The following is a 56,376-nucleotide window of genomic DNA, read 5'->3' on the forward strand; positions in this document are numbered from 1 at the left end:
ATGACGAACACGGAACAGGATCGCTGGTCGCGGGTAAAGGGACGTTTGCGGACGAGCGTTGGCGAGGACGTCTACACGAGCTGGTTCGCGCGGATGGATCTCGAGAGCGTGCACGATGAGAGCGTGCATCTGTCGGTTCCGACCCGGTTCCTCAAGAGCTGGATCCAGGCGCATTACGCCGAACGCGTGCTCTCCTGCTGGCAGGCCGAGATGCCCGAAGTACATCGCATCGACCTCACCGTGCGCTCGGCGATCCGCGCGATGGCCCCGGTTAAGGAAGCGGCTGCGCCGGTCGAAGTGCGCCGTGTCGAGCGCAATGACGGCCGTCCTGCGCCTGAACTGCGCTCGTTCGCGACGGCGCCGGTGTCCGCCAGCCATGACGCGCTTGGCGGCTCGCCGCTCGATCCGCGCCTGACCTTTGCAAGCTTCGTCGTCGGCCGTTCGAACACGCTGGCCCATGCGGCTGCGCGCCAGGTCGCGGAAGGTCGCCGCGGCGATCCCGTGATGTTCAACCCGCTCTACATCCATGCCGGCGTCGGCCTCGGGAAGACGCACCTGCTGCAGGCCGTGACCTGGGCCGGCAATTCCGGCGGCGAGCGCAAGGTGCTGTATCTCACCGCCGAGAAGTTCATGTACGGCTTCGTCGCGGCGCTGAAGACGCAGACGGCGCTGGCGTTCAAGGAGGCGCTGCGCGGCATCGACGTGCTGGTCATCGACGATCTGCAGTTCCTGCAGGGCAAGTCGACGCAGGCCGAGTTCTGCCACACGCTGAACGCGCTGATCGACGCCGGTCGTCAGGTCGTGATCGCCGCCGACCGTCCTCCGTCCGACCTCGAAAGCCTCGACGACCGCGTGCGCTCGCGGCTCGCCGGTGGCCTGGTGGTCGAGATGGGTTCGCTCGGCGAGGAACTGCGGCTTGGCATCCTCAAGTCGCGCGTCGCCGCGGCCCGCGCCCACCATGCGACCTTCGATGTGCCGGAGGAAGTGCTCGACTATCTGGCGCGCACCATCACCCACAATGGCCGCGACCTCGAAGGCGCGATCAACCGCCTCTTGGCGCACTCCAAACTCAACAACCAGCCGGTGACGCTGGAGATGGCTGAGCGCGAGGTGCGCGATTTGATCCGCCCGCAGGAGCCGAAGCGGATCAAGATCGAGGACATCCAGCGCGTGGTCGCCCGGCAGTACAATGTCAGCCGCTCCGACCTTCTGTCATCCCGCCGCACCGCCAACGTGGTGCGCCCGCGCCAGGTTGCGATGTATCTGGCCAAGACGCTGACCCTGCGTTCGCTGCCGGAGATCGGCCGGCGCTTCGGCGGCCGCGACCACACCACGGTGTTGCACGCGGTGCGCAAGATTGAGGCACTGGTCGCCAAGGACACGACGCTGTCGGAGGAAGTCGAATCGCTGAAGCGTCAGCTGCAGGAATAAGGCCGCCTCATTTGGCTGGCTCGTTCCATAGCCCTCCCCATTATCAAGAGGGGAGGGCTAAACTTTTTTCCGGCCCAAAACGTGGGGAACGGGGCCCGTTTCGCGCCCGTATCCCTTGCACCGGCCGCCCATCCGCGCCACCTTGCGGTCCCCCCGTGGGTTTGATCAAATCCGGTATTGATCCGGCTTATCGGGTTTCCAATGCCGCGGTGCTGCCCTGAACGGCCGCCCGGCTTCTCCATCTGAGGGATCTGGCGGGTATTGCAATGAAGGTCACCGTCGAGCGCGCGCAACTCCTGAAATCGCTGGGCCACGTTCACCGCGTGGTCGAGCGCCGCAATACCATCCCGATCCTCGGCAACGTGTTGATCCGCGCCGAGGGCGCCAAATTGTCGCTGAAGGCGACCGACCTCGACCTCGAGGTGACGGAGACGCTGCCGGCCGAAACCGGAACCGCCGGCTCGACCACGGTGCCGGCGCACATGTTCTACGACATCGTCCGCAAGCTGCCCGACGGTTCGCAGATCGTGCTGGAGGCCGACGGCGACCGCTCGGTACTCGCGGTGCGCGCCGGCCGCTCGCGCTTCACGCTGCAGACGCTGCCCGAGAGCGATTTCCCGGGCCTTGCCGCCGGCGACATGACGCATTCGTTCTCGCTGCCGGCGTCCGACATCAAGCGGCTGATCGACCGCACCCAGTTTGCGATCTCGACCGAAGAGACCCGCTACTACCTCAACGGCATCTATCTGCACGCCGCCGGTACCGCCAAGGCCGCGACCCTGCGCGGGGTTGCGACCGACGGCCACCGCCTGGCCCAGATCGACCTCCCGCTGCCCAAGGGCGCGACCGGCATGCCCGGCGTGATCGTTCCGCGCAAGACGGTCGGCGAGGTGCAGCGGCTGATCGAGGGCGACGACGCCGAGATCTCGATCGAACTGTCGGATGGCAAGATCCGCTTCACGCTCGGCAATGTGGTGCTGACCTCGAAGCTGATCGACGGCACCTTCCCGGATTATGGCCGCGTCATTCCGCAGAACAACGACAAGGAACTGGTGGTCGACAAGAAGGATTTCGAGGCCGCCGTCGACCGCGTCTCGACCATTTCCAGCGAACGCGGCCGCGCCGTGAAGCTGGCTTTGTCCGCAGGCAAGCTGGTGCTCTCGGTCACCAATCCGGATTCCGGCAGCGCCACCGAAGAGCTCGAGGTCGAGTACGCCTCCGACGCGCTCGATATCGGCTTCAACTCGCGCTATCTGCTCGACATCGCCGCCCAGATCGAGGGCGAGGTCGCGGTGCTGAAGCTCGCCGATCCCGGCTCGCCGACCCTGGTGCAGGACCGCGACAGCAAGGGCGCGCTCTACGTGCTGATGCCGATGCGGGTGTGACGCACTTCTCTTCGCGCGCATCGGCACTAGATTGCGTCGTGGCTGGGCACGACTGCCCGGCAATGACGAGCTGAGATGACCCCGTCCCGCATTCATCGCCTGTCGCTGACGCATTTCCGCAATTACCGGACGGCGACGCTGCAGGTCGCGGGCGACATGGTGGTGCTGGTCGGGCCGAACGGCGCCGGCAAGACCAATTGCATGGAGGCAGTCTCGTTCCTGTCGCCGGGCCGCGGCCTGCGCCGTGCGACCTTGGAGGACATCGCCGATAATCAGGGCGACGGCTCCTGGGCGGTCTCGGCCGAAGTCGAGGGCGCGCTCGGCCTCGCCACGCTCGGCACCGGCATCGATCCCCCGACCGGCGAGGCAAGCAACAGCCGGCGCTGCCGCATCGACCGCGAACCGGTGGGGTCCGCGACCGCGTTCGGCGACCACCTGCGCATCGTGTGGCTGACGCCGGCGATGGACGGCTTGTTCATGGGCGCCGCCTCCGAACGGCGGCGCTTCTTCGACCGCCTGGTGCTGGCGATCGATTCCGAGCACTCCAGCCGGGTCTCGGCGCTGGAGCGCTCGCTGCGCTCGCGCAACCGGCTGCTCGAGGTGCGCAACTACGACGACCATTGGTGTGACGCGATCGAGCGCGAAACCGCGGAGCTTGCGGTCGCGGTCGCCGCATCGCGTGGCCAGACCGCCGCCAAGCTCGCCGCGATGCTGCGCGAGCGCGGTGCCGCCTCGGCCTTCCCGTCCGCCGAGATCATGCTCGACGGCTGGATGGAGAATGCGCTGCTGCAGGAGCCTGCGACCGCGGTGGAGGACCGCTACCGCGAGATCCTGCGCGCCAGCCGCCCGCGCGACGCCGCCGCCGGGCGCACGCTCGACGGCCCGCATCTGACCGATCTGCAAGTGGTCTACGCACCGAAGAGCATGCCGGCGCGCGACGCCTCGACCGGCGAGCAGAAAGCGCTCTTGATCGGGCTGGTGCTGGCACACGCCACGATGGTCGCGGAGATGACCGGCATCGTGCCGCTGCTGCTGCTCGACGAGGTCGTCGCCCATCTCGATCCCGCCCGGCGCAAGGCGCTGTTCGACGAGCTCGCCAAGCTCGGCGCACAGGTCTGGATGACCGGCGCCGACCCTGCCGCCTTCGTCGATATCGGCCCGACGGGAGAGATTTTCGACGTCGAATCCGGCCGCGCCACACGGCGCGGCTAGACTAGCCATCACCGTGATCGCCCCCCAGGCGATCCGAGAGCGCAAGCAACAGCGCTGAGATCACGAACACCAGGTGCACGGCGACGAGCCAGGTCATCCGCGTCGCGTCGAAGGCGGCATCGATGTTCAGGAACGCTTCCAGCACGTGGATCGCGGAGATCGCGACGATCGACGCCAGCAGCTTCTGCTTCAGCCCGGCAAAATCGATCTTGGTGATCCAGATCGGCCAGTTCGGGTTGCCCGACGTGTCGATGCGCGAGACGAAGTTCTCGTAGCCCGAAAAGACCACGATCAGAATGAGATTGGCGACCAGCGTGACGTCGATCAGCGCCAGCGCATCGAGGATGACTTCCGTCGATTTGTAGCCGGACGCATGCAGGACGAACTCCCAGAGCATGCGCGCGAATTTCAGCAGCAGCACGGCAAGCGCCACCACCAGGCCGACATAGAACGGCGCCATCATCCAGCGGCTGTTGAACAGCACATATTCGAAGCCGCGCATGATGCGCGGCGTCGGGGGGCTCGACGGGGTGGGAGCCAGCTGTTCCGACATGGTTGCGCCCCCCGTTGGTCCCCGCTTTTAGGCCGCTTTCTTCTTCGCGGTGATCAGCTTGCGGTTGATCAGGACTTCCGCGATCTGGATCGCGTTCAGCGCGGCACCCTTGCGCAGATTGTCCGACACGCACCAGAACGACAGGCCGTTCTCCACGGTCGCATCCTCGCGGATGCGGCTGATATAGGTTGCGTCCTCGCCGGCCGCCTCATACGGCGTGACGTAGCCGCCGGGCTCGTGCTTGTCGATCACGAGGCAGCCCGGCGCGTTGCGCAGGATGTTGCGCGCCTCGTCCGCCGTGATCGGGTTGGCGAACTCGACGTTCACGGCCTCGGAGTGACTGACGAAGACCGGCACGCGCACGCAGGTCGCGGTCAGCTTGATCTTGGGATCAAGGATCTTCTTGGTCTCCGCCATCATCTTCCACTCTTCCTTGGTGTAGCCGTCTTCCATGAAGACGTCGATCTGCGGAATGATGTTGAAGGCGATGCGCTTCGGAAACTTCTTATTGATCAGCTCGTCATTGGTGTAGACGGCCTTGGTCTGCGAGAACAGTTCGTCCATCGCATCCTTGCCGGCGCCCGACACCGATTGATAGGTCGCGACCACGACGCGCGTGATCGTCGCCTTGTCGTGCAGCGGCTTCAGCGCGACCACGAGCTGCGCGGTCGAGCAGTTCGGGTTGGCGATGATGTTCTTCTTGGTGAAGCCGGCGGCCGCATCCGCGTTCACCTCCGGCACGATCAGCGGCACGTCGGGGTCCATGCGCCAGGCCGAGGAATTGTCGATCACGACTGCGCCGGCGGCGCCGATCCTGGGCGACCATTCCTTGGAGACCGAACCGCCGGCCGACATCAGGCAGATGTCGACATCGGAGAAGTCATAGTGCTCGAGCGCCTTCACCTTGAGCGTGCGGTCGCCATAGGAGACCTCGACGCCGACGCTGCGGCGCGAGGCCAGCGCGACGACCTCGTCGGCGGGGAATTTACGCTCGTCGAGAATGTTGAGCATTTCGCGCCCGACATTGCCGGTCGCTCCGACCACCGCGACTTTGTAACCCATCGTTCACTCTCCGACGAAAAATGCCCGTTCCCCCGCAAGCTGCGGAAAGGGAAGAGGCAGCGCTTCTATGCGAGAAACCCCGTCAAGACAACGTTGCGTAGCTTTTGAGCGTTTTGATGCGTTTATTTCGGGCCGATCCGGCCGCGCCCCATCATACGAGAAATCCGTCTGACCTGACGAGTTTCGTCGACGAGGTGTACGCCACGCTCTCCCGGCTGTTTGCCTATGTCGCCGTGCTCGCGCTGTTCGCCGTGCTCGGCATCCATCTATGGAAGCAACTGCCGGACGCAACGGCAATGGCGGCACCCGCCGCCGCGAGCTGGAGCGTAGCCGGCCGCTCGGCGCCCGCCTTCGCCATCAGCAAGATCGATCTTCAAGATAAAACAGTGACTTACGAAATCCTCCGGCGTCCCGAGGGCGGCCGCAAGGACGTCTTCCGCTGGGCCGACGCCGATGGCGCGCCGGCGGCCGAGCTGGAAATCTACCGCCCCGGCGGCGAGGCCATGGGACCCGCGATCACCGAGATTGCCGGGCGGCTCGACCCCGGCGGTATCCGCGAGCTCGAGGCCGCCGGCATCGTCGACAGCAAGTTCGGCAGCGTCACCCTGCTGCGCCCGGCGCGACAGGACGGCAGCCGCGCCTGCCTCGGCTTCCTCAAACAGGCTGACGCGCCCGACCTGCGGATGTCCGGCTGGACTTGCCAGGGCGCCAGCCTGCCGGCCCAGCGCGCCGCGATCGTTTGCATGCTGAACCGGCTGACCCTGCTGGCGGCGGGCAAAGACCTGCGGCTCGCCGCGCTGTTCGCGCATGCCGAGCTGCGGCGCACCGACTGCGTTACCTCGGGCCCGCCCGCTCTGTCGACCGACTGGGTGATGGGCAGCGAGAACCCGCTTCTGCGCGGCGCCCTTTGATGGCGAGACCGTGGCAAGGCACTGGTTTTCATGAAACTTTTGCGCTTGGACACGCATTATCTCTGATGGTGTGGCGCAATTGACCTAGTGACGCGCCACCCTCCATGGCTACAATGTGTTCCGAGTGATTTTGGCTGATGCGCCAGCCCCCGATGGGGGCCGTAATGACGAGGATGCGATGACCTTGAAATTCCCTGCCGCGAACAAGCTCGTGGTGTTGCTTGCCGCGGCTGCCGTCACCGCAACCGCGTTCGGCATGACCGCGGCCAGCGCACAGCAGACCCCGAGCAAGCGCAAGCAGCAAGAGCAGTATGACCGTGACGGCCGCCGCTACTACGGCGCGCAGGGTCCGAACCGGGTCTATCAGCAGGGTCCGCGCACCCGCGTTTACGTCACCACGCGCTCGTGGCTCGACGCCGGCACCGAAGTGCTGCCGGGCGACCGCAAATTCAACGACTACGCGTACCCGCCGGAAATCGGCTATCCCACGTTCGCGCGCGAGAACAACAACCGTCCGATCGATCGCCAGCCGCTCAGCACGCCGGCCGACGTCGGCGGCTATCCGCGGAACTTCCCGCTGTACTGAGAATCTCAGCGAACAGCCGATATGAAAATGCCCGGCTTCGGCCGGGCATTTTTGTTTTGCTGTCATTCCGGGGCGATGCGGCGCATGCCCCGGCGCGACGATGCAGCCTTACGCGTGCAGCTTCTGCAATTCCTTCAGGATCGCCTCGCCCATCTGCGCCGTGCTGACCGGCGTGGTGCCTTGCGACTTGATGTCGGCGGTGCGCAAGCCGCTGGCGAGCACAGCCGCGATCGCGGCATCGACCTTGTCGGCGAGATCGCCCATGCCGAAGGAATAGCGCAGCGCCATGCCGAACGAGGCGATCATCGCGATCGGATTGGCGAGGCCCTTGCCTGCAATATCAGGCGCCGAGCCGTGCACCGGCTCATACAATGCCTTGCGCTCCTTGGTCTTGGCGTCCTCCTTGCCGAGCGAGGCCGACGGCAAAAGGCCGAGCGACCCCGTGAGCATCGCCGCGATGTCGGACAGCATGTCGCCGAACAGATTGTCTGTCACGATGACGTCGAACTGCTTCGGCGTCTTGACCAGGTTCATGCCGCCGGAATCGGCGAGCTGATGCTCCAGCGTGACGTCCCTGTATTCGCGCGCGTGGACCTGGGTCATGACCTCGTTCCAGAGCACGCCCGACTTCATGACGTTGCGCTTTTCCATCGACGTCACCTTGTTCTTGCGCTTGCGCGCCAGCTCGAAGGCGACGCGGCCGATGCGCTCGATCTCGAAAGTGTCGTAGACTTGGGTGTCGACCGCGCGCTTCTGGCCGTTACCGATATCGGTGATGGTCTTCGGCTCGCCGAAATAGACGCCGCCGGTGAGCTCGCGCACGATCATGATGTCGAGGCCCTCGACCACCTCGCGCTTGAGGCTCGAAGCATCCGCGAGCGCCGGATAGCACACCGCCGGACGCAGATTGGCGAACAGGCCGAGATCCTTGCGCAGCCGCAGCAGGCCGGCCTCCGGACGCACCTCATAGGGCACGCTGTCCCACTTCGGACCGCCGACCGCGCCGAAGATCACGGCATCGGCCGTATTGGCCTTGGCCATGTCGCCCTCGGAGATCGACACCTTGTGCGCGTCATAGGCCGAGCCGCCGACCAGGCCCTGCTCGGTCTCGAACTTCGCGATGCCCTGCGCATTCAGCCAGTCGATCACGCGCTGGACCTCGGCCATCACTTCGGGGCCGATGCCGTCGCCGGGGAGAAGCAGCAGTTTATGGGTCGCCATGGTCGTTACCTCTAGGTAGCTGTTTGTCGTCATTGCCGGACTTGCCCCGGCAATCCATCGCGCTTCGAAGAAGCCCTTACAAGGTAGATGGATGCCCGGGTCGAGCCCGGGCATGACGAGCGGAGGAAAATCCGGCCGGAGTGCTAAAACGCCCCGGGCGGATTGGCAAGGCACCCCGGACAGGGCCAAAATGACCCGCAAAGAGCCAACCGCGCCCCAAAAGAAGCCAACAAGACGGACCTCATGACCGCAGCCATTATCTACGCCTTCGCCTCGGCCATTTTCCTCGGCGCAGGCGTCGTGCTGGCGCAGCTTGGCCTGCGCACCGTCGAGCCGCTGTCGGGCGCCGCGATCAGCGTGCCGTCCTTCACCCTGCTGTTCCTGATGCTGTCGCCGCTGATCCTGCATGGCGAGCCAGTGGTCTGGCGCGGTCTGCCGATCTTCATGGCGATCGGCCTGTTCTTCCCGGCCTCGCTGACGCTCCTGACCTTCGCATCGAACCGGGCGCTCGGACCTGTCATCACCTCGACATTGGGCAATCTGGCGCCGCTGTTTGCGGTCACCGCCGCCGTGGTGCTGCTGCATGAGCCGCTCGAGCCGCAACAACTGATCGGGCTCGTGGTCGCGGTGGCTGGCGCCGCGATCATTACCGTGACCCGGCCCCGCGACCTCGGTCATTGGCGCAGCTGGGCGCTGCTGCTGCCGCTCGCAAGCGCGCTGGTGCGCGGCGTCGTGCCGCCGATTGCCAAGCTCGGGCTGGCGATCTGGCCGAGCCCGCTATGGGCCTGCCTGGTCGGCTATGTCATGTCCTCGCTGGTGGTGCTAACCGTGCAGCGGATCCGCAAGGGCAGCTTCATGGTGCAGGCGCCGCGTGACGGCCGGTTCTGGTTTGCAATGACCGGGATCAGCAACGGGCTCAGCGCGCTCAGCCTGTTCGCCGCGGTCCGCAATGGTCCGATCACGCTGGTGGCGCCGCTCGCCGCGATCTACCCGCTGGTGACCGTGGCGCTGAGCGCGATGATGCTCAAGCATGTCGAGATCACCGCGCGGATCGTCGCCGGTACCCTGCTGACCGTCGCCGGCGTCGCGCTGGTCCTGATCGCCTGATTGCCCGATACGCAAGACAGTGTTGCTGCCCGTGGCGCTGGGCAGGACCGGCGCGGCCTGCCACAATGCCGGCATTGCCGGAGTGAATTGTGAGAGCCCCCGCCCCGTCCTACCCGCATCCCGCGCGGCTGATCCTGATTTTGTCGCTCGCACCAACGGTCGGTCTCGGCATCGGCCGTTTCGCCTATTCGCTGGTGCTGCCCGACATGCGCGACTCGCTGGCCTGGTCCTATTCGGCCGCCGGCTTCATGAATACGATCAACGCCGCCGGCTACCTGTTCGGTGCGCTGTTCGCCTCGCGCCTGATCCAGCGCTTCGGACTGGCCACCTCGGTGCGCTGGTCGACGGTGGCCTGTGCGCTGTCGCTGGCGCTGTGCGCGATCTCGGGCAATTTCGCCGTGCTGAGTTTCGCCCGCCTGCTGGTCGGCTTCGCCGCCGCGATCGGCTTCGTCGGCGGCGGCGCGCTCGCGGCAACCATCGCGCAATCGCGGCCGGAGCGCGCCAACTTCCTGCTCAGCCTGTTCTATGCCGGGCCGGGCGTCGGCATCCTGGCATCCGGCCTGATCGCGCCCTTCGTGCTGCAGGGTTTTGGCGCCGGCTCATGGTGGATCGTGTGGTGGGCGATGACCTTGCTCTCCGCGATCATGACCGTGCCGCTGCTGCTTGCGCCATTACACGCCAATGCAATCGCCGGCGGCATCGTGCGGACCAAATTCGCTGTGATGCCGGTCCTGATCTACCTCGCCGCCTATTTCATGTTCGGCGCCGGCTACATCGCCTACATGACATTCATGATCGCCTATGTCCGCGACGGCGGCGGCGGCGCGGGTGCACAGAGCGCGTTCTGGAGCCTGATCGGCGTCAGCGCGTTCGTCACGCCATGGGTCTGGCGGCGCGTTTTGGCGCTCGACCGCGGCGGGCTCGCCACCACCATCATCCTCGGCGTCAACGCGCTCGGCGCGGCTCTGCCGATCTTCGGGCATTCGCCGCTGCTGCTCGCGATCTCGGCGCTGGTGTTCGGCGTCGCGTTCTTTGCCGTGGTGGGGTCAACCACCGCCTTCGTGCGCCTCAATTACCCGCCGGAAGCCTGGCCGACCGCGATTGCGGCGATGACCATCGCCTTCGGCATCGGCCAGACGCTCGGCCCGATCGTGGTCGGCGCGATCACCGACGCCGTCGGCAGCCTGTCATTTGCGCTGAACGTTTCGGCCGCGATGCTGGCGCTCGGAGCGGTGCTGGCGGCGTTTCAGAGGAAGGTCGGGCCGTAATCCCTGGTCGTCCCGGCGAAGGCCGGGATCCATAACCACAGGTGATTGTGACGGAGGGAGGCGTCACCCCGCCTGCTTATTCCCTCGGCCCCGGAGTATGGGTCCCGGCCTTCGCCGGGACGACGGCTAACTCCCGCTGAACGAGTTGTAGCCCTGGTCTTCCCAGTAGCCGCCCTTGTAGTCGTTGGTGACTTCCATCGAGAGCACGTATTTCGGGTTCTTGAAGCCGAGCTTGGTCGGCACCCGGATCTTCATCGGGAAGCCGTAGGCGCGCGGCAGGATCGCGTCGGCGAACTTGAACGTCATCTGGGTCTGTGGATGCAGCGCCGTGCGCATGTCGAGCGGCGAGTTATAGCCGTCCTTGTCGGCGCACTGGAACCAGACGTATTTGGCGCGCGTGTCGGCGCCGACCATCTTGAGGAAATCGCGCAAGGGCGTGCCGGTCCAGCTGCCGATCGCGCTCCAGCCTTCGACGCAGATGTGACGCGTCACCTGCTTGACCTGCGGCAGCTTGTACAATTCGTCGAGCGTCCACGATTTCTTGTTCTCGACCAGCCCGCGCACCTCGAGCTTCCAGTCTGCGCCTGCGATCTCCGGCGCATCGTCGAGATCGTAATAGGCGTTGAACGGGAACGGCTTGGTGATCATGCTCTCCGGGAAGGTCGGAGCCAGCGCATCCGGATTGAACATCCAGGCCTGCACCGCGTCGTTGAACTTCGAGACCTTCTTCAGCAATTCCTCCGCCGACGACGAATCGACCACGTCGCAGCCGGTCAGCAGCGTCAGCGCACCGAGGCTGGTCCCGGCGGTGATGAAACGGCGGCGCGTCAGCTCCGGCATCGTCTTCACCGCATCGCGCACGAGCAGCTTCTTGTCGACACCGGAGATCAGGAGCTTGCGAAGACGACCCATGGTGACCTCCCTCAGCGTCCGATGATCATGGCGCGCAGGCTCTTCGGCACCAGCAGCGCGAGCGCGACATGGATCACCAGGAAGGCGACGATCAGCGCCATACAGGTGAAGTGGACATAGCGGGCGATGTCGTAGCCGCCGAACAGCGATACCAGCCAATGCAACTGCACCGGCTTCCACATCGACAGGCCGGACAGCACGATCACCACGCCGACGGTGATAATGCCGGTATAGAGCAGCTTCTGCACCGAATTGTACTGGCTGAGATCGTCATGCGACAGCTTGAAGGTCAGGGCCGCCTTGGTATCGGCAATCACGCCGCCGGGGGTGATCGGCAGCAGCTTCTTACGGAGGCGGCCGGTGGCGAAGCCGAGCGCCAGATAGATCAGGCCGTTGACCATCAACAGCCACATCGCGGCGAAGTGCCAGAGCAGCGCACCGCCGAGCCAACCGCCCAGCGTGATGTTCCGCGAGAAGGTGAAGCCGAACAGCGGCGAGGCATTGTAGATCTGCCAGCCGGACATGATCATCAGGATCATCGCGAATGCGTTGATCCAGTGCACCATGCGCACCCAGACCGGCTGGATCACCTTCGCGGGCGCCGCGGTCTCTGCCTGGTGGTCGCTGACGGCAAGGCTCGTCATGGAATGTCTCTGCTCGTGGTCGTTACCGGCTTATACGCCGGGAACCGGCGTTCCGTTACGGGTGTGCGCATCATCAGTTCGATATACGCCACTTCATCTGGTCACAAAAATGCGAGCCGGAGCGAGGCTCCGGCTCGCAGTCTCGTAAGGCGTTCAGGGACTAAATCGGCCCGCCGGGTGTCAGGTCGCCGGCATCAGCACGGTGTCGACCACATGGATAACGCCGTTCGACTGGTTGACGTTGGAGATCGTCACCATCGAGGTGCCACCCTTGGCATCGACGATCCAGACCTTGCCGTCCTGCTTCTTCACGGTCAGTTCCTCGCCCTCGGCGGTCTTCAGCTTCTTGCCGTCGGTGAGGTCGGAGGCCTCGAGCTTGCCGGGCACCACATGGTAGGTGAGAATCTTGGTCAGCGTCGCCTTGTTCTCGGGCTTCACGAGATTGTCGACGGTTCCGGCCGGCAGCTTGCCGAACGCGGCGTTGGTCGGCGCGAACACCGTGAACGGTCCCTTGCCTTCCAGCGTGTTGACCAGGCCGGCGGCCTTCACCGCGGCGACGAGGGTGGTGTGGTCCTTCGAATTGACGGCGTTCTGGATGATGTTCTTGGACGGGAACATCGCGGCGCCGCCGACCATCACGGTCTTTTCCTCGGCGCGGACCGGCGCCACGACGGTGGCAGTGATCGCAAGCGCGCTGAAGGCGGCGGCGGCAAGATAGGTAATACGCTTCGACATGGTTCGTCTCCCGATGGGTAATCCGGCCGGCTCGGTCTCCGCCGGCGATGAAGGGGCAACAACGGCGCGTGTTGATTGGTGTGCGTCGTCGCTGGCCTGAGTTACGGGAGGTTTTCCGGACGGTTTCCGGAAATAACTCTTTGTGATTCCTGAAACCGTCTGGCGCGCGCTTCGTACACTTGGCGCTTCACGCCGCCGTCGCGCATTCCATTCAACGGAATGGAGGGTGCGCTGCCGCGAGCAATTTGCTTGCCGCCGTTATTCGATTGGTTCAGCCTGAGATTGCGGTGCAGCTTCGCCGCGGCGGTCGTGGGGATGCCGATCATGAGCAGCATTACGGCGGATGGGCGCGCCGCGCCTGTAGTGGATGATGCCGGCAGCGACATTGGTCCGCTCGAACAGAAGCACCTGCAATACGCCAACTACCGCGCCGTCGCCGGCAGCACTGAGCTGACGAAAACCCATTGGCATATCGCCACCGCCAATGCGCTCGGCTGGGGCTTTGACGGCATGGACGGCGTGATCTTCGCGCTGATCTCGCCGATGGTGATCAAGGAATTCCAGCTCAGCTTGCCGGAATACCGCTCCGGCATGCAGATCGCGCTGTTCGTCGGCATCGCCGGGCTCTATTTCTGGCCGTGGCTCGCCGACCGCTACGGCCGCCGCACCTTGCTCGCGGTCAACATCGCGCTGTTCTCGCTCCTGATGCCGGTCGCGGCGCTGTCGCCGACCTTCACGGTCTTCGTGATCGCGCGCTCGCTGCTGTTCTTCGCGCTCAACGGCGAATGGTCGCTCGGCTCGATGCTGGTGGCGGAGACCTGGCCGGCCCGGCTGCGCGGCCGCGTCATCAGCATCACGCGCTCGGCCTGGTGCCTCGGCGCCACGCTCGCCGGCGCGATCACCGGGCTGGTTGCCGCCAATTACGGCTGGCGTATCGCTGTCATGGTGCCTGGCGTGATCGCGCTGCTCGCGATCTATATCCGCTCCACCTGCCCGGAATCACCCCATTGGGTGCGTTCGCAGGATCGCAAGCGGCGCATCTCCGAGACGCTGGCGCGCCGCGGCACCGTCAACAACGAGGACAGCGCCTGGTTCGGCAAGGCCAAATCGGTCGGCATCCGCCAGGTGTTCATGCCCGATGTGCTACCTTCGACATTGGTCGCGCTGTTCGTGGCCTGCGCCAGCACCTGCATCTACGGCACGGTCGGCGCCTGGATGCCGCTCTATCTCTCGACGGAGAAGCATTGGTCGACCGCCGAATACAGCCTGTTCTACGTGTTCTACGGCCTGTGCGGCTTCCTCGGCCTGTGCCTGGTCGGCTGGCTGATCGACAAGATCGGCCGCCGCCGCACCTTCATCGTGACCTTGATCGAGGGCGCGATCTTCATGACGCTCTGGGTCTATTCCGAGGACCGCGTGCTGCTGTGGGCGTTCGGGCTCGCCTGGTGTCTCGGCTTCCTCGGCTTCTGGGGCCCGAGCACGACGCTCACAGCGGAAATCTTCCCGACCCGGATCCGCGGCGCCGCCAACGGCGTGGTGTGGGCGATCGCCTATTTCGTCGGCTTCGTGCTGTTCCCGTTCGTCTCGATCGCGCTCCAGCAGCACACCGGCTCGTTCGCGCTGTCGTTCCTCTGCATCCCCGTGCTGATGATCGCGATGGCGATTGGCGTGTACCTGTTCGTGCCGGAGCATTCCGGCAAGGAGCTGAACGAGATCAGCGAGTGATCTTGCTCCAACCTCCCCGTGAAAAGGGGAGGTCGCTTTGCTCGCCAGAGCAAAGCGGGTGGGGATCTGCTCTATCCACTTGCAGGGTCGCCTGCGGCTGCCCCCCCATCCCTACCTTCCCCCTTGCAGGGGGGAAGGAGAAGCCCCGGCGCGCCTAATCCCTGTTCGTCGGCGTCTGGATGAAGCCGCGGTTATGCGTCGGGCTGATCAGGATCTCGTTCATGCAGACCCGCGCCGGCATGCTGGCGACGAAGGCGATGGTGCGGCCGCAGTCCTCGGGTTGCAGCATCCTGGCCTGCTCGGCTTCGGTCGGCACCACCGGCCGCTGCTTCAGGATCGGGGTTGCCACCTCGCCCGGCGACAGGCAGCAGGCGCGCAGGCCGTTGACGCATTCGTCCATGTTGAAGGAATGGGTCAGCGCCAGCACCGCGTGCTTGGTCGTGGTGTAGGCCGGGCCCGGCATCTTCGAGACGTGGCGGCCCGCCCAGGAGGCGACGTTGATGATGCAGCCATCCTGCTGCTTGCGCATCGTCGGCAGCACCGCGCGCATGCAATAGAGCACGCCGTTGAGGTTGACCTCGACCAGCTTGTCCCAGCCTTCCAGCTCCATGTCGGCCCAGCTGCGCTTCGGCACGTTGATGCCGGCGCTGTTGACCAGCAGGTCGATGCGGCCGTGCTTGGCGACGATCGCCTCGGCGGCCTTGTTGACGTCGGCCTTGTTGCTGACATCGAGCGGGATCGCCTCGGCCTTGCCGCCCTTCTTCGTGATGTTGGCCACCACGCGGTCGAGCTCCTCCTTGCGGCGGCCGGAGACCACCACCGTCCAGCCGTCCGCAGCCAGGAATTCCGCCCCGGATTCGCCGATTCCGGTGCCGCCGCCGGTGACCCAGGCCACGCGTTTCCCATCATTTGTCATGCAAACTGTCTCCGTTGCTTTCCGAAGGGCGTTTTTGCTAATCCAGCCAGAACCTTCCGGCGCTTTCGCCCCTCAGGGGATGTTGCATGAACACGACCACCAACGCCAACCTGTTTTCCCGCCTGTTCGACGGCCTCGACGACCCCAATCGACTGGCGATCGAGCAGCTCGACGGCAGCCGCATCTCCTATGGCGACCTGATCGCGCGCGCGGGCCAGATGGCGAACGTGCTGGTGGAACGCGGCGTCAAGCCGGGCGACCGCGTCGCGGCGCAGACCGAGAAATCGGTCTCGGCCCTGGTGCTCTATCTCGCCACCGTGCGCGCCGGCGGCGTCTATTTGCCGCTCAACACCGCCTATACGCTGAACGAGCTCGAATACTTCATCACCGATGCCGAGCCGGCGCTGGTGGTCTGCGATCCTTCCAAGCTGGAGGGCATCAAGGCGATCGCCGCCAAGGTCGGCGCCAAGGTCGAGACGCTCGACCCGACCGGCAAGGGCTCGCTGACCGAGGCCGCCGACAAGGCACTGACGGAATTCGCCACGGTGCCGCGCGGCAATGACGACCTCGCCGCGATCCTCTACACGTCGGGCACCACCGGCCGCTCCAAGGGCGCGATGCTCTCGCACGACAATCTGGCGTCGAATTCGTATTCGCTGGTCGATTACTGGCGCTTCACCGACAAGGACGTGCTGATCCACGCGCTGCCGATCTATCATACCCACGGCCTGTTCGTGGCGAGCAACGTCACGCTGTTCTCGCGCGCCTCGATGATCTTCCTGCCGAAGTTCGATCCGGACGCGATCCTGAAGCTGATGGCCCGCGCCACCGTGATGATGGGCGTGCCGACCTTCTATACCCGCCTGTTGCAGAACCCCGGCCTGAACAAGGACGCGACCAAGCACATGCGGCTGTTCATCTCAGGCTCCGCGCCGCTGCTCGCCGACACCCATCGCGAATGGTCTGATCGCACCGGACATGCGGTGCTCGAGCGCTACGGCATGACCGAAACCAACATGAACACTTCCAACCCCTATGACGGCGACCGCGTGCCCGGCGCGGTCGGCTTCGCGCTGCCCGGCGTCTCGGTGCGCGTCACCGATCCCGAGACCGGCAAGGAGCTTCCGCGCGAAAACATCGGCATGATCGAGGTCAAGGGCCCGAACGTGTTCCAGGGCTACTGGCGGATGCCGGAGAAGACCAAGGCCGAATTCCGCGGCGACGGCTTCTTCATCACCGGCGACCTCGGCAAGATCGACGGCAAGGGCTACGTCCACATCCTCGGCCGCGGCAAGGATCTCGTGATCTCCGGCGGGTTCAACGTCTATCCGAAGGAGATCGAGAGCGAGATCGACGCCATGCCCGGCGTGATCGAATCCGCCGTGATCGGCGTGCCGCATGCCGATTTCGGCGAAGGCGTCACCGCGGTCCTCGTCTGCAGCAAGGGCGCCGATATCAGCGAAGCCTCGGTGCTGAAGGCGCTCGACGGGCGGCTGGCCAAATTCAAGATGCCCAAGCGCGTCTTCGTCGTCGACGAACTGCCGCGCAACGCGATGGGCAAGGTGCAGAAGAACGTTCTGCGCGATACGTACAAGGATATCTATTCGAAGGCTTGAAGAAAGAGGGATTTCGCGAGGGAACGATGAACCGCGAGTATGCCGAGAGGATTTGTCTACAAATCTTCGATGCTTTGGACGCAATGTACAAAGCTGAAATGTCCATTGCAGGGCTCGGCAAGCAGGAACGGACCCGATTCCATCATTCCGTCCAAGAGGTCATTGCGAACCTTGAGGACAAGCTTCTCCTTCCGATTTGCGAACAATATCCGGACTTGCTGCCACCCACCGAGGAGCGGGAGCCAAGCATACTCTTCAGCGAGCTGGCATGGAGCGAGGTGAAGCTTCCGTCCTCAGTGACCGAAGATCAGCTCGACGAGGTCATCTTGTCGCTTCCGACGCCGCGGTGGCGGAAGGTCGTGTGGTTCGTGACCATTGCAGAAGAACGCTACAAGGGGCTTGGCTGGGCGATCAGTCATGAAGCGACCGCAGCGCGCTTGAAGGTCCTCTCCGATACGGATCGTATCGAAGGGGTCGGCGACATGCGGCACTGGCGTAACAGCGAGGTCCGGTTGAAGGACTAAGCTGCGGCTAATGTCCGCCGAGAAGGCTGATCACGAACCGTGCGCCGACGATGAAGAGATAGGCCCCGAACGCCAACTCCAACGCGCGCTTTGACAGCGCGTGCGCGACCTTCACGCCGAGCGGCGCCGTGATAAGCGTGGTCGGCATCACCAACAACGCGCCAATCAGCGAGACGTAACCGAGCGCGAACGGCAATTGCAGCGCGGCGACATCCGGAAAGCGCGCGGCGGCAGGCCAGCCGGCATAGACATAGCCGAGCGCGCCGGGGATCGAGATCAGCACCGCGAGCGCGGACGACGTCGCGACCGCCTGATGGATCGGCCGGCCGTAGAAGGTCATCAAGAGATTGGCGAACAGGCCGCCGCCGATCCCCATCAGCGTCGACAGCAGGCCGACGAAGAAGCCGTAGATGCGCATCAGGAAGCCCTTCGGCACGTCGTCGCCGAACTTCCAGGTCTCGCGCGCCAATAGCAGCCGTGCCGCCGCCGACCACGCCACCACGACGAACACGATCTTGAACAGCCGCTCCGGCGCGAACCGAGCGGTGACGCTGCCGGCGGCGACGCCGATCACGATCGACAGCCACCAGCGTTTCAGAATCTCCATATCGACCGCGCCGCGGCGATAATGGGCGCGAAACGAGCTCAGCGAGGTCGGGATGATGATCGCGAGCGAGGTGCCGATGCAGAGCGGCATCCGCACCTCGAGCGGGACACTGGCGAGGCGAAAGCATTCGTAGAACACCGGCACCAGGATCGCGCCGCCGCCGATGCCGAACAGCCCGGCGAGAAAGCCGGACAGCGCGCCGACCGCAATCAGCAGCAGTGCAAGCTCGAGCAATTCCTTGGGATCGAGGCCGGCCATCATGTCCTTCGCGCAAGCTTTGGCGCGGCCCGCGGCGCCTGCCTAGGCGCCGCCTTGCGACCGTTCGCGGGACCAATAGCCGCTTTTGGGGCTCGGGAGTATCGATGCTCCCGAGCAGGCTCTCTTGCGAAATGCGAAAGCATCGAGCCTGGACCGATCGCGGCCTTTGTGCGCCGGGTCGAGAGCGGCAGCTGTCGGTGGCGGCGCCGCATGGCGCTTTGCCGAAGTCACGAAGACGGGTCGCAAATTCCGCATATCGGGTCGGCTCTGAATGAATGGCGCCGATGCGCTGGTCAACGCGGCGAGGGACGGCGCCGGCATCGTCCGGGTGGCGTCCTGGCAGGTGCAGTCCGACCTCGCGAGCGAGGGCTGCAGCGCGTGCTGAGCGACCATGAACCGGCGCCGATGCCGCTGCGGCCGTCGCGCCACGCATCGCCTAAGATCAGGGCATTGGGAGCAAAATCGACGCGTTCCAAACCCTGTTCACAGCCCGTTAGACGCGCCTGGCACCAGTGTGAATATCGATTCATTTCTTGGTTCAGGCAGCCTTGTATTTCGTATACCACACTGCGGATCAATCAGAATTCGGCAACTCTAACAATGAACTTCGGTTCGACCGAAGGCTATTTGGCCGTTGCGCGGGCTGATCCGACTCCGTAAATAGAACTCCTCTACCGCGTTCCCCGATGGGCCGGCCGCGGTCCCTCACAACATAAAGCCCGCCGATGACCGCCAGGATCGAACGACCGCTTTCACCCCATTTGCAGACCTACCGGTGGACGCTGACGATGGCGCTATCCATCGTCCATCGCGCCACAGGTGTGGCACTCTATTTCGGCACCCTGCTGCTCGCCTGGTGGCTGATCGCAGCCGCCTCCGGCCCCACCGCCTACGCCAATGTCCAGGCCTTCACCGGCAGCGCGATCGGCAAGCTGATCGTGTTCGGCTACACATGGGCGCTGATGCACCATCTGTGCAGCGGCATCCGGCATTTCGTCTGGGATCTCGGCTACGGCTTCAAGGCCAATGAGCGCGAGGCGCTGACCTGGGGCGCGCTGGTCGCCGGCATCGTGCTGACCGTGCTGGTCTGGATCATTGCATACGCGGTCGGAGGTGGACGATGAGCGGCCCCTCTTCGATGCGCACGCCGCTGGAGCGCGTCCGCGGCCTCGGCTCCGCCCATACCGGCACGGGCGATTTCTGGCGTCAGCGCCTCACCGCGGTTGCGATGACGCTCCTGATCGTTCCTGTGATCGTTGTGGTGATCATGTTGATAGGCCGCAATCATGCCGGCGCCGCACAGATCCTCGGCTCGATTCCGATCGCCATCATCCTGCTGCTCTTCATCGTCGCCAGCACCTGGCACATGAAGATCGGCATGCAGGTCGTGATCGAGGACTACATCCATAACGAGAAGCTGAAGATCGCCAGCGTGATGGCGAACAACTTCTTCTGCGTCGCGGTCGCTTTGGCCTCGATCTACGCAATCCTCAAATTGTCGTCGGGAGTATAACCCATGGCCGGTGAAGGAAACGGCAAGGCCACCAACGGCAGTGGCCCGGCTACCAATGGCAAGGCCTATCCGATCCAGGACCACACCTACGACGTCGTCGTGGTCGGCGCCGGCGGCGCGGGCCTGCGCGCCGTGGTCGGCTGCTCGGAAGCAGGCCTGCGCACCGCCTGCATCACCAAGGTGTTCCCGACCCGCTCGCACACCGTTGCGGCGCAGGGCGGCATCTCGGCCTCGCTCGGCAACATGCATCCCGACGACTGGCGCTGGCACATGTACGACACCGTGAAGGGGTCGGACTGGCTCGGCGACCAGGACGCGATCGAATACATGGTGCGCAACGCGCCGGACGCGGTCTACGAGCTGGAGCATTGGGGCGTTCCGTTCTCGCGCACCGAGGATGGCAAGATCTATCAGCGTCCTTTCGGCGGCATGACCCTGGACTACGGGAAGGGCCAGGCGCAGCGCACCTGCGCCGCCGCCGACCGCACCGGTCACGCCATGCTGCACACGATGTATGGCCAGTCGCTGCGCCACGCGGCCGAGTTCTTCATCGAATTCTTCGCCATCGACCTGATCATGGACGACCAGGGCGTCTGCCGCGGCGTGATCGCGCTCAAGCTCGACGACGGCACGCTGCATCGCTTCCGCGCCCAGACCACGATCCTGGCGACCGGCGGCTATGGCCGCGCCTATGCGTCCTGCACCTCTGCACACACCTGCACCGGCGACGGCGGCGGCATGGTGCTGCGCGCCGGGCTGCCGCTGCAGGACATGGAGTTCGTCCAGTTCCATCCGACCGGCATCTACGGCTCGGGCTGTCTCGTCACCGAAGGCGCCCGCGGCGAAGGCGGCTATCTCGTCAATTCCGAGGGCGAGCGCTTCATGGAGCGCTACGCGCCGTCGGCCAAGGACCTCGCCTCGCGCGACGTCGTTTCGCGCGCGATGACGATCGAGATCCGCGAGGGCCGCGGCGTCGGCAAGAAGAAGGATCACATCTTCCTGCACCTCGATCACCTCGATCCAAAGGTGCTGCATGAGCGGCTGCCGGGCATCTCCGAATCGGCGAAGATCTTCGCCAATGTCGACGTCACCCGCGAGCCGATCCCGATTGTGCCGACCGTGCACTACAACATGGGCGGCATTGCCACCAACTATCACGCCGAGGTGCTGACCAAGCGTAACGGCGACGACAATTCGGTGGTGCCGGGCCTGATGGCGATCGGCGAAGCCGCCTGCGTCTCGGTGCACGGCGCCAACCGCCTCGGCTCCAACTCGCTGATCGACCTCGTGGTGTTCGGCCGCGCCGCGGCGCTGCGTCTTGCCGACAAGTTGACGGCGAACGCCAAGCAGCCGGAGCTGCCTAAGGATTCGGCCGACCGCGCACTCGGACGGCTCGATCACTTCCGCCACGCCTCCGGCGGCACGCCGACCGCGAAGCTGCGCGACAGCATGCAGCATGTGATGCAGAACAATTGCGCGGTGTTCCGCACCGGCGACGTGCTGCAGGAAGGCCAGAACCTGATCCACAAGGTCTATGGCGGCGTCGGCGACATCTCGGTGTCCGACCGCTCGCTGGTATGGAATTCCGACCTGATCGAGACGCTGGAATTCGACAATCTGATCGTCCAGGCGGTCGTGACAATGGATTCGGCCGCCAACCGCACCGAAAGCCGCGGCGCGCATGCGCGCGAAGACTTCTCGGCGCGCGACGACAAGAACTGGATGAAGCACACGCTGACCTGGATCGACCCGGCCGGCAAGACCGCGATCGATTATCGTCCCGTCCACGACTACACGATGACCAATGATGTGCAGTACATCCCGCCGAAGGCGCGGGTCTACTGAGAACGAAGGCGAGCAAGCATGGTTGAATTCGCACTTCCGAAGAATTCGAAGATTTCCGGCGGCAAGACCTGGCCAAAGCCGGCAGGCGCCACCGAGACGCGCGAATTCCGGGTGTATCGCTGGAACCCGGACGACGGCAAGAATCCGAGCGTCGACACCTACTACGTCGACACCAATGATTGCGGTCCGATGGTGCTGGACGGCCTGATCTGGATCAAGAACCACATCGATCCGACGCTGACCTTCCGCCGCTCCTGCCGCGAAGGCGTCTGCGGCTCCTGCGCGATGAACATCGACGGCCAGAACACGCTGGCCTGCACCAAGTCGATGCACGATGTCGGCGCCGGCGGCGCGGTGAAGGTCAATCCGCTGCCGCACCAGCCGGTCGTGAAGGATCTCGTCCCTGACCTCACCAATTTCTACGCCCAGTATGCCTCGATCGAGCCGTGGCTGAAGACCACGACGCCGACGCCGCAGAAGGAGTGGAGGCAGAGCCACGAGGACCGCGAGAAGCTCGACGGTCTCTATGAGTGCATCCTGTGCGCCTGCTGCTCGACCTCGTGCCCGAGCTATTGGTGGAACAGCGAGCGCTTCCTCGGTCCCGCCGCGCTGCTGCAGGCGACGCGCTGGGTCACCGACTCCCGCGATGAGGCGACCGGCGAGCGGCTCGACAATCTCGAGGATCCGTTCCGCCTCTATCGCTGCCACACCATCATGAACTGCGCCAAGGCGTGCCCGAAGGGCCTCAATCCCTCGGAAGCGATCGCCGAGCTCAAGTTCAAGATGGTCGAACGCCAGATCTGATCCGACGCAGCCGCGGCTGGCACTGTCCTCAGCGGCCAGCCGCCGCGGGCCGGATCAGGATATCGGCGCCGACCGCATCGACGGCAGCTCGATCGAGGTCGAGCACGACATCGACGATGCTGTGATCCTCCGGATCCATCTTCACGGTGAAGCCGAGATCGCGGCACATCCCGATCATCGTGGTGTTCTCGGTCAGCACCTGGCCGGACAGACGCTTCAATCCCTCCGACCGCGCATAGTGGATCAGGAGCTGCATCAGCGCCCAGCCAAGCCCTTTGCCCTTGAGATCGGACTGCAGCAGGATCGCATATTCGGCGTTCTGGTACAGCGAGTCCGAATGCAGCCGGACCGCTCCCATCATTTCGCCGGTCGCCGGATCGAGCGCCACAAAGGCCATCGCGCGCGCATAGTCGAGCTGGGTCAGGCGCGCGATGAAGGCATGCGAGAATTCCTTCATCGCGTGGAAGAAGCGCAGCCTGAGGTCTTCCGCCGTGACGCGCTTGAAGAACTCGGCGACCATCGGCTCGTCCTCCGGCCGCATCGGGCGCACCGTGACGCGCGAGCCGTCGCGTAACGCCAGCTCGCCCTCCCATTGCGACGGATAGGGCCTGACCGCCAGTCTGGTTTGACCGGCGAACAGCCGCGCCGGCTTGCGGATCGCGACCCGCGCATCGAGTGCGAGCACGCCGGTCTCGTCCGCTAGCATCGGATTGATATCGAGTTCGGCGACCTCGGGAATGTCGGCGGCCATCTGCGCCAGCTTGACCAGGGTGAGCGGCACCAATTCGGCCGGGACGGCCGGCACATCGCCGTAGCCGCCGAGCAGCCGCGAGACGCGCGTCCGCCCGACCAGCTCATGGGCGAGATTCATGTCGAGCGGCGGCAGCGCCACCGCCTTGTCATTGATCACCTCGACCGCAGGGCCGCCGCGGCCGAATACGATCACCGGGCCGAAGGTCGGATCGTCGGCGATGCCGAGGATCAGTTCGCGCGCCGCACGCCGCACGATCATCGGCTGGATTGTCACGCCTTGCAGCGTCGCATCCGGCCGCGCGCTTCGGGCGCGTTCGAGCACCGTCCTTGCCGCTTCGACGACGCTGTCCTTGGTGCGCAGGTCAAGGATGACGCCGCCGACTTCGGACGCGTGCCTGATGTCGCGCGAGAACACCCTGACCACGATCGCGTGCCCCCCGGCGAGGAACGGCAGCGCCTTCTCGGCGGCGTCCTCGGCACTGTCAGCGACGACCGTCGTCACGATCGGAATGCGATAGGCCTGGAACAGGGCGACGATCTCGGCGGGATCGAGCCAGGCGCGCCCTTCCGACAATGCCTTCACGACCAGATGCCGCGCCGCGGCCGTCTCCGGCGTGAACACCGATGCGACGCCCGGCGGGGTCGCCGCGAGCGCCGTGGAGGCCTCGCGATAGCGCACCAGATACATGAAGGCGCGGACCGCGTCGTCCTCGGTCGGGAAGTGCGGGATGCGGGCGGCCTCGAAGATCGCGCCGGTGCGCTCGTCGGCGCCGACCCACGCCGCAAGCACCAGTGCCGCGACCGCGCTTCGTTTGGTCCTGCGGTCACGCACGCACTGCGCCACCGCCTCGGCAATGCCCTCGGCCGGCGCCACCGCGGTTTCCACGTTCGCGACCAGCACCGCATCGTTGTTCGCGTCATCGAGCAGCGCGTTGAGCGCGACCACGTAGCGGGCGGCATCGGCATCGCCTGCGATGTCGACGGGATTGGCTGACGACCAGCCCTGCGGCAGTAACTCGTCGAGCCGCGCGATGGTCTGCGGCAGCAGCGTCGCGGGAATGCCGCCGAGCTCGGCCAGCCGATCGGTCGCGAGGATGCCGAGCCCGCCGCCATTGGTCAGGATCGCCAGCCGGTTGCCGCGCGGGACGAAGCCGCGGCCGAGCAGCTCGGCGCAGTCGAAAAGCTGGCGAAGATCGTAGACGCGCAGAATGCCGGCGCGGCGGAAGGCGGCGTCATAGACCGCATCGGAGCCGGCCAGCGCGCCGGTGTGGGTCGCGGCGGCCTTTGCCCCCTCCGCCATCCGCCCCGACTTGACGACGACGACCGGCTTCATGCGCGCCGCGGCGCGCGCCGCCGACATGAACTTGCGCGCATCCTTGATCGCTTCGAGGTAGATCAGGATCGCGCTGGTATGATCGTCGAGCGCGAAATAATCCAGGAGGTCGGCGACGTCGACATCTAGCTGGCCGCCGATCGACGCGATGCCGGAGAAGCCGAGCCGCCGCTCAGCCGCCCACTCGATCATCGCCGACGCGACCGCGCCGGACTGCGAGATCAGCGCGACATGGCCATCCGACGGCTGATGGGAGGCGAAGCTCGCATTGAGCTTCGCACGCGGCACCATGACGCCGAGGCAATTCGGCCCGACCAGGCGCATGCCGTGCCGCCGCGCCGTCTGCTCCACGATCTCCGCGCGCGAGCCTGTGCCATGGCCGAGACCGGCCGACAGGATCGCGGCGCCGGCAACGCCGGCGTGACCTGCCTCCGCCACGATCTCAGGGATCGCGGCCGCCGGTGCGCTGATGACGACGAGGTCCGGAATGAACGGGAGTGACTTCAGGTCCGGAACCGTGGACTGGCCATCAACGTCCGCATAGTGCCGGTTGACGATGCCCAGTCTGCCGGCGAAGCCGCTCGCCTTGAGGTTTCGCAGCACCGCCGCGCCGAGCGACGACGGCCGCGGGCTGCCGCCGACGATGGCGATGCTTCGAGGCGAAAATACCCGCTCCAGGCCGAACGTCGACATTACGTGGTCTCGCAGGGAACCCGTGGATGCGCGGGAGGCGCCCCCGAACGAACTCTACTTCGTCGCCCGCCCGGTTGCACCCATTGCCGCCGCGACAGAACGCGACGGCGCGGCTAATGCAGCCCCAGCGCCTGCGCCAAATTGAAGGTCAGGAAGCTCGCGACATAGGCCAGCGCGAGCATGTACAGGAACGTCACCACCATCCACTTCGCGCCGCCGGTCTCGCGGCGGATCACCGCGAGCGTCGAGGCGCATTGCGGGGCGAAGATGTACCAGACCAGCATCGACAGCGCGGTCGCCAGCGTCCATTTCTGCGCCAGCACCTGGCCGATCTGCTCGGCCGCCTCCTTGCCGCCCTCGATCGAATAGACCGTGCCGAGCGCCGCGACCGCGACCTCGCGTGCCGCCATGCCCGGGATCAGCGCCACCGCGATCTGCCAGTTGAAGCCGATCGGTCGCAGCAGCGGCTCGAGCGCGTGGCCGATCATCGCCGCGAAGCTGTAGTTGATCGCGGGCCCCTCGGCGCCGGCCGGCGCGGTCGGGAACGAGGCCAGGAACCAGATCAGCACCATCATCGAGAGGATCGTGGTGCCGGCGCGATACAGAAACATCTTCGCGCGATTGAGCACGCCGATCGCGATGCTGCGCAGCCGCGGCACCTTGTAGTCAGGCAATTCCAGCATGAACGGCGCCGGCGCATGGTCGCGCCACAGGAAGAACTTTGCGATCGCCGAGACCGTCAGCGCGCTGGTGATGCCGGCGGCATAGAGGCCGAACATCACGAGCCCCTGCAGATTGACAAAACCCCACAGCGTGGTCGACGGAACAAAGGCCGAGATGATCAGCGTATAGACCGGAATCCGCGCCGAGCAGGTCATCAGCGGCGCGATCAGGATCGTGGTCAGGCGGTCGCGGCGATTGTCGATCACCCGCGTCGCCATGATGCCGGGGATGGCGCAGGCAAAACTCGACAGCAGCGGAATGAAGGCGCGGCCATGCAGCCCGGCGCCGCCCATGATGCGGTCCATCAGGAATGCCGCACGCGCCATGTAGCCGAAATCTTCCAGCAGCAGGATGAACAGGAAGATGATGATGATCTGCGGCAGGAACACGATGACGCTGCCGACGCCCGAGATGAGGCCGTTCTGCAGGAAGCTCTGCAACAGGCTCCAGCCTTCCGGCAGCAAATCGTGGATCAGCTGCCCAAGCGCGGAGAAGCCGTCCGACAGCAATTCCATCGCCGGCTGCGCCCAGGTGAACACCGCCTGGAACATCACGAACAGGATCACGGCCAGGATCACGAGACCCCAGACCGGATGGAGCACGACCGAATCGATCCGGCTGGTCAGCGTGTCGGGTTTGGTCGGCAGCGTTACGGCCGCCGCGATGATGCGGTCCGCCTCGCGCTGCGCCGCCTTGAGGTCGGCAATCGTCGGCGTCGCCCACTCGCTGGCCGCCGCCTCATGCGATCGCGCCAGGAATTCGTCGGTCCGCTTCAAGAGCTCGTCGACACCGCCCTTGCGGACCGCGACCGAGGTCACGATCGGCAGGCCGAGCTCCTGCGACATGCGATCGAGATCGATCGTGACGCCGCGCCGCTTCGCGATGTCGATCATGTTGAGCACCAGCATCATCGGCCGGCCGACGCGCTTCAGCTCGAGCACCAGCCGCAGGGTCAGCCGCAGATTGGTGGCGTCCGCGACGCAGAGCACGAGATCGGGCACCGCCTCGCCGTCGAAGCGGCCGAGCACGATGTCGCGGGTGATTTCCTCGTCTGGGCTGCGGCCGCGCAGCGAATAGGTGCCGGGCAAATCGAGCACCGTCACGCTGCGGCCCTCCGGCGTGACGAAGCCGCCGGATTTGCGTTCGACGGTGACGCCGGGATAATTGGCGACCTTCTGGCTGCTGCCGGTCAACCGGTTGAACAGCGACGTCTTGCCGGTGTTCGGCGCGCCGACCAGCGCCAGGCGCAGGGATGCAGTTGTCATTCGACGATCACGGCCATGGCTTCGCTCCGGCGCAGCGCGATCGTGATGTTGTCGACGCGCACCGCGATCGGATCCCGTCGGATGGTGCCTTCATGCAGGATTTCCACGCGCGCGCCCTCGACAAATCCCATCTCCACCAAGCGCTGCTCGAGCTCCTGCGGAGATAGCGATGAACCCGTCACGAGCGCATCGAGCCTGATGATTTTTCCGACAAAACCGCGATCCGCATGTCCGAGCCGGATGTCGCGTAAGTTATCCTGGGAGGAGTTTGGATCGCCTGTCATACGGCCTGTGTTTCAGCAGGTAGTCACAGGGTCAAGCATTTGCCCGTGGGTGGTTTTAGAACTCCTAAAAACAGCGCCCGCGATCGTCATCCCGGCCGATTTTCCGCTTGACTGCCGCGCCCTCGCTAACGGGGTCGTGATCCCTCCGGGCGGCATCCGCCCGGCAGGCACGATTGGGCCGGCCGCGCGGGCGGCATTGCCCCTCCGCGGCGGGCCCGAGCGCGGACCGGCTGCCGGCCGATTGCCCCTGGACGCCCTTTCGCTGCCTGCGGACGGCGGATCGCCATCCGCACGGCCATCCCGGGCGGGGTTTCGCTTCCTCCGGCGCGACGGTTTGCGTTAAGGTCCGCAAGAAGCCGGAGCGCCCGTGCCGACCGCACACCGCAATTCGCTGAGACTGCTGCAATGGATGATGGCCGCCTCGCTGGCCCTTCCGCTGGCGCTGTTCCTGTTTGCTTCCGCGATGTCCCGGATCTCGACCAGCGAGGCCGCCGACCAGGAAATCCAGCGCACGCTTGACGTCGCCCATGAGCACGCGCTCAAAGTGTTCGAGACCATCGACCGCAGCCTGGCCGAGATCACCGAGGTCATCCGCGGCATGAGCGATGCCGACATCGCCGCGCGCGAGAAGAGCCTGCACGAGCGACTGCGCCGGGTCGCCGACACGCTCCCCCAAGTGAAATCGATCTGGGTGTTCGATGCCAACGGCCATGCGCTGGTCAACAGCCTGGTGCAACCGGCCCCCGACATCGATTTCTCGGATCGGGACTACTTCCGCATCCACATGGAGCGCGACATCGGCACCTATATCGGCGAGGCGCTGACGCCGCGGCCGCCCTATCTGGGCTCGCGGTTCTTCAGCGTCAGCCGCCGCCGCAACAACGAGGACGGCAGCTTTGGCGGCGTGATCCAGGCCTCCGTGCTTCCGGAATATTTCGAGAATTTCTATGCCAAGATCGGCCGCGAGCCCGGCAGCTTCCTGGCGCTGATCCGGACCGATGGCTCGATCCTGGCGCATTTCCCTGTCATCGACCATGACGCCAGGTTCGAGCCGAGCGGGCCGCTGGGGCGACAGGTCGTCGCCAATCCCGAGACCGGCGGCATGACGATCCGTTCGCCGGCCGACGGCATCGAACGGCGCATGCGCTATCAACGGCTGGCCGAATATCCGATCTACGTCAGCGCCGGGCTCGAAACCTCGGCGATCCAGGCGCGCTGGATTTCGACCATGGCGCAGCACCTGATTTTCGGCATACCGGCCACCGCGCTGCTGTTCGGCCTGCTCGCGCTCGCCTTCCGGCGAACCCAGCGCCTGCAGGAGGAGGCCGACCGGCGCATCGAGGCCGAGGACGCGTTGCGGCATGGCCAGCGGCTGGAGGCACTCGGGCAACTCACCGGCGGCGTCGCGCATGACTTCAACAATCTGCTCACCGTGATCCGCGCGTCGGTCGACATGTTGCGGCGGCCGGACCTGCCGGAGCCGCGGCGGCAGCGCTACATCGATGCGATCTCCAACACCGTGAATCGTGCCGCCAAGCTGACCAACCAGCTGCTTGCGTTCGCGCGCCGGCAAACCCTGAAGCCCGAGGTGTTCGACGTCTGCCAGAACGTCCGCACCCTGAGCGAGATGATCACCACCCTGATCGGCTCGCGCATCGAGATCACAGCGCAGGTGCCGGACGAGACCTGCCTCGTCAACGCCGATGCCGGCCAGTTCGAGACCGCCATCATCAATATGGCGGTGAATGCGCGCGACGCGATGGACGGCGTCGGCCGGCTCACGATCGCGGTCCGCGCCGTGAACAAGCTGCCGGCCGAGGCAATCACGCCGCCGAGCCCGCACGGCCATGTCGCGGTGTCGGTGGCAGATACCGGCGTCGGAATTCCGCAGGAACTGTTCGGCCGCATCTTCGAGCCGTTCTACACCACCAAGGAGGTCGGACACGGCACCGGCCTTGGCCTGTCGCAGGTGTTCGGCTTCGCCAAGCAATCCGGCGGCGAGATCACCGTGACCAGTGAAGTCGGCAAGGGCTCGACGTTCACGCTGTATCTCCCGCGTGTCGTCGGCAGACACAACGCACAATCGCCGCTCACGGAGGATGCACCTTCGGTCGATCCGACCAGTGCGTCGGTCCTCATCGTCGAGGACAATGCCGAGGTCGGAAAATTCGCCGCCGACACGCTGACCCAGCTCGGCTGCACCTGCGTTCTGGTCGAGAACGCCACCCACGCGCTGGAAGAGCTGGCCGTCGACCCCGACAGGTTTGACCTGGTGTTCACCGATGTCGTGATGCCCGGCATGAGCGGCATCGAGCTTGCGGAGGAGATCCGCCGGCAGCGGCTCGATCTGCCGATCGTGCTTGCCTCCGGCTACAGCCAGGTGCTGTCGCAGCAGGGCAGCGGCGGCTTCGAGCTGCTGCAGAAGCCGTACTCGGCCGAGCAGCTGGCGCGCGTGCTGCACAAGGCCACGCGCTCGCGCCGGCTGAAGCGGGACCAGGCACCGGCAGGGTGAGGTGATTGCGTGGGCGCGCCACACATTCGCTGTCGTCCCTGCGAAGCAGCGACCCATAACCACGGGATTGGGTTGTCAGGTACGCTGTGGCTCCGGCGACGCCTAGTGACTACCATTTGTCGTTATGGGTTCCGGGTCGCGCTGCGCTTGCCCGGGACGACACCGCCGCACCACGCCGGAACTACAACGGAACCTTCTGATTTCGCTCGCGTTGTCGCGCGATGGGCAAAACTGAGGCAAAATCCGGATCGTCGCACAGGCCCTCGCCGCCGAAGGACTGTTCCCCGCGGAAAGCGAGAACGACGCGCGGCGGTTCCAAGGACAGCGACGCCGCGCAGGGCGAAGCCGACGACAAATCGGAATTCGTCGAGATCATTGCCGAAGACGGCGACCATATCGAGCCGCCGCCGCCGGAAATCCTCGAGCCCGATCCCGAACTGTCGCCCGAGGAAGCCGAACAGGCGCGCAAGGACTATTTGCTGACGCGATTCTGGATCAGCGCGCGGGGCTATTGGGGGCGCAACGGCGATCGGCTGGCGTGGCTGTTCACGATCGGCCTGCTGCTGCTGATCGTCGCCAATGTCGCCGTCCAGTACGGCATCAATGTCTGGAATCGCGCGATCTTCGATGCGATCGAAAAGCGCGATTCGGTCAGTGTCTTTCACCTGACTGCCATCTTCTTTCCGCTCGCGATCGGCAGCGTGCTGCTGGGCGTCGCCCAGGTGTCCGGCCGCATGAGCATTCAGCGCCGCTGGCGCGCCTGGCTGACCAACGCCGTCGTCTCGCGCTGGCTGGCGAACGGCCGCTACTACCAGCTCAATCTCGTTGACGGCGATCACAAGAATCCGGAATACCGCATCGCCGAGGATCTGCGGATCGCAACCGACTCGCCGGTCGACTTCATCGCCGGCGTGACGTCGGCGCTGCTGTCTGCCGTCACGTTCATTGTCGTGCTCTGGACGATCGGCGGCGCGCTGACGCTGACGCTCGGCGACTCCTCCGTCAGCATCCCGGGCTTCCTGGTCATCGCCGCGATCATCTATGCCGCGATCGCGTCCGGCTCGATCATGGCGATCGGGCGCCGCTTCGTGCAGATTTCGGAGGAGAAGAACCAGGCCGAGGCCGAATTCCGCTATGTGCTGACCCGCTTGCGCGAGAACGGCGAAAGCATCGCGCTGCTCGGCGGCGAGGCCGAGGAACGCCACGGCATCGACAAGACGTTCTCGAACGTGCTGCGGCAATGGGCGCGGCTCGCCGGACAGCACATGCGCACGACGCTGGTGTCGCAGGGATCGAATCTCATTGCGCCGGTGGTGCCCTTGCTGCTGTGCGCGCCAAAATTCCTCGAGGGCAGCATGACGCTCGGCCAGGTGATGCAGGCAGCCTCCGCCTTCACCATCGTGCAGACCGCGTTCGGCTGGCTGGTCGACAATTATCCGCGGCTCGCCGACTGGAACGCCTGCGCGCGCCGCATCGCGTCGCTGATGATGTCGCTCGACGGGCTTGAACGCGCCGAGACCGGCGACGGCTTCGGCCGCATCAAGCGCGGCGAGATCGCGGGCGAGGCCATGCTGAGCCTCAACGACCTCTCCGTCACCCTCGACGATGGCACGGCCGTGGTCGGCGAGACCGAAGTCGCGATCGAGGCGGGAGAACGGCTGCTGGTCGCCGGCGAATCCGGGACCGGCAAGAGCACGCTGGTCCGCGCCATTGCCGGCTTGTGGCCTTGGGGCGGCGGCAGCGTCAGCCTGCATGCGGACCGCCGCCTGTTCATGCTGCCGCAAAAGCCCTACGTGCCATCGGGTACGCTGCGGCGCGCGGTGGCCTATCCCGGCGCGGCGGAGGACTGGAACGTCGATGAGATCGGCGACGCCTTGCACAAGGTCGGCCTCGACCACCTCAAGGACAAGGTCGAAGAGGACGCACCGTGGGACCAGACCCTGTCCGGGGGCGAAAAGCAGCGGCTCGCCTTTGCCCGCCTGCTGCTGCACAACCCCGACATCGTCGTGCTCGACGAGGCGACCTCCGCCCTCGACGAAAAGAGCCAGGACAAGATGATGGAGATGGTGACGACGGAATTGCCGAAGGCGACCATCGTCAGCGTCGCCCATCGCGTCGAGCTCGAAGCATTCCATAGCCGCAAGATCGTGCTGGAGCGCCGCAAGGGCGGCGCCAGGCTGGTCAGCGACGTCGACCTGATCCCGCGCAAGGGCAAGCGAAGGCTGCTCGGACGCTTCCTGCGGCAACGGCGAGCCGCAGCCAAAGCGGCATAACGGGCGTTGGCGCTCCCGTCAAAACCGGTTATGCATGCCGCGCTTTTGATGAGGCAATGCGTGATCCCGAGCAACGACATTTCGCCGGCCCCGTTCGGCGCCCTGGCGCCCAATGCGGCGCAGGCCGCCATCATCCGCCTTGCGCATGGCAGCGGATTGAAGCGCGGCGCGTTCCGGCCCTGGCTCTCGCGGCTGGTCAATCTGTTCGGTTCGGGACCGCTTGATGTGACCTATCAGGGCGCATCGTTCCGCTTCTATCATCAGGCGAGCGCGACCGAGCGCGGCGCGCTGTTCAATCCGGATTACAATCTGGAAGAGCTCGCCTTCCTGCGGGCGCATGTCGGCGCCGGTGGAACCTTCGTCGATCTCGGCGCCAATGTCGGCACCTATGCGCTGGCGCTGGCGGGCGATGTCGGGCCCAATGGCAAGGTGATCGCGATCGAGCCGCATCCGATGACGCATGCACGGCTCAAATTCAACACGCAGGCCTCCGGCTATCCGCAGGTGCGGCTGGTTGCGGCCGCCGCAGGTCCGACCGACGGCGAGCTGATGATCGAGACCGATGGCGACAATCTCGGCGCCAGCCACATCGTCACCGGCACGCCCACGGGCAAGGCATTCAAGGTGCCGTCGCTGCGGCTGCAACGCATCCTCGAGGAGGCCGGCGCGACCAGCGTCGATGCGCTGAAGATCGACGTCGAGGGTTTCGAGGACCGCGTGCTCACCGGCTTCTTCCGCGACGCGCCGGAGCAGCTGTGGCCGCGCGCGGTCGTGATCGAGCATCTGTCGAAGGACGAATGGACCGACGACTGCATTGCGGACATGCACACGCGCGGTTACGTCGATCAGGGCCGGACGCGGAGCAACACGCTGCTTGTGCGCGGTTGAGGTGCACCCGCGTCCGAGATCTGCTCCCTCTCCCGCTTCCGGGGGGTGAGGGGGGTACAGGTCTCACCGCGGCCACAACTCGCAGAGGCAGCCCCTCACCCCCAACCCTCTCCCCGTAAGAACGGGGAGAGGGAGAACCTATATCGCCCAACGCGAAAATCACGCTACACTCGCCTCATGAGTGGGGCTGAACTTCACGCCGTTTTCGACGTCGCCGCATGGTGCGCGGCTGCCGTCGCGATGTGGTGGCTGTCGCGGGTGCGGGGGCTGCAATTCCCGCGGCAATCCTTCGAGCTGACGTATATCGCCGCGCTGGTGTTCGGCGCCGGCATCGGCGCCTACATCTTCGGCACGCTGAACCTGTGGTTCTCGGGCCTATCGGGCATCGCCCGCTCGGTCGAGGGCGCGCTGGCCGGCGGCATCATCGCGATCGAGCTCTACAAATGGCTGCACGGCATTTCGCTCCGCACCGGGGCGCGGTTCGCGCTGCCGCTTGCGATCGGTGTCGCGGTCGGCCGGCTCGGCTGCTATTTCGCCGGGCTCCAGGATTTCACCTATGGCACACCGACCACGCTGCCCTGGGGCCATGATTTCGGCGACGGCATCCTGCGCCATCCGGTGCAGCTCTATGAAAGCCTCGCGATGGCGGCATTTGCCGCCTTCTACGTCTGGGCCGTGTTGAACCGCAACGCCGCTGTCATCACCAATGGATTCTACCTCGTGCTCTTCTACTACGGCCTGCAGCGCTTCGTGTGGGAGTTCATCAAGCCCTACGGCGCGCTGATCGGCCCGTTCTCGCTGTTCCACCTGCTGTCGCTGTTTGTCATGGTCTATGCCGCCGTCATGCTGGCGACGGCCCCGAATGTGAGCTTGAAGCATGAACGCGCCGCTGCGTAAGTCCCGCCCGTACATCTTCTGGGGCCAGACCCAATCGCTTTGCGAGACCTGCCTGACCCTGGTGCCGACCAAGATCCAGATCCTCGGCAACGAGGTCTGGTACGAGAAGCGCTGCAAGCAGCACGGTGTGCAGTCGACGCTGGTCTCGACCGACCAGGCCTATTGGCGGCTGTGCAAGGATTTCATCAAGCCCGGCGACCGGCCGCTGGCCTTCCAGCGCCACACCGAATTCGGCTGTCCCTATGATTGCGGGCTATGCCCGGACCACGAGCAGCACTCCTGTCTGGCGTTGATCGAGATCACCGAGCACTGCAACCTGACCTGCCCGGTGTGCTTTGCGGAGTCCTCGCCGGCACGCTTAAGCTTCACGCCGCTGGCGAAGATCGAGAAAATGCTCGATGCGCTGGTGGCGAGCGAGGGCGAGCCCGACCTGGTGCAGATCTCCGGCGGCGAGCCGACGCTGCATCCGGATTTCTTCGCCATCCTGGACGCGGTGCGCGCCCGCCCGATCCGCCACGTCATGATCAACACCAACGGCCTCAGAATCGCGCGCGAGCCGGACTTCGTGGCCAAGCTCGCCGAGAACAAGCGCGGGCTGGAGGTCTACCTGCAGTTCGACTCGCTGAAGCGCGAGGCGCTGGTCAATCTGCGCGGCGCGGATCTGCGCAAGATCCGCCAGCAGGCGCTGGAGAATCTCGAGCGCCACGGCGTCTCGACCACGCTGGTCGCGACCATCAAGCGCGGCGTCAACGATGCCGAGATCGGCGACATCGTCCGCCACGCGCTGACCTGGTCATGCGTCCGCGGCGTCACGCTGCAGCCGGTGCAGGACGCCGGCCGCAACGAGGATTTCAACAAGGACACCGACCGCATCATGCTGTCGGAGATCCGCCAGCGCGTTATCGAGACCGGGGTGTTCGGCGACAAGGACATGATCCCGCTGCCGTGCAATCCCGAGAGCATCTCGATCGGCTACGGCCTGCGCAACGGCGACAAGGTGTTGCCGCTGGCCTCGCTGATCCCGCAGGAACAGCTCGTCGCCGTGATGCCCAACACGATCAGTCCGGAGAAATATCCGGTGCTCCGGGAAAAGTTCGTCGATTTGTTCTCGCTGTCGTCGGGGCCGCTGAACACCTCTGAGCGGGTCTGCGAATTGCTGTGCTGCCTGCCGAGCTTCGAGGTGCCGGACGGCCTGACTTACGAGAACGTGTTCCGCGTCACCATCGTGCAGTTTCTCGATCGCTTCAATTTCTGCATCGGCAACGTCAAGCGAAGCTGCATCCACTTCGTCACCGAGAGCGGCGCGATCATCCCGTTCGACACCTACAACCTGTTCTATCGCGACGGAAAGATCGACGGCATCCGCGCGAGCCTGGTCGGGCAAACCTATCGGGAGGCCCGGCAAGGTGAGGAGGTGCCGCGATGAGCGACGACGAGCGCCCCATCAATCCCAATCGATCTCTGCCCTCGCTGCCCCCGCCCCTTCCGCCACCACGCGGCGGCTGCGCGACTGCGTTCATGGTGCTGTTCGGGCTGATCCTTCTTCTGCCCGGGCTCTGCGCCCTCCTATTCGGGTTCGGCGTCCTGAGCGAGTCGAGAACCGATCCCTCCATTCTCTTCCTGATCCTGCTCGGGCTCGCGGTCTGCTTTGCCGGCGTGATGCTGATCCGCGCCGCGATCAAGGGAAGCTCATGAGCAATTCCGACACGCCCCCGCCAACGGAACCGCCGCGGCAGGAATCGCGCCTGCCGCGTGGTTGCGCGATTTTCATGCTGATCGTCGGGGTGCTGCTGCTGATCCCGGGCGCCCTCTGTGTGGTCCTCAGTGTCACTCTGGGTGGGTCCAACGACCCGATCACCGGCCTTGCGGTGCTGGTGACGCTTGGCGGGCTCGGGCTGATTGTGTTCGCGCGGGCGCAGAAGCGAGGCTGAATCGGCCCCGAAAAGCCCCTCAAAACCGGCTTCCGGAGCGAAAATCAGGCACTTAAACCGCCAATAAACCGTTGTTTTTTGGCGTTTTATGACTATATTGCGCCGCAACGCGCAAGGTGCCCGGTCCTCTGACCGGGCTTCCTTTTTGGGGTGATGCGTCCCCGTCAAATTTCTTGGGTATGAGCGTGATCCGGGCCCCGATTGGGCCACGTGAGCGAGCGGCCGGCCAAACTGGTTCGGCGAGATCGCGCATCTGACCATTGCACGACCAGAAGAAGAGCCATGAACCTTCGCAACGTCGCAATCATCGCCCACGTCGACCACGGCAAGACCACGCTCGTCGACCGCCTGCTGCAGCAATCCGGGACCTATCGCGAGAACCAGAAGGTCACCGAGCGCGCCATGGACTCCAACGATCTGGAGCGTGAGCGCGGCATCACCATCCTGGCCAAAGCGGCCTCGGTGCAGTGGAAGGATACCCGCATCAACATCGTCGACACGCCCGGCCACGCCGATTTCGGCGGTGAGGTCGAGCGCATCCTCAACATGGTGGACGGCGCGCTGGTGCTGGTCGACGCCGCCGAGGGCCCGCTTCCGCAGACCAAGTTCGTGGTGTCGAAGGCGCTCAAGGTCGGCCTGAAGCCGATCGTCGTGATCAACAAGGTCGACCGCCCCGACGCACGCCCGACCGAAGTGATCAACGAGGTGTTTGACCTGTTCGCAGCACTTGATGCCAGCGAGGAGCAGCTCGACTTCCCGATTCTGTACGGGTCGGCCAAGCAGGGCTGGATGGGCGACAGCCCGGAAGCCTCGCATGACGCTGGCATGCAGCCGCTGTTCGACCTGATCGTGCGCCATGTCGCGCCGCCGAAGGTCGAAGAAGGCCCGTTCCGCATGATCGGCACCATCCTCGAAGCCAACCCTTATCTTGGCCGCATCATCACCGGCCGCATCACATCGGGCTCCATCAAACCGAACCAGGCCGTGAAGGTGCTCGGCGCCGACGGCAAGACCATTGAGCAGGGGCGTATCACCAAAATCCTCGCCTTCCGCGGCATCGAACGGACCCCGCTGGAAGAAGCCGACGCCGGCGACATCGTCGCGATCGCGGGCCTCACCAAGGGCACCGTCGCCGACACCTTCTGCGACCCCACCGTCGAGACGCCGCTGCCGGCGCAGCCGATCGATCCGCCGACGGTGTCGATGTCGTTCATCGTCAACAACTCGCCGCTCGCCGGCACCGAAGGCGACAAGGTGACCTCGCGCATGATCCGCGACCGCCTGCTGCGCGAGGCCGAGGGCAACGTCGCGCTGCGCGTCGTCGAGGCCGCCGACAAGGATTCGATGGAAGTCTCCGGCCGCGGCGAATTGCAGCTCGCGATCCTGATCGAGACCATGCGCCGCGAGGGTTTTGAGCTCTCGGTGTCGCGCCCGCGCGTCGTGCTGCAGAAGGACGAGGCGACCGGCAACTGGCAGGAGCCGATCGAAGAGGTCGTGATCGACGTCGACGAGGAGCATTCCGGCGTCGTCGTGCAGAAGATGAGCGAGCGCAAGGCCGAGATGATCGAGATGCGCCCGTCCGGCGGCAACCGCCTGCGGCTGGTGTTCTACGCGCCGACCCGCGGCCTGATCGGCTACCAGGGCGAACTGCTCACCGACACCCGCGGCACCGCGATCATGAACCGTATCTTCCACGGCTATGCCGCCTACAAGGGCGAGATCCAGGGCCGCCGCAACGGCGTGCTGATCTCCAACGACCAGGGCGAGGCGGTGGCCTATGCCATGTTCAAGCTGGAAGACCGCGGCCCGATGATGATCGAGCCGGGCTGGAAGGTCTACAAGGGCATGATCGTCGGCGAGCACACCCGCGACAACGACCTCGAGATCAACGTGCTGAAGGGCAAGCAGCTCACCAACATCCGCACCACCTCGAAGGACGAAGCCGTGCGCCTGACGCCGCCGATCCGGATGACCCTGGAAAAGGCGCTCGCCTATATCGAGGACGACGAGCTCGTCGAGGTGACGCCGAAGTCGATCCGGCTGCGCAAGAAGCATCTCGACCCGAACGAGCGCAAGCGCGCCGAAAAGGCCAAAGAGGCTGTAGCTTAAGCCCGTCTGTCATGCCCCGGCACCGGGTCGGCGCGAAGCGCCGCCCGATGACCAACACCTCCGGGGCAATCCAGTACGCTGCGGCCTGTCGGCTCTATCATCGACGTCTCTGGAATACTGGATCACCCGCATGCGCGGGTGATGACAGTTATGCGCGTGGTGACTTCAGGCGTCTTTCCAGACGTGCTAGAGCCGGGCTATGAGTTCCCTCCCCTCCACGATCGATGTCGCCATCATTGGCGCCGGCGCTGCGGGCCTCGGCGCCGCGCATGCGCTGAAGGGCACTGGCCTTTCCGCCATCGTTCTGGAAGCCCGCGACCGTCTCGGCGGCCGCGCCCATACGATCCAGGCCGCGCCTGACGTGGTGTTCGACGTCGGCTGCGGCTGGCTGCACTCGGCCGACCAGAACAGCTTTGTCGGCATCGCCAAGCAGCTTGGCTTCGAGCTCAACAAGGACCTGCCGCCGTGGCGCGAGCGCGCCTATGGCAAGGCATTCCCGCAGGCGGACCGCGACGCGTTCATGCTTGCGCTCGACCAGTTCTACGACCGCATCGAGCAGGCCGCGCGCGGCGGCAAGGACGCATCCGCCGATCGCTATCTCGAGCCCGGCAACCGCTGGAACCCGATGATCGATGCGATCTCGACCTATGTGAACGGCTGCGAGCTCGACCAGCTCTCGATCCTCGACTTCGACGCCTATGAGGACAGCAACGTCAATTGGCGCGTCAAGCGCGGCTATGGCGCGCTGGTCGCAGCCTATGGCGAGCCAGTATCGGTCGCGCTGAGCTGCGAGGTCCGGCTGATCGATCACACAGGCAAGCGGATCCGTATCGAGACCTCGCGCGGCGTGCTTGAGGCGGACAAGGTGATCGTCACCGTGCCGACCAACCTGATTGCCGACGAGGCGATCCGCTTTTCTCCTGCGCTGCCCGACAAGCTCGATGCCGCGCGCGGCCTGCCGCTCGGCCTCGCCGACAAGGTGACGCTGGCGCTCGCCGAGCCCGAGGCACTGCCGAAGGAAGGCAATCTGCGCGGCGCCACCATGCGCACCGAGATGGGCACCTATCACATTCGCCCGTTCGGCCAGCCCTGCATCGAGGGCTTCTTCGGCGGCCGTTTTGCGCGACAGCTCGAAGATGCCGGCGACGGCGCAATCGCTGCCCACAGCATCGACGAGATCGTCTCCTTTCTCGGCAACGATTTCCGCCGCAAGCTGAATCCGCTCAGCGAATCCCGCTGGGCGCACGACCCGTTCGCCCGCGGCTCCTACTCGCACGCGCTGCCCGGCCACGCCGACAAGCGCGCCGTGCTGGCCGCACCGGTCGATGGCCGGCTGTTCTTCGCCGGAGAGGCGACGTCGCCGCATTTCTTCTCGACCGCGCACGGCGCGCGGGACTCGGGCGAGCGGGCGGCGAAGGAAGTGGTGGGCGCGGCTCGCCCCAAGACTTGACGGAGACTGGACGCCAATTCCGAAATAGTCCATTTTTCGAACATGGCCACGGGGGAGCGCAAAGATTGGACTGACAACGAGCTTGACCTCATCGTCGCCGACTACTTCTCAATGCTGAACGACGAAATGCGTCGCGCGTCCTACGACAAGACCCAGCACCGAAAGGTGTTGATGGGCCAGATTGGCCGAAGCAACAGCTCCATCGAGTTCAAACACCATAACATTTCGGCAGTCCTTCAGCTGCTCGAAATCCCTTGGATCAACGGATACAAGCCCAGGGCTCATTTTCAGAAATCGATTGTGAGTGCGGTCGAACGATACATTACCAATCATCCCGCAGCCCTTCATCCGGAGCTGCTGTTGGCGAACGAGATCGGCGAGCGACCACAGCTTTTCGTAGAACCGCCGCCTGGGCTCGTGAATAGGGCGCCCCGCCCTAACGCGGCTCAACGCCTCGTTCGAAAGTTCAATCCCGCCGAACGTGATTTTTTGAATCGCAAGTTAGGGCACGACGGCGAGCAGATTGTCTTCCATTTCGAACAGCAACGGCTCCGAGCGCTCGACCGATCTGACCTTGCTAAGAAAGTGAGGTGGGTTTCGATGGAGGATGGCGATGGCGCCGGCTACGATGTCTTGTCATTCGACGCTCAAGGCCAAGAGAGATTTCTGGAGGTAAAGACTACTGTCGGTTCGCAGACCTCGCCTTTCTATGTGACCCGCAATGAGCTTTCGTTCTCAAGGGAGCGACCGAAGGAGTTTCGGATTTGCCGATTGTATGACTTCTTGAAGGCCCCAAAGATGTTCGAGTTGGCGCCTCCGCTTGAGAAATTGATTTCGCTCGAACCTCTGTCATATGAGGCCTCGTTCAATAGGCGCGATTGAACACAGTTTACTGCAGCACCCTTCCCCGCAAGTCGGCATCCGGTACGAAGCACGTCTCGTACTTCCCGAAAATCTTGCAGCGATTGCGCGCGATGAGACTGTAGACCGCGTCGCGCAGCGGCTTGGGCGCCGCGAACAGCACGCGGGTCCAGCGCCAGCCCGGGAGATGGCTCAGCACCGTCAGTGCTGCGTCTGATTTCATAAAAGCGACGCCGCCATGGACCACGGCGTTGGTGTCGGGATCCTCGGAGTCGATGCCGAAGGTCTTTGCCAGCCGCGTGCCGTAGCCGGACTGGATCGGCGTGAAGCGGAAGCGGCGCGTTGTGTCGCGGGTAATGACGAAGCGGACCCAACGCGAGCAGAAGATGCAGACGCCGTCGTAGAGGATCACGTCGTCGTCGGGCCACTCGGTCATCGATTGTCCAGGATCAAGAGAGCGACTAGCATCAGCACGATTGCGGGCCCGGTCTTCACCAGCGCGCCGGGCGGCTCGATCCAGAGATCGGGCGTCAGGATCGCAGATCCCGCCATGTATCCGAGCGAGGCGATGATGCCTGCGATCAAGCCGAACGCCGCGGTGCGGCGGAAGGCGATCAGCACGCCGATGCTTATGTCCATCAGGCTGGTCAAGACCGTCACCGGTCCGACCAGGGCGGGCGGGAAATGGTGCGCGCTCAGGATGCCGGCTGCGGCGTCATAGGAGATGACCAGCGCGACGAAGCCCGAAGCCACCCAGAACAGCACGAGGCTTGCGAAGATCAGTGCCTTGATCAGGAACAGCCGCGCGAACCATTTGTCCTGAATGGTTGCCGGGCGGCTGCCGACGGCTTGCGCGATGGTCTTCGGCACGATGCCGGTCGCTGCCATCCAGGCTGTGGGATCGCCGGTGACGCCGCGGCGCAGCTCGGCGATCGCATTGGAGCGCAGCGGCGGCATCCAGCCGAGGCGGCTTGTGAGATCGCCGAGGCGCGCGCCGAGATCGATCAGGAGCGGCGGCGTCGGAAGGCGGACATGTTTTGCCGTGCCTAACGACCAGCGAAACTGGGCGATGACGCCGCCAAGCGAGATTGGTTGCGGTTGCATCAAATCCCATGTCACCGATCGCACCGCTTCATCGGCGACGTCGCGCGAAGCGAGCCAGGCGATGGTCGCGGCGATATCCTCGACCACAACCGGCTGGAACGGCGTCGCGGCTTCATCGGCCGGCAGATCGACCGGCAGCGCCGCCCGCGCGCGCAGCATGGCGCTGCCGCCTTAGGCCGACGGCGCGATCACAAAACCCGGGCGCAGGATCGCGTGTGCGATCCCTGACGCCGCGATCAGCCGTTCGGCCTCGCGCTTGGTGGTGCTGAAGGCCGTGCGGTCCTCACTATCCGTGCCCGGAATCGAAATGTGGACGAGACGGATGGCGCGGTGGCTGCACCTGACAGCCTGCAACAGCCGCGCCACGAAGTCGCGATGCACCGCGCGGGTATCGCTACCCGGACCATCCTGCAGCACGCCGAGGCAATTGATGACAATGTCCGCCTCGTGGGTGCGAAGCAGCTGCGTCAACGCCGCCACATCCATCGACATCACGGGAAGTTCGAGGTCGGCCGCGCTCATCTTTTGCGCCGGCGTGAAATGCCGCGCGATCCCGATTACGCGAAAGCCGCGCGCCCTCAGATCGTCGGTGATGGTGCGCCCGATTAATCCCGATGCGCCGAGCACGAGGATATTGTGTGATGCGTAGTCACTCATGGGAGCCGGATCATGCGCTAGAATGGCTTCGCGATCATCAGCCACAGAATGATCATCACCGATCCGAAGCCGGGAATCCCGAACAAGAACCAGCGGCGAAACAGCGCAAAGTAGCGCGGCGGCAGCGGAAGACCCTTCTCTGCGGCCGCCCGCGCGAGGTTGCGCATCTCCATCTGCATGAAGATGACGGGAAACCAGAACACGCCGGCCAGCGCGTAGAGCGCCAGCGAAACCAGCAGCCAGCGCTCGGTCAGGCTTGTGGCCGACAGCATCATCAGCAGTCCACCGCTCACCGGCTGCAGCAGCACGGCGCTCAGCGTGAAGATCATGTCGGCGGTCACGACGGTCGCCGCCGTGCGCGCGATGAAAGCCGCGTCATGCGTGCGATGCGCCGCCAGCATGAAGAAGGCGATGCCGGTCCCGGTGCCGAGGATCACGATGGCGCCGAGCACATGGAGATATTTGATCAGGAGGTAGAGCGTCATCGCAGTCCGCTGTTGATCAAGCCGGTCTCGGCGCGCGCGAATACCGCTGCTGCCATAGGCCGGAGAGGTGCGAAAATCCACTGCGGCGGCGCGGACGCAGAACGCGCGATGCATCCACGTTGCGACTGAATTCGCTCGCAAATTCCGGCGCCGAATCAGGTCCGAACGGCCTTTTCCCGAACTGCGGCATTGTCATGCAGCGCTCGCGATCCACGCTTTGCACAGGCCGGGATCGGCGATTGGTCGCGCAAGCCCGGCGAGTGTCCTCTTTCGGTACAGGTTTTCATGACACTGATGCAAAAAATCCACAGGTTAACCGATAATTAACGATGGACCTTGAAGGCGGCCCTCCGACTTGCTTTGATTACATGCATGAGCACAACGCTGATCGAGGTCCGGCCGGCCAAAGCTGCAGACGCAGCCTCGGTGGCGTCTACCCATGACGAAGCCTGGCGCTCGGCGTATCAGGGAATCATCCCCGGCGCCGAACTTGAAAAGCTGATCAATCGCCGTGGCCCGCAGTGGTGGGACAGCGCCATCCGCAAGGGCAGCCGCGTCAGCGTGCTGGTGTTCGGCGACAGGATCGCGGGCTACGCCAATTACGGCCGCAACCGCGCCCGCAGCCTGCACTTCGAAGGCGAGATCTACGAGCTCTATCTACGGCCGGAATTCCAGGGCCTCGGCTTCGGCCGGCGCCTGTTCGCCGCGGCCCGCCGCGACCTCCTGCAGAGCGGCCTGAAGAGCATGGTGATCTGGGCGCTCTCCGACAACGAGTCGGCGACCGAGTTTTACCGCGCGCTGGGCGGCCGCATGGTGGCGCGCTCCTCGGAGCGGTTCGGGCCGAAGTCGCTCGACAAGGTCGCTTTCGCCTGGTCCAACTGAAAATCCTGCTTCTCTCGCAGCTGCAGCAAGGCTAAACAGCCTGAGCGTTTGCGCGCGACGGCCAGCCCGGCTCCCAAGGCCGGGCTTGAAGCTGTTTCGCGGCCTGGCGGCGCCAAGCAAAAAATCACATCCTTCTCAACTTCCAAAGGCCACGCGGAGCAATCCATGCGTATCGACGCCATATCGATCGGAAAAAATCCGCCCCACGACGTCAACGTCATCATCGAGGTTGCCGTCGGCGGCGAGCCCATCAAGTACGAAATGGACAAGGAGGCCGGCACACTGGTGGTGGACCGCTTCCTCTACACGCCGATGCGCTATCCCGGCAATTACGGCTTCATCCCGCACACGCTGTCGGGCGACGGCGATCCCTGCGACGTGCTTATCGTCAACACCCGCGCGATCGTGCCGGGCGCCGTGATGAGCGTCCGCGTGGTCGGCGTGCTGCTGATGGAGGACGAGGCCGGCGGTGACGAGAAAATCATCGCGGTGCCATCATCGAAGCTGACCCAGCGCTACGACAAGGTGCAGAACTACAACGACCTGCCCGACATCACGCTGCAGCAGATCCAGCACTTCTTCGAGCACTACAAGGACCTCGAGAAGGGCAAGTGGGTGAAGGTGCTGCGCTGGGGCGACGCCGACGAGGCCCGCAAGCTGATCCTGGAAGGCATCGAGCGCGCGAAGAAGAAGTAATCTTGACCTCGCCCCGCTTGCGGGGAGAGGTCGGATCGCATCGCAAGATGCGATCCGGGTGAGGGGGTACAGGTCCCTCAGCCGTCAGCACTTGTGGAGAGAGCCCCTCACCCCAACCCTCTCCCCGCAAAGAGCGGGGCGAGGGAGTAGATCACACCGCCGGCGCCGGCAGGCCGGCAATCGCGCAGGCGGCGCGCAGCGTGTTGACCAAAAGGCACGCCACCGTCATCTGCCCGACGCCGCCAGGCACCGGCGTGATCGCGCCGGCGACGTTGAGCGCTTCCTGGAATGCGACGTCGCCGACCAGCTTCGGCTTGCCGCCGGGCACCGGAATGCGGTTGATGCCGACATCGATCACGGTCGCGCCCGGCTTGAGCCAGTCGCCACGCACCATCTCCGGACGGCCGACCGCGGCATAGACCAGATCGGCCTGGGCGCAGAGCTTCGGCAGATCGCGCGAGCGCGAATGCGCGATCGTCACCGTTGCGTTCTCATTCAGCAGCAATTGCACGAGCGGACGGCCGACCAGATTGGAGCGGCCGATCACGATCGCGTTCATGCCCTCGAGCGAGGAGTGCACGCTCTTGGTCAGGATGATGCAGCCGAGCGGCGTGCAGGGCGACAGCGCGGCAAGACCGCCGGCGAGCCGGCCGGCATTGTTCGGATGCAGGCCGTCGACGTCCTTGGCCGGGTCGATCGCGTTGATGATGGTTTCGGTGTGGAGCGATTTCGGCAGCGGCAGCTGCACCAGGATGCCATGCACCTGGGGATCGCGGTTGAGCTGTGCGATCAGCGCCAGCAGATCGGCCTGCGACACGTCCTCCGGCAGCTTGTGCTCGAACGAGGCCATCCCTGCGGCCTGGGTCTGGGTGTGCTTGCTGCGGACATAGACCTCGCTCGCCGGATCATGGCCGACCAGCACGACGGCAAGCCCCGGCGTCAGCGCATGGTCGCGCTTGACGCGGACGACCTCGTCGGCGACGCGGGTGCGAAGCTCGGCGGCGATGGCCTTTCCGTCGATGATGCGGGCAGTCATGTCAGTCCCTTGTTTCCTGCTTGGTCAGCTTCCTCAACGTTTCGCCAAGCCCTTTCGGGTCGCCGTCCACCGCCACCTGCTTCAGCCGCGAGGTAGCGCCGGACAACAGCTTCACCCTGGCCTTGGGCACGCCGAGCGCCTTGGCCAGCAGCTCGGTCACCGCACGGTTGGCCTCGCCGCCTTCTGCGATCGCGCGCACCCGCACTTTCACCACCGAGCGGCCGTTGGCCAGCGTCTCGATCCCGTCGATGTCGTCGCGGCCGCCGCGCGGCGTCACGCGCAAGGCGATGCTGATGCCCCCGGTGGAATAGCGCCAAGGATCCATCGCCAGGGCTCCATCAGCAAGGGTCGCGAGGGATCAGATCACGTTGGGATAGATGTAATAGGCGATCACCCGCTGGATGAACATGATGATCAGGATCACGATGATCGGCGAGATATCGAGCCCGCCCAGATTCGGCATCACGTTGCGAATCGGCCGCAGCACCGGCTCGGTGATCCGGTACAGGAACTCGGCCACCGCGGAGACGAACTGGTTGCGCGTGTTGACCACATTGAAGGCAACCAGCCAGGACAGGATGGCGGAGGCGATCAAGAGCCAGACATAGAGGTCGAGGACGATGATGACGATGTCGAGAACAGCGCGCATATGATGGGGGCTCGCGGGTGGGACGACCAAGTGAAGCGCTACGAGACCGGACTGGGCCGCCAGCGCGCTTCTTGTTTGAGCAGGATCCTTTCGGAAAGTCGCGACGCACTTTTTGCTGGCGCGGCTCGCCGGGTCCGGATCATGCTCTAAATATCGGTTCATCCCCCCGCAAACAAGGGAAGTTCCCGGCGGGACGGGCCGAAAACCGTTGTTTCAGCGTTCTTGACTTGGCCTTGGGCGGGACTGTAAATGGCGCCCGACTGACAGCCGGGATACTCAGCAACACCCGGCCGCAATGGGGCCATAGCTCAGCTGGGAGAGCGCGTCGTTCGCAATGACGAGGTCGGCGGTTCGATCCCGCCTGGCTCCACCAGCCTTCGCTCGCTTCGCGAGCTACGGCTCGGCTAGCCCTCTCGTAGCGAAGGCTGCCGCGGCGTAGCCCGAAGGGCGAAGCCGGGCCGCTTCACCATCAGGCCCAATCCCCTCCCCTCACGTCCCCGTAAACCGGGGCGGGCGCTTCTCGACAAAACTCGCGACACCTTCCCTGAAATCATTGCCCTTCAACGCGATCTGCATTTCGCGGTTGGCGTCGATGGTGGCCTCGGCAAGCGTCTGGAACGGCACGTCGTAGACCTGGCGCTTGATCACCGCGATCGCGCTCGGCGAGACGAAATCGGCGAGATCGCGGGCATAGGCATAGGTTTCCTCCCGCAGCTTCTCCGGCGAAGAAAGCCGGTTGACGAGGCCGATGCGCAGCGCCTCCGCAGCCGACACGCGCCGCGCCGACATCAACAGATCGAGCGCGTTGGCGTGACCGACGATGCGCGGCAGCATCCAGCTGATGCCGTGCTCGGCGATCAGGCCGCGCCGCGCGAAGGCAGTGGTGAACACCGCGCTGTCGGCCGCGAAGCGCAGGTCGCAATAGAGCGCGTGGACCAGGCCGATGCCGGCCGTGGCGCCGTTGAGCATGGCGATCACGGGCTTCTTGATGGCGGGGTAATAAGCGTAGCGCGTCTGCCAGTCGGCGCGGCGGTTCATGTCGAATGCAACGCCTTCACCGCGCCGGACCTCATTGGGATCGATCCCCTTCAGCGCTTCCATGTCAGCGCCGGCGCAGAAGCCGCGCCCCGCGCCGGTCAGCACGATGACGCGAACATTGTCGTCATTGGCCGCCGCCTCCATCGCATGGCGCACGTCGCGCTCCATGATCGCGGTCCACGCATTCATGCGGTCGGGGCGGTTCAGCGTGATGGTCGCGATCCTGTCGCTGACCTCATAGAGGATGTGTTCGTAGCTCACGGCGATCTCCCTGTGCTGTGCTTGTCTTGTTGTTCTGAGTTCGCGCGACCGTGCGGCGTCGCGCGCGGCCGTTGCGAGATTAGCACAGAAGCGAAAATGAAAAGCCGTGTCGTGTGACGCACGAAATTCCGCGCGGCGGCTATTCCGCGGCCTGCAGCACGACCGGTCGCGGCACGCGCGCAATCCAGCCGTCGATGAAATGCTTCAGCCAGGCGCGCTCGGCGGCATCGTGCACGGCGCGCTCGGCGAAGTGCAGATGACCCGGCTGCGCGCCCGGCGAATCCATCCGCCCGCACCCGCGCGTGGTCCAGCGATGCATCATCGCGTAGGTCACGTCGGGATGGAATTGCAGGCCGAAGGCGTTGCCGAACTGGAACGCCTGCACCGGGAAATCATCGCCCGCCGCCAGCAGGTCCGCGCCCGCGGGCAATTGAAAGCCCTCGCCATGCCAGTGATAGACCCGCGCCGGCCAGTCCGGGCACAACGCGCGGCCAGCCTCCGTCGGCCGAACCGGGTAATAACCGACCTCGACACGGCCTTGCGGATGCGGCGCGACCTTGGCGCCGAGTTGCCGCGCCAGCATCTGCGCGCCGAGGCAGATGCCCAGGAACGGGCGCTGCTCGCGCAGCGGCACTGAAATCCAGTCGATCTCGCGTCGCACATAGTCGTCGGGATCGTTGGCACTCATCGGCCCGCCGAAGATCACCGCGCCGGCATGCGCCTCGAGCGTGTCGGGCAGCGCGTCGCCGAAGCGCGGGCGGCGGATGTCGAGGGGGTAGCCCAGCGCGCGCAGGGCGTTGCCGATCCGACCGGGCGTCGATGTCTCCTGATGCAGGACCACCAGCACCGGCCGCAGCAACGCCTGGTCTGCCGGCGTGACCGCGGCCGGCCTTCGGCTCGCGAAGGGCACCACGACACGGGTTGGGTCAGACCGGAACGACATTGCCTCTGCTTAAAGTTTCGGCACGTAAGCCACGATCATAGCTAAGTGGTCGTTAACATCGTGTGAGTTTGCGCACACCCGTGCGAAGCAAATCGCGGGCCAGAGACAGCCTTAACGGCGATGAACGGGCTTTTCGGATGAAGTTAGCGCTTGCGCAGCTGAAACCCGCCGACCGCGGTCAGGATGAAGGAGCGCGGAAACAGCCGGAGCAGGAACGGCACCAGCTTGATGAAGGCGCCGGGCAGCACGGCGCGCTTGTTGGCCATCAGGCCGCGATAGGCCTGACGAGCGACCTCGACCGGCGCAACGTCGAGGATGGCGGAATCGAAGCCGGGGGCAAAGCCGGCGCGGTCCTGGAATTCGGTCGGCACGGGACCGGGGCAAACCACGGTGACGCGCACGCCCTTCGGCGCCAGTTCGCAGCGCAAGGCCTCGGAAAACGACAGCACATAGGCCTTGCTGGCATAGTACACGGCCATGCCAGGGCCCGGCAGGAATCCGGCGATCGAACCGAGATTGAGGATGCCGCCGCGGTTGCGGATCAGCTGGTCGGCAAAGCGCAGCGTCAGGTCGGTCAGCGCGCGGATATTGACGTTGATGATGTCGAGCTGTTCGGCGCGGTCGCGCTCCACGGCGAGGCCGAACAGGCCGAAGCCGGCATTATTGACCAGATATTCGACCTCAACCCCGGCGTCGGTCAGAGCCTGCGCGATCCTGTCGCCGGCATCGGTCTGCTGCAGATCGCAGGGAATCACGATCGGCGCCGCGCCGCCCTTGGCGCCGAGCTCGTCGGCGAGGGTCTTCAGGCGATCGGCGCGCCGCGCCACCAGCGCCACGCGGTGACCATTCGATGCAAACACGCGCGCCAGTTCGGTGCCTATGCCCGCCGATGCCCCGGTTATCAGCGTCACACGCTCAGTCACGTTTCAAACTCTTACTGCAAATTCTAGTGAGGTCCGCTACGGGGCGACGAGAGCATAGGGATGTGGTGTGACGCAAGCCGCGTATGGGCTTGTGGAGAGCGGCTGGACCGCTGGTTTCGGGACGAAACGACCGATTTTCAGTCGGATCGCCCACAATCGCGGCGGACATTAAAGTTTCGTCATCCGCAGCGCCGGCAGGCGGGCGACCGCTTGCGCAGGCAGCCGTGTCAGATTGCCGCGTCGGCCGTGCCCCAGGGGCCCTTGGGCAGCTCGGCCTGCTTCTCGGCGACCCGGTGCTTGAGATCGATGCGGTCGCGCGAGGAAATGCCGAGCAGATCGGCAGCACGCCAGACCACATTGTCCTCGAACTCGCTCACCTGGCCGTCGGCATAGACCAGCTCCCACATCATCTCGACGATGCGCCGCCGTCCCTCCTCGTTCACCGAGCGCATGATCACACTGGTAAAGTGATAGAGATCCACGGCCTCGCCCTCGACGCGCATGGCGGAGGCGATCAACTTGTCGGCGGTGCCGGGATCGAGCTGGAAACGGCTCTCGATCAGGCTGTGCAGCTTGTGCGTCTCGGCCGGCGTCGGCTCACCATCCAGCGAGACGACATGCACCAATAGCGCCGTCGCCGCCAGGCGGTAGTCGCCGTCATCGAAGGCGCGGTCAGCCTGGGCATCGGGGGAGACGATATCGGCAATGAATTGGCGGAGTCCGTCGAGCATCGCTCTCTCTGTGGGATGAAGCCTGGAGGATTTGATTGAGCATCTGTCCGGAACCGCTATGCACTTTTCCGGACCATGCGCTGTTGAAATCTATATGGCGTGGAAACAGAACCGGCGCAATCCGCGCGGGTTCCCGCTGCGGCATTACGTTTCAGCAAGCATTACGTGCCGGCAATGTGACTACGGTATCTCGTACACCACGAGCTTGTCGGCAATGCCGCGCAGCGCCGCTTCCTTCTGGATCGGCTTGATCGCCGCGCGATCGAGGATGCCAGCGACCTCCGCTGCTTCCATCACCGGCTGGGTCAAATGGATTTCCTGTGACGTCGACAGGCTCTGCACCCGTGCGGCGATATTCACGGTCTGGCCGAAATAATCCTGCCGCTCGTTCAGCGTCACCGCGAGGCACGGCCCCTCATGGATGCCGATCTTGACGATCAGATCTTCCTTGCCGCGCTCGGTGTTGAGCTGCTTCATCGCGGCCCGCATGCGCAGGCCCGCCGACAATGCATGCTCGGGCCGGATGAAGGTCGCCATTACGGCATCGCCGATCGTCTTCACGACTGCGCCGTGTTCGGAGGCGATGATCTCGAGCAGCGCGTGGAAATGCGCACGCACCAGGTCGAATGCGGCGAGATCGCCGACCCGCTCATAGAGCGCGGTCGATCCTTTGAGATCGGTGAACAGGAAGGTCAGCGCGGTTATCTTCAGCCGCTGGTCGACGGTGAGGTTGTCGGCCTTGAACACGTCGCGGAAGGTCTGGTTCGACAGCATCCGCTTCGCGGTGAGGATCGGCTTGCGCCTGCCGAGCAATTTGTGCAGCGGATCGCCCGCTATCCACACCGATGGCAATACGCGAACGTCGGCGTGATTCTCCAGCGAGAGCCGCAGCGGCCCCGGCCGCATCGTCGAGGTGCCGGTCGGCGCATGGGACTTGTTGAACGCGATCGAGAACTGCTGGCGCTCGGTGGTCGGCTCGCCTTCGACAGCAAAGAAATGCGCCGAATGCGTCACCGGCTCGAACACGATGACGAACTGATTGGGCAGATTGAGCGACAGGATCGCTTTTTCGCCGGGCGGCAGCTCGAGCCCCTCCAGCGTCACCTCGTTGATCAGGGTCGACACCGCGCCCTCGTCGAACTCGATCCCGGAACTCCAGAACATCTGACGGAAATATTCCCAGATCGGCAGCGTGTTGGGTTCGTGCGCGGCGATGTGGCGGACCCGCGGGCTGACGGTGAAGGCAACCTCGACCAGCTCGTCGACGGAGGCCTCGTAGCCGGCCGCGCACAGCGCGCAATTGTAGTCGTCATGGCGCAGCGACTTCAGCGTGGTGTGGGCGTCGAGCACGCCGCCACAGCCCGGACACAGCACGTTCCAGCTCATGTCGAACAGCCCGAGCCGCGAAGCATGCAGGAAGCCGGAGATCACATTCTCCTCTTCCAGCCCGGTGCGGCGCGAGAAATCCAGGGCGTTGATGCGATTGAGCTCGCGGTCATGGCCGTCCGCGATCAGCTGCTGCATGGCATCGACGACGGCCGGATCGGTCGTCTGCCTGAGGACTGCGAAGTGGGCTTGCGTATCGCTCATGGTGAGCCCCTAGATGAGCATTGGGACACCGTCGCGCAAGGTCAGCGCGGCTTGATCGTGAACACCGGCGAGCGGTTCGGCTGTGTCGTCACCACGCCGATCGGAAGCACCGGATCCTTGTCCGCCAGCGCGACGCGAAATGTGCCGATGATCCGCGCAAGCGCAAGCGTCGCCTCGACCAACGCGAAATGCGCGCCGATACAGACCCGCGCGCCGACGCCGAACGGCAGATAGGCGAAGCGATCGGGCGGCGTTTCCGCCATGAAACGCTGTGGCACGAACGCGTTCGGATCGCGCCACAACTTTTCATGCCGGTGCAACAGCCACGGCGCGATAAGGATTACGTCATGCTTCCTGACCGGACGGCCCGCGATGGTGTCGGGACCACCGGCCGCACGCGCGATCAGGAACGCCGGCGGATAGAGCCGCATGGTTTCGTCGATCACCGCACGGGTGAATTTCAGCCGCTCGATGTCGAGCGCGCCCGACGTCGTCACGCTCCTGACTTCTGCTGCCAATTGTTCCTGGGTCTCGGGATCGAGCGCCAGCAGATAGAGCGCCCAGAACAACGCGGTCGCGGTCGTCTCATGGCCGGCCAGGATCATCGTCGCGACCTGGTCGCCGAGCTGGGCGTCGGTGAAGGCCTCGCCGGTTTCAGGATCGCGCGCGGCGCCCATCAGGTCGAACAGGTCGCGGGCCGGCGCGTTGTCATCCTTGCCGGCGGCGCGGCGCTCGGCCATCAGACGGCCGACAAACGCGGTCCAGCGCTTGCGGAAGCGGGCGCGCCGGAAATCCTGCAGGGTCGGCCAGCTCAAGGGCAGCACCAGGTCGAGCATATGCGGCCGCGCCAGCGTGTCGCCATACTCCATCACGAAGTCGCGCAGCGCGGCGCCGTGGCGATCCATGCCGAACGAGAACATGGTGCGGCCCGCGATCTCCAGCGTCATGCGCTGCATCACCTCGCGCAGATCCACCGGGCCGTCGCCCGCGGCCTTCAGCTTGACGATGGTCTCGTCGACCGCCGCGATCATGTAGGGCACCAGCGTCGTCACCGCGCGCGGCGTGAATGCCGGCGCCAGTGTGCGGCGCTGATGCTTCCACGCGCGGCCCTCGGCGATCAGCAGTCCCTCGCCCAGCATCGGACGCAGCACGCGGATGCCGGCCGGCGTGCGGGTGTAGTTCTCGTAATTGTCGACCAGCACATGGCGGATCGCATCCGGCGTGTTGAGGATGAAGCTCGAGCGGCCGAGAAAGCGGCCCTGGACGATGTCGTCCTCATAGGCGCGCTGGCCCCAGGTCTCGATCGGCGAGTTGCGCATCACCCGCATCCGCTCGAACGCACCCATGTCGTCGGGCGCGCGCGGCGGCGCCGGCGGGACCAAGGGACGCCGCGTGACCGTGATGTCGTAGACTTCGGCTATGCTCATGGTCCTCGCTTCCTGCCTCACGCAACGGCCGATCCGGCCACGCGATCCCGGCGCCATGAAGGCGCGCGGACCCTCTACCAGACCTAGTAAGTCAGCTCGGCGACTGCAATCCGATTCTCCGACGCAGGCCAGGCCCGCATCACAATGCGTTCCTGATTGAAGACGGCAACCACCGGACGGCCGACATCGGCTGCGCCGAGCCGCAACGTCGTCACCGCGTCGGTCGGCACGCCGGATTTGACGTCGGCCGGTTCCTTGCCGTCGAACAGCACGATATCGCGCGGCAGGCCGAAATAGCCGCGCGGCCGCGACATCAGCATGATGGCGCCCGCGCCGGCATCGGCAGGCAGCAGCGGTCGTGCCGCGCGCAGGTGCACGATCTCGGACGAACGCGGAAATGGCGAGCGATAGATATGCGTCGTCACTGCATCAGGCGAGGTCAGCACGAATTCGAGCGGCCAGGACGGATCGACCTGCGCAGGCCCCCAGCGGCCGTCGGCGCCGGTCTCCGAGCTGTGCAGCGTGCCGCCGATACGCTCGCCGGTTTCCGCCGACACGTGATAGATGTCGACCGTGGCGCCCGGCACCGGCCGGTTGGTCGGCACGCCGCCGGGCGTGGCCGTGACAAGGCCGCTCAGCCTCACCACCGTCTCCGGCACGATCTCGATCCGCGACGGCTCGTGCCCCGCGATGAACTTGTAGATCTCGCGAAAGGCGCGCGGATGATACGCGGTCTCGCGATGATCCACGGCGCCTAGCACCAGGTTGGTCGCGCCTTTCAGCGCCGGACCTTCGGCCGTGACGTTGGTCGGCGTGCCCGGCTTGCCGATGAAGCGGCCGTCGGCTTGCGCATATTTGTCGAAGCCATCGCTGCGCAAGGTCAGGAATGCGGTGCCGACAGTCACTTCGCTGTCGCCATCATTCAGCCCGCGCAGAAACGGACCGCGCCCGTTGAACTCGTTGCCGAGCCCGTCGTCCGAGGCATACACGCCGTGATTGGGCGTGCCGCACAGCACCGCGTGGCTGATGTCGCCGCCGCCACCATTCTTCACATAGTTGCGGATCGCATTGCCGCCGCGCGAATTTCCGACCAGCGCGATGCGCGCGACGCCGCTCTTTTGCTTCAGCTCCCTGACCGCCTCGGCGAGCTCGCGGCGCTGATCCTCGGTCGAGGACCGGCCCGCCTGCTCGACCTTGTCGTCCGCGCGCGCCAAGGGATCGGTGAAATTGATCGCAGCCATGCGCTCGCGCGGCACGCCGTTGGATTCCATCCGCCAGAGCGTCGTCAACCAGAGCGCGGCGTGATCGCCATTGCCATGCACGAACAGGATCGGCGGGATGTCGCTGGCGGGCGCCGGCTGGGCCAGGGCCGGGACGGCAAGACGGCCGGCCAGCAGCGACAGCGCGCCGGCCCCTTGCAAAATTGTTCGCCGCGACAGCGCCATTGGTCCCCTTCCCCAAGCCATCCCCGAGCCTTCCTCAGGTCTTTCAGTGCTTTGGCTGTGTCCTACAGCCCATAAGGATACCGTAAACGCTGGACAGGACACGCGTTTCGCGGGCATCAGTTGATGCAGCCGGAATCATTCAACAAGCCATAGCAGGCCAACCGGAACCGGATATGACCGCACCGCCTGATCGACCCGACCGTATCACTGCTCCGTTGCGGCATTCAATCTTCCGGCGGATCTGGCTCGCCAGCCTGCTCTCCAATCTCGGCATCCTGATCCAGGGCGTCGGCGCCGCCTGGGCGATGACCCAGATGACCGCGGAGGCCGACAAGGTCGCGCTGGTGCAGACCGCGCTGATGCTGCCGGTGATGCTGATCGCGATGCCGGCCGGCGCCATCGCCGACATGCATGACCGCCGCATCGTGGCGCTGGTGTCGCTGGCGATCGCGCTCTCCGGCGCCACCACGCTGACCGTGCTGGCCTGGCTCAATCTGGTGACGCCAAACATCCTGCTTGCGCTGTGCTTCGTCGTCGGCAGCGGCATGGCGCTGTTCGGCCCGGCCTGGCAATCCTCGGTCAGCGAGCAGGTGCCGTCGGAGACGCTGCCCGCCGCGGTCGCGCTGAACGGCATCAGCTACAACATCGCGCGCAGTTTCGGCCCGGCGATCGGCGGCATCGTGGTCGCCTCCGCAGGCGCCGTGGCGGCATTCGCCGCCAATGCCGTGCTGTATCTGCCGCTGCTCGCCGTGCTGTTCCTGTGGAATCGCGTCAGCGAGCCGTCACGGCTGCCGCGCGAACGGCTGAACCGCGCCATTGTTTCCGGCGTGCGCTACATCACCAATTCGCCGTCGATCAAGATCGTGCTGACCCGCACCATGGTGACCGGCATCATCGGCGGCTCGGTCTCGGCCCTGATGCCGCTGGTGGCGCGCGACCTGCTGCATGGCGGCGCGCAGACCTACGGCATCATGCTCGGGGCCTTCGGCATGGGCGCGGTGATCGGCGCGCTCAACATCAGCGAGATCCGCAGCCGACTCAGCGGCGAAGCCGCGGTGCGAACCTGCGCGCTCCTGCTGGGCGTCGCGATCGCGATCGTCGCCGTGAGCAAGCAGCCGGTGATCACAGCCGCCGCGCTGGTGGTTGCCGGCGCGGTGTGGATGCTTGCGATCGCGCTGTTCAATATCGGCGTGCAGCTGTCGGCGCCGCGCTGGGTCGCGGGCCGTTCGCTTGCGGCCTTCCAGGCCTCGATCGCCGGCGGCATTGCGATCGGAAGCTGGTGCTGGGGCCACATCACGGACCTCGGCGGCGTCGAGATGGCGCTGTTGATCTCCGCCGGGCTGATGCTGCTGTCGCCGGTGCTCGGCATCTGGCTCAGGATGCCGCCGGTCGGCGCGCGCAACGAGGACGCGACCGATACCCTGGCCGATCCCGAGGTGCGGCTGCAACTGACCGGGCGCAGCGGCCCGCTGGTGGTCGAGATCGAATACCGGGTGGCGCAGGACAATGCCCGCGCCTTCCACAATGTGATGCAGGACGTGCAGCTCAGCCGCCAGCGCAACGGCGCCTATGGTTGGTCGATCGCGCGCGACATCGCCGATCCCGAATTGTGGACCGAGCGCTATCATTGCCCGACCTGGCTCGACTTCCTGCGCCAGCGCAACCGCGCCACCCAGATCGAGCGCGAGCTGCATCAGAAGGC

51 protein-coding genes, 1 tRNA gene and 1 pseudogene (1 of these 53 only partly in view) are annotated in these 56,376 nt (G+C 65.2%); 28 read left to right on the forward strand and 25 right to left on the reverse strand.

The features are described 5' to 3' along the window. The 3 genes from dnaA (at position 1) to recF (ending at position 4,028) form a co-directional block, all read left to right on the forward strand. On the forward strand, positions 1 to 1,431 hold the full coding sequence (dnaA, locus tag HAP47_RS00005; protein WP_173639981.1) for a chromosomal replication initiator protein DnaA: 1,431 nt from the start codon (positions 1 to 3) through the stop codon (positions 1,429 to 1,431). Positions 1,432 to 1,697: 266 nt separating this feature from the next. Next, complete coding sequence (gene dnaN, locus HAP47_RS00010) at positions 1,698 to 2,816, forward strand: DNA polymerase III subunit beta (protein ID WP_173639980.1); 1,119 nt, start codon at positions 1,698 to 1,700, stop codon at positions 2,814 to 2,816. 75 nt (positions 2,817 to 2,891) lie between these two features. Continuing rightward, entirely contained in the window at positions 2,892 to 4,028 is a 1,137-nt protein-coding gene (gene recF / locus HAP47_RS00015) for a DNA replication/repair protein RecF (protein ID WP_173639979.1), read from the forward strand. 1 nt (position 4,029) lies between these two features. On the opposite strand, the gene HAP47_RS00020 is transcribed toward recF, so the two are convergent. Both HAP47_RS00020 and HAP47_RS00025 read right to left on the reverse strand, forming a co-directional pair. Then, positions 4,030 to 4,581 (reverse strand): TIGR00645 family protein, encoded by a 552-nt coding sequence (locus HAP47_RS00020; protein ID WP_173639978.1) that lies wholly within the window; start codon positions 4,579 to 4,581, stop codon positions 4,030 to 4,032. A gap of 27 nt (positions 4,582 to 4,608) precedes the next feature. Then, positions 4,609 to 5,643 carry an aspartate-semialdehyde dehydrogenase gene (locus HAP47_RS00025; RefSeq protein ID WP_173639977.1) on the reverse strand — a complete coding sequence of 345 codons (1,035 nt, stop codon included), beginning with the start codon at positions 5,641 to 5,643 and terminating at the stop codon, positions 4,609 to 4,611. Positions 5,644 to 5,759: 116 nt separating this feature from the next. On the opposite strand from HAP47_RS00025, the gene HAP47_RS00030 reads away from it, so the two are divergent. Both HAP47_RS00030 and HAP47_RS00035 read left to right on the forward strand, forming a co-directional pair. Then, entirely contained in the window at positions 5,760 to 6,554 is a 795-nt protein-coding gene (locus tag HAP47_RS00030) for a hypothetical protein (protein WP_173639976.1), read from the forward strand. Between the two features lie 178 nt (positions 6,555 to 6,732). Continuing rightward, positions 6,733 to 7,140 (forward strand): hypothetical protein, encoded by a 408-nt coding sequence (locus tag HAP47_RS00035; RefSeq protein ID WP_173639975.1) that lies wholly within the window; start codon positions 6,733 to 6,735, stop codon positions 7,138 to 7,140. A 108-nt stretch (positions 7,141 to 7,248) separates the two neighbouring features. On the opposite strand, the gene leuB is transcribed toward HAP47_RS00035, so the two are convergent. Continuing rightward, positions 7,249 to 8,361 (reverse strand): 3-isopropylmalate dehydrogenase, encoded by a 1,113-nt coding sequence (gene leuB, locus HAP47_RS00040; RefSeq protein ID WP_173639974.1) that lies wholly within the window; start codon positions 8,359 to 8,361, stop codon positions 7,249 to 7,251. Positions 8,362 to 8,604: 243 nt separating this feature from the next. Between leuB and HAP47_RS00045 the strand changes: the two genes are divergently transcribed. Both HAP47_RS00045 and HAP47_RS00050 read left to right on the forward strand, forming a co-directional pair. Beyond that, on the forward strand, positions 8,605 to 9,468 hold the full coding sequence (locus HAP47_RS00045) for an EamA family transporter (RefSeq protein ID WP_173639973.1): 864 nt from the start codon (positions 8,605 to 8,607) through the stop codon (positions 9,466 to 9,468). 89 nt (positions 9,469 to 9,557) lie between these two features. Then, entirely contained in the window at positions 9,558 to 10,736 is a 1,179-nt protein-coding gene (locus HAP47_RS00050) for a YbfB/YjiJ family MFS transporter (protein WP_173639972.1), read from the forward strand. A 126-nt stretch (positions 10,737 to 10,862) separates the two neighbouring features. Here the strand turns inward: HAP47_RS00050 and HAP47_RS00055 are convergent, their stop codons facing one another. The 4 genes from HAP47_RS00055 to HAP47_RS00070 form a co-directional block, all read right to left on the reverse strand. Continuing rightward, complete coding sequence (locus HAP47_RS00055) at positions 10,863 to 11,648, reverse strand: molybdopterin-binding protein (protein ID WP_173639971.1); 786 nt, start codon at positions 11,646 to 11,648, stop codon at positions 10,863 to 10,865. An 11-nt stretch (positions 11,649 to 11,659) separates the two neighbouring features. Beyond that, the gene (locus HAP47_RS00060) at positions 11,660 to 12,292 is read right to left on the reverse strand and encodes a cytochrome b/b6 domain-containing protein (RefSeq protein WP_173639970.1); all 633 of its coding nucleotides are present in this window, start codon (positions 12,290 to 12,292) and stop codon (positions 11,660 to 11,662) included. Positions 12,293 to 12,472: 180 nt separating this feature from the next. Beyond that, positions 12,473 to 13,027 (reverse strand): fasciclin domain-containing protein, encoded by a 555-nt coding sequence (locus HAP47_RS00065; protein WP_173639969.1) that lies wholly within the window; start codon positions 13,025 to 13,027, stop codon positions 12,473 to 12,475. Positions 13,028 to 13,128: 101 nt separating this feature from the next. Further along, positions 13,129 to 13,353 carry a hypothetical protein gene (locus HAP47_RS00070; RefSeq protein WP_173639968.1) on the reverse strand — a complete coding sequence of 75 codons (225 nt, stop codon included), beginning with the start codon at positions 13,351 to 13,353 and terminating at the stop codon, positions 13,129 to 13,131. On the opposite strand from HAP47_RS00070, the gene HAP47_RS00075 reads away from it, so the two are divergent. After that, positions 13,352 to 14,752: an MFS transporter gene (locus HAP47_RS00075; RefSeq protein WP_173639967.1), complete on the forward strand. Its 1,401-nt coding sequence runs from the start codon at positions 13,352 to 13,354 to the stop codon at positions 14,750 to 14,752. The genes HAP47_RS00070 and HAP47_RS00075 overlap by 2 nt on opposite strands. 154 nt (positions 14,753 to 14,906) lie before the next feature. Here HAP47_RS00075 and HAP47_RS00080 read toward each other — a convergent pair whose 3' ends face one another. Then, positions 14,907 to 15,668, reverse strand: coding sequence for an SDR family oxidoreductase (locus HAP47_RS00080; protein ID WP_173639966.1), 762 nt, complete (start codon positions 15,666 to 15,668; stop codon positions 14,907 to 14,909). Positions 15,669 to 15,754: 86 nt separating this feature from the next. On the opposite strand from HAP47_RS00080, the gene HAP47_RS00085 reads away from it, so the two are divergent. Together HAP47_RS00085 and HAP47_RS00090 are read left to right on the forward strand one after the other, a co-directional pair. Continuing rightward, on the forward strand, positions 15,755 to 17,284 hold the full coding sequence (locus HAP47_RS00085; protein WP_173639965.1) for a malonate--CoA ligase: 1,530 nt from the start codon (positions 15,755 to 15,757) through the stop codon (positions 17,282 to 17,284). Between the two features lie 26 nt (positions 17,285 to 17,310). Next, positions 17,311 to 17,808 (forward strand): hypothetical protein, encoded by a 498-nt coding sequence (locus HAP47_RS00090; RefSeq protein ID WP_173639964.1) that lies wholly within the window; start codon positions 17,311 to 17,313, stop codon positions 17,806 to 17,808. 7 nt (positions 17,809 to 17,815) lie between these two features. Here the strand turns inward: HAP47_RS00090 and HAP47_RS00095 are convergent, their stop codons facing one another. After that, complete coding sequence (locus tag HAP47_RS00095; RefSeq protein WP_173639963.1) at positions 17,816 to 18,676, reverse strand: sulfite exporter TauE/SafE family protein; 861 nt, start codon at positions 18,674 to 18,676, stop codon at positions 17,816 to 17,818. Between the two features lie 722 nt (positions 18,677 to 19,398). Between HAP47_RS00095 and sdhC the strand changes: the two genes are divergently transcribed. From sdhC to HAP47_RS00115, 4 genes are read left to right on the forward strand one after another with little or no spacing between them, the layout of a single operon-like run. Beyond that, on the forward strand, positions 19,399 to 19,797 hold the full coding sequence (gene sdhC, locus HAP47_RS00100; RefSeq protein WP_092121389.1) for a succinate dehydrogenase, cytochrome b556 subunit: 399 nt from the start codon (positions 19,399 to 19,401) through the stop codon (positions 19,795 to 19,797). Between the two features lie 14 nt (positions 19,798 to 19,811). Next, on the forward strand, positions 19,812 to 20,186 hold the full coding sequence (gene sdhD / locus HAP47_RS00105) for a succinate dehydrogenase, hydrophobic membrane anchor protein (RefSeq protein ID WP_083992366.1): 375 nt from the start codon (positions 19,812 to 19,814) through the stop codon (positions 20,184 to 20,186). Positions 20,187 to 20,189: 3 nt separating this feature from the next. Further along, positions 20,190 to 22,031, forward strand: coding sequence for a succinate dehydrogenase flavoprotein subunit (sdhA, locus tag HAP47_RS00110; protein WP_173639962.1), 1,842 nt, complete (start codon positions 20,190 to 20,192; stop codon positions 22,029 to 22,031). Positions 22,032 to 22,049: 18 nt separating this feature from the next. Continuing rightward, positions 22,050 to 22,835, forward strand: a complete 786-nt coding sequence (locus HAP47_RS00115; protein ID WP_021078861.1) for a succinate dehydrogenase iron-sulfur subunit — start codon at positions 22,050 to 22,052, stop codon at positions 22,833 to 22,835. 28 nt (positions 22,836 to 22,863) lie between these two features. Here the strand turns inward: HAP47_RS00115 and HAP47_RS00120 are convergent, their stop codons facing one another. The 3 genes from HAP47_RS00120 to HAP47_RS00130 form a co-directional block, all read right to left on the reverse strand. Further along, positions 22,864 to 25,614, reverse strand: a complete 2,751-nt coding sequence (locus tag HAP47_RS00120; RefSeq protein ID WP_173639961.1) for a bifunctional acetate--CoA ligase family protein/GNAT family N-acetyltransferase — start codon at positions 25,612 to 25,614, stop codon at positions 22,864 to 22,866. Between the two features lie 113 nt (positions 25,615 to 25,727). Continuing rightward, positions 25,728 to 27,602, reverse strand: a complete 1,875-nt coding sequence (feoB, locus tag HAP47_RS00125; RefSeq protein WP_173639960.1) for a ferrous iron transporter B — start codon at positions 27,600 to 27,602, stop codon at positions 25,728 to 25,730. Further along, positions 27,599 to 27,886: a FeoA family protein gene (locus HAP47_RS00130; protein WP_173639959.1), complete on the reverse strand. Its 288-nt coding sequence runs from the start codon at positions 27,884 to 27,886 to the stop codon at positions 27,599 to 27,601. The genes feoB and HAP47_RS00130 overlap by 4 nt, the downstream gene beginning before the upstream one ends. 367 nt (positions 27,887 to 28,253) lie before the next feature. Between HAP47_RS00130 and HAP47_RS00135 the strand changes: the two genes are divergently transcribed. The 10 genes from HAP47_RS00135 to HAP47_RS00180 all read left to right on the forward strand — a co-directional run bounded on the left by HAP47_RS00135 (position 28,254) and on the right by HAP47_RS00180 (position 40,828). Next, positions 28,254 to 30,398 carry a hybrid sensor histidine kinase/response regulator gene (locus HAP47_RS00135; protein ID WP_173639958.1) on the forward strand — a complete coding sequence of 715 codons (2,145 nt, stop codon included), beginning with the start codon at positions 28,254 to 28,256 and terminating at the stop codon, positions 30,396 to 30,398. 221 nt (positions 30,399 to 30,619) lie between these two features. Beyond that, positions 30,620 to 32,671 (forward strand): ABC transporter ATP-binding protein/permease, encoded by a 2,052-nt coding sequence (locus HAP47_RS00140; RefSeq protein ID WP_173639957.1) that lies wholly within the window; start codon positions 30,620 to 30,622, stop codon positions 32,669 to 32,671. A 30-nt stretch (positions 32,672 to 32,701) separates the two neighbouring features. Further along, positions 32,702 to 33,559 (forward strand): FkbM family methyltransferase, encoded by an 858-nt coding sequence (locus HAP47_RS00145; protein WP_173639956.1) that lies wholly within the window; start codon positions 32,702 to 32,704, stop codon positions 33,557 to 33,559. A 177-nt stretch (positions 33,560 to 33,736) separates the two neighbouring features. Then, positions 33,737 to 34,456, forward strand: coding sequence for a prolipoprotein diacylglyceryl transferase (locus HAP47_RS00150; RefSeq protein ID WP_173639955.1), 720 nt, complete (start codon positions 33,737 to 33,739; stop codon positions 34,454 to 34,456). Then, on the forward strand, positions 34,437 to 35,882 hold the full coding sequence (locus HAP47_RS00155; RefSeq protein WP_173639954.1) for a radical SAM protein: 1,446 nt from the start codon (positions 34,437 to 34,439) through the stop codon (positions 35,880 to 35,882). Before HAP47_RS00150 ends, HAP47_RS00155 begins: the two co-directional genes overlap by 20 nt. After that, complete coding sequence (locus tag HAP47_RS00160; protein ID WP_173639953.1) at positions 35,879 to 36,151, forward strand: hypothetical protein; 273 nt, start codon at positions 35,879 to 35,881, stop codon at positions 36,149 to 36,151. The genes HAP47_RS00155 and HAP47_RS00160 overlap by 4 nt, the downstream gene beginning before the upstream one ends. After that, on the forward strand, positions 36,148 to 36,387 hold the full coding sequence (locus tag HAP47_RS00165; protein ID WP_092121303.1) for a hypothetical protein: 240 nt from the start codon (positions 36,148 to 36,150) through the stop codon (positions 36,385 to 36,387). The genes HAP47_RS00160 and HAP47_RS00165 overlap by 4 nt, the downstream gene beginning before the upstream one ends. A gap of 282 nt (positions 36,388 to 36,669) precedes the next feature. After that, positions 36,670 to 38,496: a translational GTPase TypA gene (gene typA, locus HAP47_RS00170; RefSeq protein ID WP_173639952.1), complete on the forward strand. Its 1,827-nt coding sequence runs from the start codon at positions 36,670 to 36,672 to the stop codon at positions 38,494 to 38,496. A 199-nt stretch (positions 38,497 to 38,695) separates the two neighbouring features. Next, positions 38,696 to 39,946, forward strand: a complete 1,251-nt coding sequence (locus HAP47_RS00175) for a flavin monoamine oxidase family protein (protein ID WP_173639951.1) — start codon at positions 38,696 to 38,698, stop codon at positions 39,944 to 39,946. A 42-nt stretch (positions 39,947 to 39,988) separates the two neighbouring features. After that, on the forward strand, positions 39,989 to 40,828 hold the full coding sequence (locus tag HAP47_RS00180) for a DUF3883 domain-containing protein (protein ID WP_173639950.1): 840 nt from the start codon (positions 39,989 to 39,991) through the stop codon (positions 40,826 to 40,828). Between the two features lie 7 nt (positions 40,829 to 40,835). Here HAP47_RS00180 and HAP47_RS00185 read toward each other — a convergent pair whose 3' ends face one another. The 3 genes and pseudogenes from HAP47_RS00185 to HAP47_RS00195 form a co-directional block, all read right to left on the reverse strand. After that, positions 40,836 to 41,243 (reverse strand): thiol-disulfide oxidoreductase DCC family protein, encoded by a 408-nt coding sequence (locus HAP47_RS00185; RefSeq protein WP_173639949.1) that lies wholly within the window; start codon positions 41,241 to 41,243, stop codon positions 40,836 to 40,838. Next, positions 41,240 to 42,568 (reverse strand): annotated as a pseudogene (locus HAP47_RS00190) (SDR family oxidoreductase). Before HAP47_RS00190 ends, HAP47_RS00185 begins: the two are co-directional and overlap by 4 nt. 17 nt (positions 42,569 to 42,585) lie before the next feature. After that, a complete protein-coding gene (locus HAP47_RS00195) occupies positions 42,586 to 43,053 on the reverse strand; it encodes a DUF2269 family protein (protein WP_173639948.1) in 468 nt (155 codons plus the stop codon). Between the two features lie 372 nt (positions 43,054 to 43,425). On the opposite strand from HAP47_RS00195, the gene HAP47_RS00200 reads away from it, so the two are divergent. Further along, complete coding sequence (locus HAP47_RS00200; RefSeq protein WP_173639947.1) at positions 43,426 to 43,935, forward strand: GNAT family N-acetyltransferase; 510 nt, start codon at positions 43,426 to 43,428, stop codon at positions 43,933 to 43,935. 165 nt (positions 43,936 to 44,100) lie between these two features. After that, entirely contained in the window at positions 44,101 to 44,631 is a 531-nt protein-coding gene (gene ppa, locus HAP47_RS00205) for an inorganic diphosphatase (RefSeq protein WP_028343771.1), read from the forward strand. A 151-nt stretch (positions 44,632 to 44,782) separates the two neighbouring features. Here ppa and folD read toward each other — a convergent pair whose 3' ends face one another. The 3 genes from folD to HAP47_RS00220 are packed head-to-tail and all read right to left on the reverse strand — an operon-like array spanning position 44,783 to position 46,316. Beyond that, the gene (gene folD / locus HAP47_RS00210) at positions 44,783 to 45,667 is read right to left on the reverse strand and encodes a bifunctional methylenetetrahydrofolate dehydrogenase/methenyltetrahydrofolate cyclohydrolase FolD (RefSeq protein ID WP_173639946.1); all 885 of its coding nucleotides are present in this window, start codon (positions 45,665 to 45,667) and stop codon (positions 44,783 to 44,785) included. A gap of 1 nt (position 45,668) precedes the next feature. Beyond that, positions 45,669 to 45,992 carry a DUF167 domain-containing protein gene (locus HAP47_RS00215; RefSeq protein WP_092121274.1) on the reverse strand — a complete coding sequence of 108 codons (324 nt, stop codon included), beginning with the start codon at positions 45,990 to 45,992 and terminating at the stop codon, positions 45,669 to 45,671. Between the two features lie 33 nt (positions 45,993 to 46,025). Continuing rightward, entirely contained in the window at positions 46,026 to 46,316 is a 291-nt protein-coding gene (locus HAP47_RS00220; protein WP_021078230.1) for a YggT family protein, read from the reverse strand. Between the two features lie 297 nt (positions 46,317 to 46,613). Between HAP47_RS00220 and HAP47_RS00225 the strand changes: the two genes are divergently transcribed. Beyond that, positions 46,614 to 46,689, forward strand: a tRNA-Ala gene (locus HAP47_RS00225). A gap of 116 nt (positions 46,690 to 46,805) precedes the next feature. On the opposite strand, the gene HAP47_RS00230 is transcribed toward HAP47_RS00225, so the two are convergent. The 7 genes from HAP47_RS00230 to HAP47_RS00260 all read right to left on the reverse strand — a co-directional run bounded on the left by HAP47_RS00230 (position 46,806) and on the right by HAP47_RS00260 (position 54,674). Then, positions 46,806 to 47,615: an enoyl-CoA hydratase gene (locus HAP47_RS00230; RefSeq protein ID WP_173639945.1), complete on the reverse strand. Its 810-nt coding sequence runs from the start codon at positions 47,613 to 47,615 to the stop codon at positions 46,806 to 46,808. A gap of 139 nt (positions 47,616 to 47,754) precedes the next feature. Continuing rightward, positions 47,755 to 48,558: a glutamine amidotransferase gene (locus HAP47_RS00235; protein ID WP_173639944.1), complete on the reverse strand. Its 804-nt coding sequence runs from the start codon at positions 48,556 to 48,558 to the stop codon at positions 47,755 to 47,757. Positions 48,559 to 48,701: 143 nt separating this feature from the next. Then, the gene (locus tag HAP47_RS00240) at positions 48,702 to 49,481 is read right to left on the reverse strand and encodes an SDR family NAD(P)-dependent oxidoreductase (protein WP_173639943.1); all 780 of its coding nucleotides are present in this window, start codon (positions 49,479 to 49,481) and stop codon (positions 48,702 to 48,704) included. A 227-nt stretch (positions 49,482 to 49,708) separates the two neighbouring features. Continuing rightward, a complete protein-coding gene (locus HAP47_RS00245; RefSeq protein WP_173639942.1) occupies positions 49,709 to 50,212 on the reverse strand; it encodes a TerB family tellurite resistance protein in 504 nt (167 codons plus the stop codon). Between the two features lie 180 nt (positions 50,213 to 50,392). Then, positions 50,393 to 51,802 (reverse strand): adenylate/guanylate cyclase domain-containing protein, encoded by a 1,410-nt coding sequence (locus tag HAP47_RS00250; RefSeq protein WP_173639941.1) that lies wholly within the window; start codon positions 51,800 to 51,802, stop codon positions 50,393 to 50,395. 41 nt (positions 51,803 to 51,843) lie between these two features. Next, positions 51,844 to 53,229: a cytochrome P450 gene (locus HAP47_RS00255; protein WP_173639940.1), complete on the reverse strand. Its 1,386-nt coding sequence runs from the start codon at positions 53,227 to 53,229 to the stop codon at positions 51,844 to 51,846. 83 nt (positions 53,230 to 53,312) lie between these two features. Next, positions 53,313 to 54,674 (reverse strand): hydrolase, encoded by a 1,362-nt coding sequence (locus tag HAP47_RS00260; RefSeq protein ID WP_173639939.1) that lies wholly within the window; start codon positions 54,672 to 54,674, stop codon positions 53,313 to 53,315. A 173-nt stretch (positions 54,675 to 54,847) separates the two neighbouring features. Between HAP47_RS00260 and HAP47_RS00265 the strand changes: the two genes are divergently transcribed. Then, positions 54,848 to 56,376: the 5' portion of an MFS transporter gene (locus tag HAP47_RS00265; RefSeq protein WP_173639938.1), read on the forward strand. Its footprint extends 151 nt past the window's final position; 1,529 of the gene's 1,680 nt are visible here — the first part of the coding sequence; its start codon is at positions 54,848 to 54,850; the stop codon falls past the right edge of the window.

The organism is Bradyrhizobium sp. 41S5, assembly GCF_011516665.3.
Taxonomy (GTDB): Bacteria; Pseudomonadota; Alphaproteobacteria; order Rhizobiales; family Xanthobacteraceae; genus Bradyrhizobium; species Bradyrhizobium quebecense.

Bases quoted from the DNA above. Each gene is read 5' to 3' on its own strand.
- dnaA (WP_173639981.1), top strand. From the start codon at position 1: ATGACGAACACGGAACAGGATCGCTGGTCGCGGGTAAAGGGACGTTTG.
- dnaN (WP_173639980.1), top strand. From the start codon at position 1,698: ATGAAGGTCACCGTCGAGCGCGCGCAACTCCTGAAATCGCTGGGCCAC.
- recF (WP_173639979.1), top strand. From the start codon at position 2,892: ATGACCCCGTCCCGCATTCATCGCCTGTCGCTGACGCATTTCCGCAAT.
- HAP47_RS00020 (WP_173639978.1), bottom strand. From the start codon at position 4,581: ATGTCGGAACAGCTGGCTCCCACCCCGTCGAGCCCCCCGACGCCGCGC.
- HAP47_RS00025 (WP_173639977.1), bottom strand. From the start codon at position 5,643: ATGGGTTACAAAGTCGCGGTGGTCGGAGCGACCGGCAATGTCGGGCGC.
- HAP47_RS00030 (WP_173639976.1), top strand. From the start codon at position 5,760: ATGCGTTTATTTCGGGCCGATCCGGCCGCGCCCCATCATACGAGAAAT.
- HAP47_RS00035 (WP_173639975.1), top strand. From the start codon at position 6,733: ATGACCTTGAAATTCCCTGCCGCGAACAAGCTCGTGGTGTTGCTTGCC.
- leuB (WP_173639974.1), bottom strand. From the start codon at position 8,361: ATGGCGACCCATAAACTGCTGCTTCTCCCCGGCGACGGCATCGGCCCC.
- HAP47_RS00045 (WP_173639973.1), top strand. From the start codon at position 8,605: ATGACCGCAGCCATTATCTACGCCTTCGCCTCGGCCATTTTCCTCGGC.
- HAP47_RS00055 (WP_173639971.1), bottom strand. From the start codon at position 11,648: ATGGGTCGTCTTCGCAAGCTCCTGATCTCCGGTGTCGACAAGAAGCTG.
- HAP47_RS00060 (WP_173639970.1), bottom strand. From the start codon at position 12,292: ATGACGAGCCTTGCCGTCAGCGACCACCAGGCAGAGACCGCGGCGCCC.
- HAP47_RS00065 (WP_173639969.1), bottom strand. From the start codon at position 13,027: ATGTCGAAGCGTATTACCTATCTTGCCGCCGCCGCCTTCAGCGCGCTT.
- HAP47_RS00075 (WP_173639967.1), top strand. From the start codon at position 13,352: ATGAGCAGCATTACGGCGGATGGGCGCGCCGCGCCTGTAGTGGATGAT.
- HAP47_RS00070 (WP_173639968.1), bottom strand. From the start codon at position 13,353: ATGATCGGCATCCCCACGACCGCCGCGGCGAAGCTGCACCGCAATCTC.
- HAP47_RS00080 (WP_173639966.1), bottom strand. From the start codon at position 15,668: ATGACAAATGATGGGAAACGCGTGGCCTGGGTCACCGGCGGCGGCACC.
- HAP47_RS00085 (WP_173639965.1), top strand. From the start codon at position 15,755: ATGAACACGACCACCAACGCCAACCTGTTTTCCCGCCTGTTCGACGGC.
- HAP47_RS00090 (WP_173639964.1), top strand. From the start codon at position 17,311: ATGAACCGCGAGTATGCCGAGAGGATTTGTCTACAAATCTTCGATGCT.
- HAP47_RS00095 (WP_173639963.1), bottom strand. From the start codon at position 18,676: ATGATGGCCGGCCTCGATCCCAAGGAATTGCTCGAGCTTGCACTGCTG.
- sdhC (WP_092121389.1), top strand. From the start codon at position 19,399: ATGACCGCCAGGATCGAACGACCGCTTTCACCCCATTTGCAGACCTAC.
- sdhD (WP_083992366.1), top strand. From the start codon at position 19,812: ATGCGCACGCCGCTGGAGCGCGTCCGCGGCCTCGGCTCCGCCCATACC.
- sdhA (WP_173639962.1), top strand. From the start codon at position 20,190: ATGGCCGGTGAAGGAAACGGCAAGGCCACCAACGGCAGTGGCCCGGCT.
- HAP47_RS00115 (WP_021078861.1), top strand. From the start codon at position 22,050: ATGGTTGAATTCGCACTTCCGAAGAATTCGAAGATTTCCGGCGGCAAG.
- HAP47_RS00120 (WP_173639961.1), bottom strand. From the start codon at position 25,614: ATGTCGACGTTCGGCCTGGAGCGGGTATTTTCGCCTCGAAGCATCGCC.
- feoB (WP_173639960.1), bottom strand. From the start codon at position 27,602: ATGACAACTGCATCCCTGCGCCTGGCGCTGGTCGGCGCGCCGAACACC.
- HAP47_RS00130 (WP_173639959.1), bottom strand. From the start codon at position 27,886: ATGACAGGCGATCCAAACTCCTCCCAGGATAACTTACGCGACATCCGG.
- HAP47_RS00140 (WP_173639957.1), top strand. From the start codon at position 30,620: ATGGGCAAAACTGAGGCAAAATCCGGATCGTCGCACAGGCCCTCGCCG.
- HAP47_RS00145 (WP_173639956.1), top strand. From the start codon at position 32,702: ATGCATGCCGCGCTTTTGATGAGGCAATGCGTGATCCCGAGCAACGAC.
- HAP47_RS00150 (WP_173639955.1), top strand. From the start codon at position 33,737: ATGAGTGGGGCTGAACTTCACGCCGTTTTCGACGTCGCCGCATGGTGC.
- HAP47_RS00155 (WP_173639954.1), top strand. From the start codon at position 34,437: ATGAACGCGCCGCTGCGTAAGTCCCGCCCGTACATCTTCTGGGGCCAG.
- HAP47_RS00160 (WP_173639953.1), top strand. From the start codon at position 35,879: ATGAGCGACGACGAGCGCCCCATCAATCCCAATCGATCTCTGCCCTCG.
- HAP47_RS00165 (WP_092121303.1), top strand. From the start codon at position 36,148: ATGAGCAATTCCGACACGCCCCCGCCAACGGAACCGCCGCGGCAGGAA.
- typA (WP_173639952.1), top strand. From the start codon at position 36,670: ATGAACCTTCGCAACGTCGCAATCATCGCCCACGTCGACCACGGCAAG.
- HAP47_RS00175 (WP_173639951.1), top strand. From the start codon at position 38,696: ATGAGTTCCCTCCCCTCCACGATCGATGTCGCCATCATTGGCGCCGGC.
- HAP47_RS00180 (WP_173639950.1), top strand. From the start codon at position 39,989: ATGGCCACGGGGGAGCGCAAAGATTGGACTGACAACGAGCTTGACCTC.
- HAP47_RS00185 (WP_173639949.1), bottom strand. From the start codon at position 41,243: ATGACCGAGTGGCCCGACGACGACGTGATCCTCTACGACGGCGTCTGC.
- HAP47_RS00195 (WP_173639948.1), bottom strand. From the start codon at position 43,053: ATGACGCTCTACCTCCTGATCAAATATCTCCATGTGCTCGGCGCCATC.
- HAP47_RS00200 (WP_173639947.1), top strand. From the start codon at position 43,426: ATGAGCACAACGCTGATCGAGGTCCGGCCGGCCAAAGCTGCAGACGCA.
- ppa (WP_028343771.1), top strand. From the start codon at position 44,101: ATGCGTATCGACGCCATATCGATCGGAAAAAATCCGCCCCACGACGTC.
- folD (WP_173639946.1), bottom strand. From the start codon at position 45,667: ATGACTGCCCGCATCATCGACGGAAAGGCCATCGCCGCCGAGCTTCGC.
- HAP47_RS00215 (WP_092121274.1), bottom strand. From the start codon at position 45,992: ATGGATCCTTGGCGCTATTCCACCGGGGGCATCAGCATCGCCTTGCGC.
- HAP47_RS00220 (WP_021078230.1), bottom strand. From the start codon at position 46,316: ATGCGCGCTGTTCTCGACATCGTCATCATCGTCCTCGACCTCTATGTC.
- HAP47_RS00235 (WP_173639944.1), bottom strand. From the start codon at position 48,558: ATGTCGTTCCGGTCTGACCCAACCCGTGTCGTGGTGCCCTTCGCGAGC.
- HAP47_RS00245 (WP_173639942.1), bottom strand. From the start codon at position 50,212: ATGCTCGACGGACTCCGCCAATTCATTGCCGATATCGTCTCCCCCGAT.
- HAP47_RS00250 (WP_173639941.1), bottom strand. From the start codon at position 51,802: ATGAGCGATACGCAAGCCCACTTCGCAGTCCTCAGGCAGACGACCGAT.
- HAP47_RS00255 (WP_173639940.1), bottom strand. From the start codon at position 53,229: ATGAGCATAGCCGAAGTCTACGACATCACGGTCACGCGGCGTCCCTTG.
- HAP47_RS00260 (WP_173639939.1), bottom strand. From the start codon at position 54,674: ATGGCGCTGTCGCGGCGAACAATTTTGCAAGGGGCCGGCGCGCTGTCG.